Raw genomic sequence first — 45,981 nt, 5'->3', positions numbered from 1 at the left:
CATTTCACGATCCGTCCCCCATCGCCGGAGAAGGATGGCCGTCCTCTCCGGCGCTTCTTTATCTCATGAAGAAGCACGGAAATCATAAGACAAGCGTGGCACTATCGTTTCCTATGAGACAATCTGATGTTGGGCAAAGAAATGCGGCCTGGGCTACGCCACTCGCTTGCGTAAGAAGCCGCCAAGTCTAAATGATATTTGGCATCTGGACGGGTGGTCGTGATGATCAGTGGCCGGGATGCTGGCTCTGGCGCGCTGTGGATTAGGACGGCTAAGTCCTCAATGAGGTCGTTCAAATCCGCCGCAATGCCAAGGCTGTCAGGCGCCCGCTGTTCCGTTTGATGAAGAAGCAGGGGTGTCAACTCGTCTCAACGAGACGCACTGCTTCTGCACGGAACTCCGGCATCACGCCCGCATGGCGGCCACGACCGCCCAATGTCTTCTTCTCTTCTTTAATGGATCAAACTCCTATCAAATTTGAGGAGTTCGCTCTCCACTTTTTCCGGGCAAGTCCACTGCGCATCGTCCTGCAGCGATGGTCCACTGGAAAGGCATCGCCGGAATTGTCGCTTGATCACTCCGCTGCATGCCCCATCAGTAGCTGTGGCGCTTAAACAGCGAATGACGAAGCCGGCACGAAAGAAGGGCATCGTCATGGAGCATTCCGGCATCAAATTGACGAGGTCTGTCGGCAAGGCAGCGCTTCTGCTTCACGTCCGGATCCGTTGGAGAGGGATCATTCCTTCAGCTTCTGGTAGACAGCAGTCGCCGTCTGCTCATCAATCACGATCACGTTGGCCATCTTGGTTTTCAGCATTGCGCAAATTGCTTCCACCTTTTCCATCCCGCCGCCGACGCAGATGCGGGCCGGCACCTTATGCAGATCGTCGAACGCCATCGTGATGTGGCGATCATCGAATTCGCTGCGGATGATGTTGCCCTGCCGGTCGAAGAAGAAGCCCGAGGCGAAGCCCACCGCACCGGCCTTGCGGTAAACGGCGACCTCTTCCATCGTCATGAAACCGCCTTGAACAAGCAGCGTCTCGCCTTCGAGCTGCGTGACGCCGAAGATCGACTTCGTGCATTGGCGCAGCAATGAAAAGTGATCGCGGATTGCGGGTTCGTTGAGCAGGATCTGCTTGACGGTTGAGGATGAAACGACACCCGGCGCATGCAGGTTTACTGCGCGTGCATTCAGCCGCTCCGCGATGTTCGAGGTGCAGAGAACCGGTGAGAAGTCGAAGGTCGCAGCCGAACTGCCTGTGACCTGCGCAACGGTCACATGGGGCAAGGAGGCGCGCAGCAGCGCCTTCGACAGTGCCATGATCGTACGGCCCCAGGCTACGCCGATCGTATCGTTTTCCGTCAGCTTCTGTTCGAGGACGCGCGCGCCGAGCGTGCCCAACTGGTCGAACAGCGATCCGCCCTGGCGGGTGGCCGGCAAAATGTAAAACTCCGAAATCCCGGTCATCTCCGCCAGTTCCAGAGCCAGATCGATCCGCGACATGCGTGTGGGGTCGATCGCAATTCGCACCACGCCCTCATCTCGGGCCTTCTGCAGCAGGTTGAAAATGCTGGCACGGGAAACGCCGAGCTGATCGGCAACCTCGTCCTGCTTCAGGCCGCGCTCGTAATACAGCCAGGCGGCCCAGAGAACCTCATCCATGCCGAACTGCGCCGGCGTTTCCTTGCGGCCGCCGGATGCCTTGGGCGTGGATGCGTCAGTCTTCTTCATGGTCGGTTCCGTTGTCAGGTTGGTTGATGGCTAGCACTACGCGAGTTTTGGCGTGATTTACAGGCCCTGAGTGCGATTTTTGTCATAAGCCATCACGTTGTGAAAATTGCCATTGACATATGCCAATGATGACTGACATATTTCATATCAACGAAATGCCGATGACTTGGGAGGAACAAGTGATCTTGCCGAAAGCGCAGCCCGGCATAAGGGCGATCAACTGGAACGGATTAATCGAGGATGTGACTGCGGGCCGTTGGCAGGACCCGGATCAGGGGCGGCCGGTCGATGTTCCCTTCCGCCACATTCACATCGGCGATGGTCTCGCCGATGACGCCGACAGCCTCTTGGAAAGTGTCATGCCGGCTGAGACCTATGCGGTGGTGTGCGACCATGACACCGCACAGGTGATGGGGGAGGCTATCACCCGCAGGCTCGGCGGGAAGGCGCGTCTGGTGCTGCTTGATCATCCCCATGCTGATGAAGCCGAGGTGCGAAGCCTGCAGAAAAGGACCGCCAATGTCGATGCTCTGGTGGCTGTCGGATCGGGCACGATCAATGATCTGTGCAAATATGCGACCTATCTGGACGGTCGCCCATACAGCGTGTTCGGCACGGCGCCGTCCATGAACGGATACACGTCCTCGACTGCTTCCATCACGCTGGATTCCGGCCTAAAAACCACGCAGAAAGCCCACGCAGCCAAGGGCGTTTTTATCGATATCGATGTTTCGGCGCAGGCCCCGCAATATCTGATCGGCGCCGGGCTTGGCGATAGCCTCTGCCGGCCGACGGCGCAGATCGACTGGTATTTCTCCCATGTCATGTTCGGCACACGCTATGCGACGGCGCCCTATCTGATGCAGGAAAAAGACGAGTGCTCCGTGCTCGACCGTTCCAGCGGCCTCGGTCAGCGTGACCACGATGCCATCGGTTATCTCCAGCGCCTGCTGACACTGGCAGGCCTTGGTATTGCCGTTGTCGGCCTCAGCCATCCCGGTTCGATGGGCGAACACCAGATTTCCCACTGGATCGACAGTTTTGCGGGTGACCGGCATCCGGGAACCGTTCACGGCCAGCAGGTCGGGGTTGCTTCCGTCACCATGGCCCGTCTCCAGAAGCGCATTCTCGCCATGGAAGAAGCGCCGCGCATCGGCCCCAATATTCCCGACGAAGCCGGGATCATGGCCCGCTACCCACACGCTGCGGTCGCCGATTGCCTGACGGCGGCGAGGGCCAAGGCGATGGATGGGGAGGCTGCCGAACGCTTCAATGCGAGGCTTGCGGCGATCTGGCCCGAACTGCGGCGCACGCTCAGTGCCATGGCAATCGACCCGGACGAGATGGCGGCGCATTTGCGGGCCGCCGGCGGTGGCGCAACCTATGCCGAAATCGGCATGGACCGTGATCTTTATGTCGAGGCGCTGCGTCGCTGCCCGGAAATGCGCGACCGTTATTCGATGCTCGATCTCGCGATCGGGATGGGCATCCTCGAAGACTTCATTGAGGAGTATGTCTGATGCGACCCTTGAGCGAACTTGACCGGGGCGTTTTGTCCGACTGTCTGGCCGTCTTCACCGATATTGACGACACGCTGACCACCGGCGGGCAGTTGCCAGCCGCTGCCTACGCCGCGCTGGAACGTCTTGCGGCTGCCGGGTTGCAGGTCGTGCCCATCACCGGTCGCCCGGCCGGCTGGTGTGACATGATCGCCCGTTTCTGGCCAGTGGCCGGTATCGTCGGCGAAAATGGCGCTTTCTATTTCTCCTATGACCGCCAGGCCCGCGTCATGAACCAGCGCTTCTTCGCGACGGACGACGAGCGTCGCCACAATCGGGAAAAACTCAACGCGTTGAGGGAAAAGATCCTTCGCGAGGTGCCGGGCGCAGGCATCGCCTCCGATCAGCTTTACCGTGAAGCTGATCTGGCGATCGATTTCTGCGAGGATGTGCCCCCCCTGCCGGAAGCCGCCGTGCAACGCATTCTCGATCTTTTCAAGGAGGCGGGCGCGGTGGCAAAAGTCTCCTCCATCCATGTCAATGGCTGGTTCGGTGATTACGACAAGCTATCGATGGCGCGCATCTTCACCCGTGACGTCCTCGGTTTCGATATCGATGATATGCGCGACCGCGTGGTTTTCGTTGGTGACAGTCCCAATGACGGGCCGATGTTCGGCTTCTTTCCGAATTCCTGCGGCGTGGCGAATGTGCGCGAATTCGCCGAGGGCAGCTTCACTCCGCCAGCCTTCGTAACGGAGGCGGAGGGTGGGGAAGGCTTCGTTGAAGTGGCGGAGCGCATCCTTGCGGCGCGGTCAGCAACTGCGGAACGGATGGTGGCCAATGTCTGATACGCTTTACGATCTTGCGATCATCGGCGGCGGCATCAATGGCTGCGGCATTGCGCGCGACGCGGCGGGACGCGGATACTCCGTCTATCTCTGTGAAAAGAACGATATCGGTGGTGCGACATCGTCTGCCTCCACCAAACTTCTTCACGGCGGCCTTCGCTATCTCGAGCATTATGAATTTCGACTGGTGAAAGAGGCGTTGCTGGAACGGGAGACCCTGTGGTCCATCGCGCCGCATATCGTGCGGCCCCTGCGGTTCATCCTGCCCTACAGCAAGGGCATGCGTCCTGCCTGGATGCTCCGCCTGGGACTGTTCATCTACGATCATCTTGGCGGTCGCAAGCTTCTGCCTGGCACCCGTCGTGTCGACCTGGCGCGGGGACAGTTCAGCCAGGGCCTGCGCAGTGATCTCAGGCTCGGTTTCGAATACTCCGACTGCTGGGTGGAGGATAACCGGCTGGTGGTGCTAAACGCGATCGATGCGCAGGAAAAGGGCGCGGTGATCCGCACCCGCACGGCCTGCGTCGCCGCCCGTCCCCTTCCGCAAGGCGGATGGCAGGTCGTGACCGAGGATGCTGAAACCGGTCGCCGCGAAACCATCAGGGCGCGGATGCTCGTGAATGCCGGTGGCCCCTGGGCCAACGCCATCGTTCGTGAAATCGCCGGCCGCGTGCCGCGCGGCCGTGTGCGTCAGGTGCAGGGTTCCCACATCGTCGTGCCGAAGCTTTACGATCATGACCGCTGCTTCATATTCCAGAACAGCGACGGGCGCATTGTCTTCACCATTCCCTATGAGGACCAGTACACGCTGATCGGCACCACCGACCGGGATTACCCAGGGGACCCTGCCGATGTCGCAGCTTCAGAAGAGGAGATCGCCTATCTCTGCAATCTGGCCAGCACCTATTTCAGGATGCCGGTCGAACCTGCGGACGTCGTCTGGACCTATAGCGGTGTGCGCCCGCTTTACGATGACGGGTCCTCTGCCGCGCAGGCGGCGACGCGCGACTACGTGCTGGAGGTGGACGACAGCCTGAAGGCACCGGTGCTCTCGATCTTCGGCGGCAAGATAACGACCTATCGCCGTCTGGCAGAATCCGCGCTGGACCTGGTGGAAGAGCGTCTCGGTCAGACGCTGCGGCAATCCGGCTTCTCGAAGGGCTGGACCGGCACCACCCCGTTGCCAGGCGGGGACTTCGCCCCAGGCGATTTCGATGTGCAAGTAGTTCGCCTTAAAAGGGAATATGGGTTCCTGCCGGATGGGCTCGCGACCCGGTTGGTCCGCCAGTATGGCACCCGCGCATGGCGTCTCCTGGCAGGCAAGGAGAAGCTGGGCGATCTTGGCCGCCACTTCGGCGCAGATCTGACACAGGCGGAGGTCGACTTTCTCTGCGCGAACGAATGGACGCGCAGCGCCGATGATATCCTGTTCCGCCGCAGCAAACTTGGTCTGCGCATGACGGCTGCGGAGATCGCCGGTCTCGAAGCCTACCTGAAGGGAACCTACGAACAGCGAAGAAGCGCATAGCGATACGGTGCGTGTCGACAGGGAAGAGGAGCCCTGTCGACCGGTAAGGCACCGAGGCACACATGAATTGGGAGGAGAAAGATGTATCTGGGCATCGACCTTGGCACGTCCAGTGTCAAATCCATTCTCATTGATGACGAGCAGCGACTGATCGGGGAGGCGTCATCGGCACCCCTCGACGTCGTGCGAGCAATGCCCGGCTGGTCCGAGCAGGATCCGGAGATCTGGTGGCGAGCCGTCTGTGAAACGCTTGACAGCCTGGGCCGCGCCCATCCCGTCGAAATGTCCGCCGTCGAAGGCATCGGCCTGTCGGGTCAGATGTATGGCGCGACCGTTCTCGACGAGGCTGACCGGCCGCTGAGGCCTGCCATTCTCTGGAACGACACACGCAGCGCCGCGCAATGCGCGGAACTCGAACGGCGTGTGCCCGACATCAAATCGATCGCCGGCCGCAAGCCGACACCGGGCGTTACCGCCAGCAAGCTGATGTGGCTTGCCGCTAACGAGCCCGAAACCTTCAGCCGGGTCCGCAAGGTTCTGCTGCCGAAGGACTACATCCGCATGCTGCTCACCGGCGAAAAGGTCTCCGACCTTGCCGACGCCAGCGGCACGATGTGGGTCGACCTCAAAAGCCGGACCTGGTCCGCGGAACTGCTTTCGGCAACGGGCCTGTCTGAGGATCACATGCCGCGTCTGTGCGAGGGAACCGAGGTTTCCGGCAGGCTGCGCCCCGGCCTTGCCCAGCGCTGGGGCATGGCAAGGCTGCCTGTGGTTGCAGGTGGCGGGGGCGATAATGCCTGTGGCGCCTGTGGGACGGGTGTCATCGAAGATGGTCATGGCACGGTTTCGCTTGGCACCTCCGGCGTTCTCTTCGTGGCCAACAACAGTCCCCGAATTGCCGAGGACTTTGCCATCGAAACGTTGTGCCACGCCGTGCCGGACCGCTGGCACCAGATGTCGGTCGTCCTCTCGGCGACCTCCTGCCTGACCTGGCTTTCCAAACGGCTGAAGCGCAGCCCGGAAGACCTGATTCAAAGCCTCGGAGCCGCGCCACGCCCGGCAACCGATGTGATTTTCACCCCTTTCCTCGATGGATGCTGGTCACCCCGCAATGACGCGAACATTCGCGGCAGCTTCCACGGGATTGCCCACCAGCACGATGACGAGGCGCTCACGCAGGCCGTGTTGCAAGGTGTTGCATTCGCGATCGCCGAATGTGCGGAAGCGTTCCGTGAGAGCGGTACCGAACTGAAACGGCTGATGGCGATTGGCGGCGGTTCCCGCTCGCCGCTGTGGCTTTCGATCCTCGCGACGGCGCTCGACACGGAACTCGAACTTCCGGATGCGAGTGCGCTGGGTGCGGCCTTCGGCGCGGCGCGCCTGGGCATGATCGCGGCCACGGGAGCCCGGCCGAGCGAAGTTCTGCGTCGGCCGAACATTCTCGATGTCGTCCCCCCGGCCGCCGCCTATGCCGACAGCTATGCGGCAAGCTTCCGCAGTTGGAAACGGCAGGCTCGGGCGAACTGAAAGATTTGCGCCGTCAGAGGAGTGGCGGTGCCGAATAGACCGACATCAAGTCGGGCTCATTAACCTTGGAGGAGAAGACAATGTCAGAGACTATCGAAATGGGTGGCTTTGGCCGCCGTGCATTCATGACCGGCACGCTTGCCCTTGCAAGCGCGGCTGCGCTCTGGCCGAAAGACATGCGCGCCGCAACCGCGAACCGAACGTTTGCAGCGGCGCTTGGCTGGACCACCTACGATTCCGGCCGCCACCTGCAGGATGGCTTCAAGGCAGCCGTGGCCGAACTGGGCGGCACGCTCTCGATGACGGATGCCGGTTTCGATGCCCGCGTTCAGTCGGATCAGATCGATTCTCTCATCGCTTCGAAGCCGGATGCGCTCTTTATCACGCCTGCCGATGCCGTTGCCATTGCCCCGGCTGTACTGCGCGCCATCGCCGCCGGCATTCCCGTGTTCTGTGCAGACAGCGCGGTGCCCGGCGCCACCGCCACCACCACTTCAATGTCGAACAACTTCGGCATGGGGCAATATTCCTGCGAATACATCTGCCAGCAACTGAAGGGCAAGGGCAAGATTGCCCGCGTCATGCTGCCGCAAAACGAGAGCTGGGACCAGCGTACGCTCGGCATGGAATGGACGCTGCGGCGCTACCCCGACATCAAGATCGTGGCTGAATGGGCGTTTGCGCTGGCGGGCAATGTCACCCCGCGCCAGGCTGTCGACAATATCCTGACCTCCAATCCCGATGTCGATGCCATCTGGTGCGCCTGGGACGGCGCGGCGGTCGAAGGCACCCTTGCCGCTCGCGCCGCCAATCGCGGCGATCTCATCCTGACCGGTATCGACGGCGGTTCGCAGGCTTTCAACTATATCGCCGGCAACACGCCGCTGAAGCTCTCCATGGCCCAGAGCTTCTACGAAATGGCCTATTCGAGCGTCTTTTACGCGCATGAGCATCTCGCCGGTCGCAAGGCGCCGCGTCTTGTCGTGACGCCGACCTATGCGGTGACGAGCGACATGCTCCAGAAGGGCATTCCGGACGATTACGACGTTCCCGGGCGAGGCTCCGAGCTTGGCTGGATGCGCGCTGTCTGACACGGCCGCGCGGCTACGGGGCCCAGCGCTCCATAGCCGCGCACAAGGTGAGGAAGCAAGGTTATGACACAACCCGTACTGACTGCGACCGGCATATCGAAACGCTTCGGTCCCGTCCTTGCCCTGAGGGACGTCGCTTTTCATGTGGAGCGCGGGGAGATCCATGCGCTTCTGGGCATTAACGGCGCCGGAAAATCGACATTCATCAAGATCCTCTCGGGCATGATCCAGAAGGACACCGGCTCGATCAGGATCGCCGGGCAGGAGGTGGACCTCAGGTCACCGAAAGATTCGATCCGTGCCGGCATCGCGACTGTCCAGCAACATCCGGAACTCGTGCATGACATGAACGGGCTCGACAACATCTTCCTTGGTCGGGAAAGCCGCCGGCCTGGATTGTTCGGCCGGGTGGACCGCAAGGCGATGCAGTCGCGCGCCGAGGCTTTGCTTGCGCGGTTTTCCGTTCCGCTCGATCTTGCCCGCGAGGTTGGCAGCATGGCGGCCGTCGAACGCGAGGCCGTCGCCATTCTTCAGGCGCTTGCCGATGACGACATCAAGGTGCTCATCCTCGATGAACCGACATCGACATTGACCGATGTCGAGCGGGAAGACCTGTTCGAACTGATGAACCAGCTTCGTGCGCAGGGCATCTCGATCATCTACATCACCCACCAGCTCGAGGAAGTCTTTGCCATTGCCGACAGTTTCTCGGTGTTCCGCGGCGGCACCTGCGTTGCACGCATGAGCGTTGCCGATGCCAAGGCCTCCGACGTGTCGCTGGCGACCATGATGCTGGGCGAGGCGATCGGCGACATTTTTCCGCCGAAGGCCGATCCCGACAGCGCCGGTGAGGTGGTGCTCAAGGTTTCCGGCCTGGCCAGTGCCTCGAAATTTTCCGGTATTTCGTTTCAGGCTCGCAAGAACGAAATCCTCGGCATTTTTGGTCTGGTCGGCTCCGGCTGCGAGGAGCTTGCCAAGGCGATCTTCGGCGTTGAGGCGCTGGACCGTGGCGAAATCGAAGTCAACGGCAAGGCTGTTGCTCCGAAAACGCCTCGAGATGCGCTCGACGCCGGTATTTTCCTCGTGCCGGGCGACCGTCGCACGGAAGGTCTGGCGCTCGACCGTCCGGCGGTCTTCAATGTGCCCATGGCCAATCTCCGGCGCGCCGCCGGCGGCGGCTGGGCCCTAAGGGGCCGTTCGGTGCGCGCCGACTCGAAATCCCTGACGGAGCAGGTGGCGCTGCATCCTCCCAGTCTTTCGACACCGGCCAGTGGCTTTTCCGGCGGCAACCAGCAGAAGATCGTCCTGGCCAAGGGGCTCTACACCCAGGCGGACGTCTATATTTTCGTTGAGCCGACCATCGGCGTCGATATCGGCGCCCGCGCCAAGATCTACGGCCTGATGCGCGAGCTGTCTGAAACGGCCGCCGTCATCGTCATTTCCAGCGATTGCGATGAAGTGTTCGGCGTCGCCGACCGCACCATTGCCATGCACAAGGGCCGGCAGGTGGAGCCGGGCAGCGGCGTGTTCAACCGCGATGCGCTGCTGTTTGCCGGTATCATGGGAGAGAGAAAGCAATGACTGTCTTAAAGCAACTGCCCAAGGGTGCGGGCAGGGGAGTGGCCTTCGTCGTGTTGGTTCTGGCGCTGGCCTTGGCATTTGCGCTTGCCGAACCCCGCTTCCTCACCCATGCCAGCCTGAGCGGTATCGCCCGCCACATGGCCGCCAACGGTCTGGCTGCGCTCGGCCTCACCTTCGTCGTCATTGTCCGCAAGTTCGACCTGTCGATCGCAGGGGTGGCCGCCTTTACCGGCATGTCCATGGGAGCGGTGATCGCTGCGGGCTATCCATTGTGGCTTGCCATTGTCGTGGGCATCATGCTCGGTGCCGCCATCGGCGGCCTGTCGGGGTTTGCCATCAGCAAGGCCGGCTTTCCGGATATCGTGACGACGATCGCCATCGGTTCCGTCTGTGCGGGCATGGCCTTCCTCTACACTGGCGGCCGCTCGATCTTCCAGAACTTCTTCCAGAGCGGCATTACCGATCTCAATGACGCTCGCTTTCTGGGGATCAGCGTATCCCTCTGGTTCCTGCTTCTGACCTATGGCATCGCCTGGCTGGTGATGCACAGGACGCGAACCGGGCTTGCCTTCTATGCGACGGGTGAAAACCCGACTGCGGCGCATTTCTCCGGCATCGCCACACGCAAATTCATCGGTTCTGCATATGTGATCTGCGCGATTTTCACCGTGCTGGCCGTGCTGCTCATTCTCGCTGAATCCGGTAACGCCGAAACCAACAAGGGCGCCAACCTGATGATGCCGGCCTATGCCGGTGTTTTCCTCGGTGCGGCCATCATGGGTGGCACATCGGTCATCTCGACGTTTGCCGGCATCCTGCTGATTACCATGCTGCTCGACGGCTTCTCCCTGATGGGCGTGCCCTATTACTACAGCGACGGGGTCGTCAGCCTCATTCTTCTTCTCGGCGTGATCGCCTTCTCCGACACCATCCGGACCTGGGCCGGCGGTTTCAAGCTATTCACCAGCAAAACCAAACGGACGGGATCCGTTTCCGGAGGGCAGGCATGACCATGATCTACTCCACAAACTCCTTTCACAAGGATCGCAGCCGTCCTCTGGCCGCCCGCGTGGCGAAGGTGACGATCGATCTCTGGTTGGCGGCGACACTTGTCATCCTGACTTTGGCAATCTCAAGCATGCGACCGCAATTGCTCGATGTTTCCAACATCGCGGCCCTGCTCAAGACGTTCTCCATCATGGTGACGATGGTGCTTGGTCTGACCTGGGTGATCGCGGCCGGAAAGATCGACGTCAGTTTCATGCAGATTGCTGCCCTTTCCAATATGATCTGTGCGTCTCTTGCCGGCTATGGCTGGGGCTGGGCGATCCTCGCCAGCCTTGGCGTCGGTCTCGTCGTCGGCCTTGTCAACGGCTGGCTCGTGGCCTTCCTGCGTCTGCCGTCCCTGATCGTGACGATTTCGGTTGCGGGTATCTGCGCCTCGGCAGCGGCAGCGCTCGGCAAAGGTACGGTTATCCGCATCGCGGATGTGGGGCCGGTCGGCTGGCTCCTCAATACGACCCTGTGGGGCGCCGTGCCGGTTGTCGCCATTCCTGTGCTCGCCGTCGGCGCACTGGCCTGGTACATGCAGGAACGTCTGGCCATCGGTCGTTACATCTATGCCATGGCGCAGAACGAAGCCGCCGTGCGCGGTGTGGGCGTGCCCGTCGGCCGGCTTACCATGCTACTCTTCGGTCTCTCTGGTCTCAGTTCAGCAATTGCCGGCGTCCTGCTTGCGGCCAATCTCTCCTCCGGCCAGCCAATGATCGGTGGGCCTTATCTCATCAATGGTCTGACGGTTGTCCTGCTTGGCGCCATGATGGTGAGGATCGGCAAGCCCAACATTCTTGGCACCATGACGGCAACGCTCTTTCTCGGTGTGCTGTTCAGCGGCGCAGCCCTTCTTGGTCTGCCCGATTACCAGCGCCAGATTATCCAGGGCGTGCTGCTGGCGCTCGGTCTCGGTGTTGCAGCGGTGGCCTCGCGCCATCACGGCGCGAACAAGAGGGGACATTGATATGGTCAGCCTGACACCAACCGTCACCATCGGCCTTGATTGCGGCACCGGCGGAGCGCGGGCGATGATCTGCGATCTCAATGGCCGGGTCCTGGCGACCGCCGCGTGCGAATACCGGACCGAATATCCGAAATCCGGCTGGGCGACCCAGAATCCGCAGGATTGGTGGAGCGCCTGCTGCCAGGCGGTGCGCGAAGCGATGAGGATCGCCGAAGTTTCCCCCTCGCAGGTTGCCGCCATTTGCGCTGACGGCACGTCGAGTACGCTTTTGATGCTTGATGAGGACGGTGAACCGATCGGCGAGGCCATCCTGTGGATGGACAATCGGGCATCGCCCCAGGCGCAACGGATCGGCGCCACCGGCCATCCGGCCTTGCGCCGTTCGCGCGCAGGGGTGAGTGCGGAAACGGCGATCCCGAAAATCCTTTGGCTCAAGGAAAACAGGCCCGAACTCTACGCCCGCGCCCGCTGGTTCATTGAACTTGCCGATTTCATCGCCCTTCGCCTTTCGGGAGAACTGACACTCGGTCAGAACCACACAATCAACCGCTGGTTCTATTCGCCGCGCGACGGCGGATGGCCGGAGGATTTCTTCGAGCGGATCGGGCTTGGCGGCATCACCCGCTTTTTCCCTGAACGGATGCCGGTTCTTGGCGAGGCGATCGGACCGGTCTGCGCCATGGCGGCCGCTGAGATGGGGCTGACGCGGCAAACGATCGTCGTGTGCGGTGGCACGGATGCCTATGTGGCAACCGTTGGCCTCAATACGCTGAAGCCGGGAGATACAGCGCTGATCACCGGCACGTCTCATCTCGTGCTGCCCACCATCGACGCCGATGTCGAGATCCTTGGCCTGTTCGGGCCGCATCCCGATTGCGTCGCGCCCGGTCGTTACGTGATGGAAGGCGGGCAGGTTTCAACCGGTGCCGTTCTCCGCTGGTGGCATGAACTCTCGAACGGTGGCGGTGCCGGGATCGAGGCCACGCTGCACGAGGCGGAAGCGGTTCCACTCGGAGCCAACGGTCTGGTCGCGCTGGATTTCTGGCAGGGCAACCGGAATCCCTATACCGATTACGACCTGCAGGGCGCGCTTTGGGGGATGACGTTGAAGCACACGCGTGCGGACATTACCCGCGCGCTGATGGAGGCCGTCTGCCTCGGCACCGCTAACATCCTGCGTTGCATTTCGGGGCAGGGGCTACCGGTCAATTCGATGACGGTAGCGGGCGCTGCGCTTAGGTCCCGCTTCTGGCTTCAAATGCACGCGGATACGGCGGGCATCGACCTGCTGATCCCGGAAGTGGGTGAAGCGACCGTCTTCGGGGCGGCGATCACGGCGGCTGTCGGTCTCGGCGCCTACGCGTCGCTCGACGAAGCCGCCCGGAAGATGGTGCGTATCCGCGACAGGATCGAGCCGGACCGCGAAAACCATGAGCGATACAGGGCGCTGATGGAACTCTACATCCAGACGCATTCGGCGCTCAGCCCCTTGATGCACGACATGGCCGAACGAAGCAGGTCCGCCATGGCCACCTGATACCGTCCCCCATCCCGACAATAACGAATTTTCAGGCTGCGGCCCCCGCCGCAGTGTCGCTCCCCCTTTGCCAAGTGAAAGGAAATGACATGGCTCACATCGGAGACTTGATTGCAGAGATGCTGGCGCAATACGGCGTCGAATACGTGTTCGGCATGCCGGGCGGCCAGACCACCGCGCTCCACGACGGTATTTCCCGCCGTACGGACCGTATTCGCCATATTCTGATGCGCGACGAACGCAACGCTGCCTATGCCGCCGATGCCTATGCGCGCCTGACGGGAAAGCCGGGTATTTGCGATGTGACTGTCGGCCCCGGCGCCAATCTTCTTCCTGCCGGGTTCCTCGAGGCGCTTAACGCTTCCATTCCGATGATCGGTATCATCGGAGAGCTGCCACTCGACTGGCTGACATTGAAGGAGAAAGGGATCGCCAGCCAGGGGTTTGACCAGTTGAGCTTCTTCAAGACATGCAGCAAGGAAGCCTACCTGGTGCCTTCGGTTACCGCGTTGCCGGAGATGATCCGCACGGCCTTCCGCGTGGCGACCGCGCCAAGACCCGGTCCTGTTGCACTCATTATCCCGCACGACATTTTCGATGCGGAGTGGGATGAGGATGTTCTCAAGATCACCGTGGATGATCGCTCGCAGAAGATCCCCTATCTGCGCAGTTGTGCACCGGAAGCGCAGATCAGGGAGGCGGCCACCCTCATCGCAAAGGCGAAGCGCCCGGCGCTGGTTTGCGGCGGCGGCGTTCACGGTTCTGACGCCACGGCAGTCGTCACCGAATTTGCCGACAAGCTTGGCGGCCTCGTCGTCACCAGCCTGTCCGGCAAGGGAGCCGTGCCGGAAACCCGTGACTACGCAGCCGGCGTTCTCAATCCGTTGGGGTCCAAGGCGGCCATCGATCTCATCAAGGAAGCCGATCTGGTCATCTGGTGCGGTTCGAAGGTCAGCCAGAACACCGGCATGAACTGGACGCTGCCGATGTCGGAGCAGGCGACCATTACGATTGACCTCGACCCGCTCGAGCATGGCCGCACCTTCCGCCCGACCGTGGCGATGCTTGGCGATGTTCGTGAGACGGTCGCCGCGCTCAGCAAGGCGCTGCCGAAACTTCCCGCTAGACGGGAATGGGCGGCCCGCATCGCGGAGGTGAAGAGCGCATGCGACGCCGACAAGCAGGCGGAGATGACCTCTGATCTCGTGCCCGTTCAGCCGCCACGGGTGATGAACGAAATTGCCAAACGGCTGGCGGAAGACGACATCATGGTTTCGGATGCATCCTTCGCGGCCGGATGGATTTCCGGCTATATTCCGGCCCGAAAGCCCGGCCGCCAGTTCCTCTTCGCGCGTGGACAGGGCGGTCTTGGCTACTCGGTGCCGGCCGCAATCGGCGCCGCTGCCGTCCGGCCCGATGCCCGTATCGTCACCGTCGCGGGCGATGGTGCCTTTTCCTACACCATCGGGGAACTGGCAACGCAGGCTCAATACAATCAGAAGATTGTCAATGTCGTTATCAACAACGGCAAGCTCGGCTGGATCCAGCTCTGGCAGGAGCTTTACTTCAACAACGTGCAGTCAGCCGTTCTGGAAACGCAAAGTGTGAAGCCCGGCTACGCGGGCGCTGCACAGGCGTTGGGATTGCTCGGCATTTATGTCGAGAGCCCGGATGACATCGGTCCGGCGCTGGATCGTGCCTTCGCCTATGATGGCCCGTCAGTCGTTGAAGTCCGCATCGATGACAGGGCGACGCCGATCCATTCGTTCAAACGGCGTCTTCGCGAGAAGGCAGATACGCCCTTCGCGCGTCCCGGCACAGTTTACAAGCTGAGGGACTGGAAGATTTCGCCCGACCTTTAGCAGTTAAGAAGAAGCAATGCCCGCTTTTGCGGGCATTGCCTTGCAAGACAGGGGTGTTCGGCAGAGATTTTCTATATCTTCGACAGGGTCCAGGGTTGAGGGGCCTCGGCGTCCGCATTGTGCGGAATTTCTGACAAGTTATGTCAGGACGTTCGACTTTATCAGTTCACTGTAGGCGATATGCTCCCATCGCAACGGCGGTCGTGCGTGTGGCTGCAACCCGGTCAGGAGACCGCCTGTGACTGATCACAGCATCAAAGGTAGAATCGTCACCATTGCCGGCGGAGCGAAAAATCGCGGTTGGCCGATCGCGCGCGATCTCGCTGCCCGCGGCGCCCAAGCGATCGCCCGTCAGGCCGGCCTGACGACGGCAGGTGCCACTGACCATTATCCTTGGCTCCGGTCAGGATGCAGTCGAAGTGTTGCCACCGCAAACAGGTCGGGACGGTCGAACGCATATCACTGCAGTCGGCATTCTTTGGACATCACAATCACAACGGCCTTCAATACCGTTCCTTTCGGTCGGACCGGTTCTGTCACCAACTACAGCCGTGATTGGAGAGCAACGAAACACGGATTGCGGTTTGACCGTGATGCCCATGCCGAATTCATCCGGAGACAGCGAAGAAAGTCGGCGATGTCGAGACGACGTGAGCGGTGGCGTTCGGTCGTGGAATGACCGTACAATTAAAATCAGCATTGCGGCCCTTCCTTTGCGGTCCGCAATCGGTTCGGGAGCAAAGGAAGAGGGGGCCTGTTTCATGCATATGCTGCTTGTTATTCTCGCCGGGCTTGTTCTGCTCGGTGTTTTTGCGTTGTTTGGAAAGTTGTGGGGCGGGGATGCCGCCGGCATTGCGCTGGCCGTCCGGTATTTCGTGCCCGTGTGGCTGCTTGTGGCGCTGACCAACATGTGGGTGGGCGTGACCAAGGCCGGTTACGGCGTGTCGGAGGAACTGCCGATCCTTCTCGTCGTCTTCGCCGTTCCCGCCGCCATTGCCGGTTTTGCCGCATGGCTCTTGCTGAAGTCCTGAGCGTGGTCGTAGCTTGGGACGGAATTCCTCACTCGTGAAAAGGTTTCCATGAGCCAGTCACTCTTCGCCCGCCTCTTTCCCGCCGATGCCCTGCGTAAACTGGATGCCGGCGCGCAGCCCCGTGTCACCAACATGGAGCTGTTCTTCGACCTGGTCTATGTCTTCTCCATCATCCAGCTTTCGCATTTCCTGCTCGCTCACCAGAGCTGGGAAGGCGTCGTGGAAGCCGCGACCCTGTTCGCCGCGGTGTGGTGGGCATGGAACTACACCGCCTGGGCAACCAACTGGCTCAACCCCGACCATCGCAACGGCCGGCTGCTGATGGTCTTCCTGATGGGCTGTGCGCTGCTGATGGCGGCCGCAGTGCCCGAGGCCTATTCGGAACGGCCCGGCCTGTTCGTCGGCGCTTACGTGGCGATGGCGGTGGTCCGTGCCGCCTATATGGCGCTCGTCTTCCGGGGGGCGCGCATGAGCCGCAACTACGCGCAGCTCTGCGTCTGGAGCGTGCTTTCCGGCCTGTTCTGGGTGGCCGGTGTCTTCCTGCCGGAGCACCGGATCTGGCTGTGGATCGTCGCGGTCGCCGTCGATTACGGAGCGCCCTATGCCGGCTTCTGGCTGCCCGGTGCGGGTTCCACGCCGATGTCCTCCTGGCCGCTGAAGGGGCTGCACCTGCTTGAGCGTAACCAACAGGTCTTCATCATCGCGCTCGGGGAATCCGTGCTCCTGCTCGGTGCCATGCTGGTGGAAAAGCCACTGGATGCACCGATGCTCGGCGCGGCACTCGTCGGCTTCCTGGTGATCGTGGCCATCTGGTGGATCTATTTCGTGCAACTTTCGGAGGCGGGCGAACACAGGTTCAGCCATGCCTCCGACCACACCAATCTTGCCCGCGCGGGGCTCGCCTATGCCCATGGCATCATGGTCTGCGGTGCGATCGTGGTCGCCGTCGCCATCGAGCAGATGGCATCCCACCCGGCGGAAGCCACCCATGCTTCCACCGCGCTGATCGCGTTTTCCGGCCCGGCGCTTTTCCTGGCGGGCAGCGCGCTTTTTCATCGCACCATGGCCGAGAAGGTGCCATTCAGCTACCCCATCGCCGTCTGCACCATCGGCGCGTGGGCGGCGCTGTCCTTCGTCATGCATCTTCCAACGCTTGCGCTCGGCGCCGGCGTGCTGGTCGTCATGCTTTTCCTGGCACTGAGCTGCCGGGAAGGGGAGGCCGCTCACAAATGACGACGGAGCCCGACGTTACAAGGCAATCGAAACGGACCCTGACGGCCAATGTCCTGCTGCTGGTCGCGATCCTGCTGCACAACCTGACCTATCCGCTATCGACGCTCGGCGGCGTCGGGCCTCTGATCTTCTACCTGTTTTATGCCTCGATCTTCGTCGCGGGCACCTGGGCGCTGGAAAAGGGCAGGGGCTGGCGGGCGGCGATCAGCATTTCGGGCCTTGCGGTTTTCGTCGTCGGACTGCTCAACTCCTACCGGCCGGGACCTCTGGCGGCGCTTGATGTCTATGTGACCTCGATCGTCTATCATGGGCTGATGATCGCCGTGCTGATCCGCTACACGTTTACGGCACGCATCGTCGTCACCGATGTCGTGCTGGCGGCGACCTCGCTCTATCTCGTCATCGGTTCATGCTTTGCGGCGATCTTCGCGCTGATCGACTGGCTGCAGCCGGGTTCCTTCGTGGCGTCTTCGGGTGCTGCGATCGGCTGGCAGCAACTCGTCTACTACAGCTTCGTGACGCTGACGACCGTGGGTTACGGCGATATAACGCCGGTCGGGTTCTATGCCCAGTCCTTCGCTGCTTTCGAGGCCGTGCTCGGCGTGCTTTATACGGTTATCCTGCTGTCACGTCTGGTGGGGTTGCATGCGAGCCGACCGACGGAGTGACGCGGTTTCGGAGGGAGTGGGACAATGGATGCTCTGGCCAGCAGTGCGGAAGGCTTCACTCATGTGCGCGTGATCGTCGGCATGGTCCTCGGTCTCAGTCTCGCGAGGCTGGTGAACGGCCTGACGCGCTTCGTGCAGCATCCGGGCAGCGTGAAGATCTATCCGATCCATCTGGGATGGGTGTTCTTCCTGCTCCTCACCATCATTCATTTCTGGTGGTATGAGTTTCACCTCAGGCTCGTGCCGCAATGGAACTTTCAGGTCTATTTCTTCCTGATCGTCTACACGATGCTCTATGCGGCGCTGACCGCGCTGCTGTTTCCCGACCAGATCACCGACTATCGGGGCTACGAACACTATTTCGAAGCCCGGAAACGCTGGTTCTACGGCCTGCTCGCGCTGACCTTCATTTTCGATATCGGCGACACGCTGATCAAGGGACAGGACTATTTCGCCTCGCTCGGAACCGAATACATTCTGCGCCAATGCCTGTTCACCGCCGCCGCCATCACGGCCATGCTGGCGAAGGGGAAACGTTTCCAGCTCGTGTTTCTGGTGGTCGGAACCCTCTACCAGATTAGCTGGATCATCAGGGTCTACGACCTGCTTTAGACGCAGGCTCCACGGTTGCCGGATTTCGACGTTCATCTCTGAATGCAGCCCCACGGGCTGCTCTGAGACCAGGGTTCGGACCGTCGCAGTGTGGGCGGGCACGTCAGTCTGCAAAAGAGCCCCTTTTTCGGAAGCCGGAAATCCGTGGTCAACCGGCGCTCGTTGATCGCTTGAACGCCGGAACCGCCATTACCTCGCCGCATCCTCCAGAATCATGTCGGACGCCTTTTCGGCGATCATCACGGTTGCCGCATGGGTATTGCCCCGCACCACCTGTGGCATGATGGAGGCGTCGACGACGCGCAGGCCGGAAAGGCCGGTCACGCGCAGGCGCGGATCAACCACCGCCCTGTCGTCCACGCCCATGCGGCAGGTGCCGACGGCATGAATATCGAAACCCGCCTTGTCACGGATGAATTCGATCAGCTCTGCATCGCTGCGCATGTCGGTGCCAGGCTGGATTTCCGAGGCGATATAGGGTTGCATTGCCGGCTGTTCGACAATGCGGCGCACCAGTCGGATGCCGAACAGCATGGCGTTGATGTCGTAATCCGTCTGGAAAAAGTTGAAGCGGATATGCGGCGGGGCCGAAGGATCGGCGGAACGCAGGGTGATCTCGCCGCGTGCGTCCGGCGCAACATGTTCCGGGCTGAAACTGAAGCCCGAAAACGGATGTTGGCGCGCGCCCTTGACGGTGCGTTCGGCCACGCTCCAGGCCGCCATTGCCATCTGTACGTCGGGGCGGTCCTGATGCGCGTCGCTGCGGGCGAAGCCACCGACATAGATGCCGGTTTCAGCCAGATAGCCTTTGCGCAGTACCGCATATTGCAGGGCGCTCAGCGCCTTGCGTACGAAGCTGTTGGCCATGTCGTTAATGGTGATCGGCTTGGTGCAGCGGAACATTAGCTGAATGCAGGTATGGTCCCGCAGGTTCTGGCCGACATTCGGATTGTCGAGAACGCAGGCGATTCCATGTTCGTTCAGCCGGGCGGCGGAACCGATGCCCGAAAGCATCAGCAGTTGCGGAGAGGCGATCGTGCCGGCCGAAACGATGGTCTCGCGCCCTTCGGCGAACAGGTGGCGGTCGCCGAGCCGGAAGCGGACACCGCGCACGATGCCGCCTTCGACGACAAGCCTTTCCGCTGTCGCGCCCGTCACGATACGCAGGTTGGTCCGGCCACGAGCCGGTTTCAGATAGCCGCGCGCTGCGCTCCAGCGTCGACCCTTGTGGATATTCATCTGGTAATATCCGAAACCGTCCTGCGTTTCGCCGTTGAAATCCGGGTTGTCGGCAAGGCCTGCCTGACGGGCGGCAGCGCAGAGCGCATTGGGCAATTCGTGGTCAAAGGTCTGGTCGGAGACCTTCAGCGGCCCGCCGACACCGTGATAGGCATTGGCGCCGCGCGACTGGTCCTCCGCCTTGATGAAATAGGGCAGCACATCGGCATAGGACCAGCCCGTGCAGCCGGCTTTCGCCCAGTCGTCGAAATCCAGCCTGTTGCCACGCACATACATCATGCCGTTGATCGACGAGGAACCACCGAGCACCTTGCCGCGCGGCTGGTAGGTGTTGCGACCGTTCATGCCCTTTTCCGGCTCACTCTCATACATCCAGTTGTAGCGCGGATCGGTGTAGAGCCGGGAATAGCCAAGCGGCAGGTGAATCCACGGGCTGGCGTCGGCCGGGCCAGCCTCGAGAAGCAGCACGCGATGACGGCCATTCTCGCTCAGCCGGGCGGCGAGCACGCTGCCGGCCGAGCCGGCGCCGATGACGATGAAATCGTAGGGGCCGCCGTCCCGCCGTTCGTCAGTCTGGGGATCGTTCATTGTTACCTCGAATATGGAAATGGACCGGCAGGCACGCGGCCATCAGGTGGGATCCTGCTTTCGTCCGGAGCGCAGCAGGGCCACCACGGCCAGAACCGCTACGGAAATCAGCATGGTGGAAATAGCGGCAACCGTCGGGTCGATCTTGTCGCGTAGCGCACTGAACATGACCTTGGGCAGAGTGGCGTTCGGACCGGCGGAGATGAACATGGCGATCACCACCTCGTCGAGCGAAGTGACGAAGGCAAGCAGTGCCGATGCGAACAGCGCGCCGCGAATCTGCGGGATGATGACACTTTTCCAGACGGTCATGCGACCCGCGCCGAGGCTTTCGGCGGCCAGTTCCTGATTGGGATCGAAACCGGCGAAGGCCGAGGACATGATGACGAAGACGACGGGAATCGCCAGCGCGGCATGCCCCAGGACAAGGCCCACCATACTGCCGACCAATCCGAGTTGCGCCAGCACGAAGAAATAGCCGATTGCCACGAGAATGGAGGGCACGATGGCCGGCGTCAGCAGGAAGGCACCAACAACCACTTTCACCCTGAGCGGCAGTTTCCGCGCGGCATAGGCTGCAAGCGTGCCTACGGGAACCGAGATGACCGCGCTCAGGGTCGCCGCGACGAGCGAAGCCCGCATTGCCTGCAACCATGCCAAGGAATGAAAGAAGCTTTCGTACCAGCGCAGCGAGGAATCGCGCGGCGGAAACTCGAGATAATCCGACGACGAGAAGGACATCGGTACGACGATCAGCGACGGCGCGATGAGGAAGATCATCATCACCAGCGCGAAGATCCATCTCGTCCAACTGAGCAGTCTGTTTTCGGCGAAACCGTCAAGCATGGCTTTCTCCCGAGCCGCCCATCGTCAGCCGGCGGATGAGCAGGCTGATACCAAGCAGGACGAATGTTGAGGCCAGCAGCACGACACCGATGGCGGCCGCCGCACCGAAATTGGAATAGGTGGAAAGACTGCGGGCGATGCGCATGGAAATGACCTGCATCGTGCCGCCGCCGAGAATGGCCGGAGTGACATAAAAGCCAAGGCTCATGACGAAGACCAGCGTCGCACCCGCGACGATGCCGGGCAGGGCGAGTGGCAGGAAGACCTTGCGATAGGTATAGGCGCGCGAAGCCCCCATGCTCGCCGCCGCCCGGATCAGGCTGCGATCGATCCCGCGCATCGCACCGATCACCGGCAACAGGAAGACCGGCAACATGATGTGCGTCATGCCGAGCACGGTCGCGAACATATTGAAGGCAAGCGGGAGCGGCTCGTCGATCACGCCCGACGATATGAGCCACGTATTGATGAGGCCGTTGCGTTGCAGGATGACAAGCCAGGCGTAGGCCCGCACCAGAAGCGAGGTCCAGAAGGGAAAGAGGATGGCGCCGACAAAAAGGGCGGCGGCGTGCGGCTTCAACGCCGAAATGAAGGTGGCGAGCGGAACCCCGAGGATGAGGCAGGCCAGAACCGTTTCCGCACTGACGGCGAAGGTTGTCACGAAGATGCGGCTATAGCTGGCCTGATCGTCAGTGCCTACGCCACCGCCATGGTCATCGGCGCGGTGGGCATCAACGTGGTTGGCCAGCGCCTGAGCGTCCGCGCCATCCTGCTCGGCTGCATCCTCGTCTTTTCACTTGCCAACGCGCTTTCTGCGGCAGCCCCCACCTATGGGCTGCTCATAGCGGGTCGTGTCGTCTCCGGCATGGCTCAGGGTGCGGTCTATGGTCTCGGCACCGCCGCTGCGGCCATCATCGTGCAGGAAAGTCATTCGACGCGGGCGGTATCCGTCGTCTTCGTCGGGCCGACTATCGCCATGGTCCTCGGCGTGCCGCTGGCAGCCTATGTCGGGGCGGATGGCGGGTGGCGAATGGTCTTCGTCGCCATTGGTGCGACCGCCTTTCTTGCCTGCATGCTGCTCCTGTGGGCGATGCCGCATCGCGTCGGCCTGCACATCGCGCCCGCCGGCCGGCTCGTCGGATTGCTTGGCAATCCGCAACTGCTGTCGGTCTACGCCATCACCATCCTCTCCTTCGGTGGCTCTACCATGGCCTTCACCTATTTCCCTGCCCTGTTCGGCGATCAGGACGTGAATTCCGGCTTCTACATGACGATGTTCGGAGCCGGCGCGGTGGCCGGCAACCTGCTTGCCGGCCGGGTGAGTGACCGGATCGGCTTTGCCGCCGCCGCGGTCATCGCCATCTTCGGATTGATCGCCTGTCTCGGGATCCTGCCGGTGACGCTGACAAGCCCGACCGCGCTGCCAGCCATACTTTTTCTCTGGGGAATATTCGCCTTCAGCCTGCCTCCCATTCTCCAGACCGAAGCCGTCAGGATCGCCCGCGGCAGCGGTCTTGCCGCTGCCGCTTCCAGCCTCAATACGGCTTCGTTCAACGTGGGGATCGGAGGTGCTGCCCTTTTCGCCAGCTTTCTGGTCCAGACGATCGGTATTCCCGCCATTTCATCGGTCGGTGCCGCCATGGCGACCCTCGCGCTGCTCCTGACGCTTGCCATCCGGATGCGGGCAACAAGACGACCTCGCTGACCCGAGCGATCCCGTCTTTCACCCCGTCAGATCACCACCCAACGGGCGACGCTTGTGCGCATCGGTTTCTTCCTTCAGATGGCCGATTTTCTTCGTATGATTCCCAAGATTGCAGGTGCTTCAAAGTGATCAGCAGGTGAATTGCATGAAAAAGCTGCTGACCTCCTTATCAAACAGAACGGGTTGTTCGACATTGATGGAGTGACCTCCATCGAGATCGGCGATCCTCGCGCAAGGCAGTGTTGCTGCAACGTACTCTCGGACGGGCTGGAAGGCGCGTTCGTAACGGCCGTTGACAAGCAAGGTCGGAACTGGCGTCGATCCGAACCGCGAACGGATTGACAGGTCTGGCAGCGTGAAGCGGAACAGATTGACGATGCCGGTCAACGAGGCGTTGTCCGCATCATGCGTCAGTTGCTCCCGAATGTCGGACTGAAATCGCCGGGCGTGAGCGGGATGGAAACGAAAGCGCCGCAGGGCTTCGCGTCCGTGTTGCTGCATGTCGGCAATGCGTGCGTCATTTTCCATGTGCCATTCCGGTGACGGTGTGGTTCTGAAGGCCGCACTGGCATTGGAAAAGGCTTGGGCGATGACGTGTTCGGGCCTGTCCAGCGCGTAGCGCAGGGTGAGTGCCGCACCAAAACTCTGGCCGCAAATATACCAGCGATCAATCCCCAGCCGCGCCCTGACATGATCGAGTGCGGCGACAAGCGCATCCGGGGTGTAGTCGAGTGGTTCATCCGTTGCAGGCGACAAGCCGTGGCCGGGGAGCTCCACCCGAATTCGCCTGAAATGACGCGCCAATCCTTCGTTGAGTTGCCAATGATTCCGGCTGGACATCATGCCGTGCAGGAGAAGTAAAGGCGGCTTCTCGCTAATCGGATCGACATCGGCGTTGAGTTCGATCATGTCTTGTTTCCTGAGAGGCATAGCTTGACGGACGCATGTCCGGTGAAGGTCGGATCACTTATATAGCTGTTTTAGAAGCATGGCCCGGATATGGAAGGTGCCGGCCTATTTCTCCTGTTCAAGCTGCTCACGATGTTCCGGTGCGGCAATAGCCAGCATTAGTTTTCGCCGTTCGTGAAGGCTGCGTCCGCGAAGATCCGCGACACCGTGCTCGGTTACGATCAGTCCGGCCTCGCTACGCGGCGTACTCACAGGGCCGGAAAGCCGAGCGACGATCCTGCTCTTTCCGGATGTGGCGACCGTCGAGGGCAGGGCGATGATCGGCAGGCCGCCCGGCGATCTATGGGCGCCACGAATGAAATCCGCAGCGCCTCCAACGCCGCCGACATAGGACGAGCCGACGGTTTCAGCATTGATCTGGCCGGTCAGATCAACCTCGATCGCCGAGTTGATGGCGGCGAGTTTATTCTGGCTGGCCAACACGGCGGGGTCGTGTGTGTAATGCGTGCCGCAGACCAGGATCGCGGGATTTTCGCGAGCAAATTCGTAGAGCCTTCGGCTGCCGAGCAGCCAGCCTGTGACTGTCACTCCCGTGTTGACCGGTTTGCAGGCGTTGTTGATCACGCCGGTCTCCATGAGCGTTGCAACACCATCGCCGATGACGCCCGAATGGACGCCAAGGTTACGATGCTGCACGAGAGCGTCGAGCACGGCTTCGGGAATTTGCCCAAGCCCCAGTTGCAAGGTCGAACCATCTTCGATCAGCCCGGCGACATTGTGTGCCACCTGCCTTTCAATGGGGCCGGGTACGATCGGCGGCAGTTCCAGCAAAGGGCGTGACGTGGAAATGATGGCGTCGATTTCGTCGGTCGCGATGGACGCTTCGCCGAACACATACGGCATTTGGTCGTTGATTTCGGCGATGATGATCCGGGCCGATCCTATCAGGGGTAACAGGTATTCCTGCACCAGCCCCAGGCTGTGCCGGCCATTTTTATCGGCCGGCGGTAAATGCAGCATAAGGACATCGACCGGTTGGAGCGCACTGGCGAACTGCGAATAGGGCACGGGCAGAATATCCAGCATGCCCGCTTTGGCCAGCCGCCTGTTATTGGCGCTTGCACAGTATGAGATAAAGCGTACGGCGTCGCCAAAAGCAGGTGAGGCTGCTTCGGATAGTGTCAGGCCTATACCGGCCCGAAAGCCGCCTATGGCGTGACGGTCGCGCATCAGCGCGGCCGTCAGCGTCACCGGCTCCGCTCCAGCCTGTCCCCACGCGACCATCGCGCCGGGAGTGACCCAGTCCTGCATGTGCAGGTCATCCGCGTGGATAGACCGGGTAGCCACCGGGTGACGGCGCTTGAGCCCCTGGAATGTGTCCATGGTGTTCCCCTGGAATGAAAGAGCCGGGCCGTTGGCCGGAAATGTCGCCGACATTTGTTGGAAAGCCTGCTCAGGCCGCCAGTTCGAGCGGCGCGGCGGTGCGGTTCTGCAATTCCGCCAGCGACATACCCTCGACCATATCGATGACGCGGAACCCGTGCGGCAGCACGTCAAGCACTGCGAGATCGGTATAGATGCGGCCGACCGAGCGTTGGGCTGTCAGTGGGTAGGAGCATCGCTCGACCAGACGCGGCGCACCGGTTTTCGTCACGTGTTCCATCGCAACCCAGACCCGGCGTGCACCGACAGCCAGATCCATCGCGCCACCGACAGCGGGCGCAAAGTCGCTGTCCGATCGTGCCCAGTTGGCGATGTCGCCACCCACCGCCACCTCATAGGCGCCAAGCACGCAGAGGTCGAGATGTCGTCCCCGTATCATTGCGAAGCTGTCAGCGTGGTGGAAATAGCTTCCGCCGGGGTTGAGCGTCACATGCTGTTTGCCGGCATTGATGAGCCAGGGGTCCAGTGTTTCTGGCGTGGCGGCAGGGCCGATGCCGAGGATGCCGTTTTCAGCGTGAAAGACGACCTCGATATCATTGGGCACATGGTTGGCGACCAGCGTCGGCACGCCGATACCAAGGTTGACGTACCAGCCCTCGGGAATATCGCGGGCGATACGGGCCGCGATCTGGTCGCGGGTGCGGGCTGTCCATGAATTGTTCATATGAGAAACCTCAAGCAGTAGGGGAACCGTAGGGGATGTGGACGACACGGTTGACGAAAATTCCGGGCGTGACGACCCGTTCCGGGTCCATGTCGCCGAGCGGCAGGAGATGTTGCGCCTGCGCGATCGTCAGCTTGGCAGCCATGGCGCAAACCGGGTTGAAGTTTCTGCCGGACGCCTTGTAGGTCAGGTTACCCCAGCGATCAGCCTCCCATGCCTCGATGAGGGCGACGTCGCCGTAAAGCGCGGTTTCCAGTACACATTCGCGCCCGTTATAATCGCGGACTTCCTTGCCATCTGCCAACCGGGTGCCGAATCCTGTCGGGGTGAAGAAGGCGGGAATGCCCGCACCAGCGGCGCGCATCCGCTCCGCCAGCGTGCCCTGCGGCACAAGCTCCAGCTCCAGCTTGCCCTCGCGGTAGAGTTCCTCAAAGATCGTGGAGCCGGGAATGCGGGGATAGCTGCAGATCAGCTTTCGAACGCGCCCCTCACGCAGCAGCCGCGCCAGACCGACTTGGCCATATCCGGCATTGTTGGCGACAACCGTGAGATCGCGCGCGCCCGTTTCGAGAACACCCTCGATCAGGTGCGTCGCCTGCCCTACGGCGCCGAAGCCGCCGAGCAGGAGCGTGTTGCCGTGTTCCAGCCCCTCCAATGCCTGGGCAACCGTTGCGATGGTCTTGTCAATCATTCCCTCTCCTCCCAGAGACGCCGTTTGTAGTCCGGGCCGCGAACATCTTTTAGGTGCAAAATGTTCGCAATACGGACAAATGTCCATCAAATATTGCGATGTGATTTGGCGTTGTCAAGCTGGCAAACGGGTTGCCGAGGGCGTTCCAGGTGGGGGATTTGCTGCGGAGCGCAATTAATACTTATTTATATCAATGCGATAACCGGAGACTCCGCACGTTGTCAGAGGTTTGCGAACGCAGGGGCGCTTGACGGCCTCAAAACATCGTCTATGCTGTTTATCGAACAAATGTTCGTATTGCGGACATTGTGGAGACAACATACGCTTCTTCAGGGAGGAGGAAGATGGTGAGGAAAATCATTGCATCGGTGATGGCGGCAGGTCTGCTTGCATTCGCCGGAGGCGCTTCGGCGCAGGAAAAGCCCAACGACCCAGCCAGCTATAAATTCGGGGCCATTCTGGCCATGAGTGGCAAGGCGGACTGGTATGGCAAGGTCATGAGCCGCGCCATTCAGTTGGCCGTTGACGAGATCAACGCCAAGGGTGGGGTCGATGGCATTCCGCTGGAGGCGATCATCGAAGATCACAAGAGCGGTGTCGCCAAGGAAGGCGTTTCCGCCATGAATCGGCTGATCAGCATTCACAAGGTTCAGGCTGTCCTGACCTCCTTTTCGCCGCCGACGCTGGCGATTGCGCCGATTGCGGACGAAAAGGGGATTTTGCTGCTGAACGGCGGTGGTACCAGCGCAGCGCTGCTCAAGGCCTCGCAGAACATGTTCCACAATCGCACGCTGGCCTCTGATCTGGGGCTTGCCGCAGTCAAGTGGGCGGAAACGCGCGGTCTGGGCGACATGGCCCAGATGGTCTGGAAGAACGATGCAGGCGAAAGTGTCGCCGCCTCGGCCCAGCCTTACTGGGAAAAGGCCGGACACAAGGTTGTGGCGACCGAGTTCGTCGAACTGGGTGCATCGAACATCGATACGCAGGTGGCCAAGGTTCGCGTTTCCAATCCGAGCTGGGTCGGCTTGTGGCTGTTCAGCCCGGAATCGGGTCTGGCCATCAAGAAGCTGCGTGAATTTGGCGTGAAGGCACCGCTGATCGGTATCGAGTATACCGGTGACATCAAGGAAATCGCCGGCAGCCAGGTCGAAGGTTTCGAATATGCCTCCGACTACTTCACCCCGTCGGACGAGTATCCATGGTCGCGGGATTTTGCCGCCGCCTATAAGGCGCGTTATGGCGAAGACCCGGAATTCTACGCCGCCAACTACTACGAGAACGTCTATGTTCTCGCAGAAGCAATCCGCCGTGCCCGCGCAAAGGGCGGTGATTACTGGGACGGCCGCAAGCTGATCTCGGCCATTCGCGAAAACCCGGTCTTTGACAGCGTTTATGGTGGCTCGATGACCTATCAGTCCAACGGCGTTGCCAAGAAGCGCGTCGCCATCTTCAAGGTTGAAGAGGGCAAGGGCAAGTTCGTTCAGTATGTCAGCCTCGATTGAAAGGCCTTGCGGCCGGGCTTGAGCCCCGGGGGCGGTCTGTCCGCCCCCCTCCACATCCATTCCTGACATCAAGTAGAGGGTCGATCATGGACCTTGTGATACAGCTATTGCTGAATGGCATCGTGAACGGCAGCCATTACGCACTTCTCGGGCTGGGCTTCGGGCTGATCTTTGCGACGACGCGGATCGTGCATTTCGCCTTCGGTTCAATTTTCACTTTCGGTGCTTACGTAGCCTGGTTTGTGTCCGGCTATATGGGCGCACCGATCTTTCTTGGGCTTGCGGCGGGTGTCGTTGTTGCGATGGGGCTTGGCGTTGCCTCCTATGTCGGCCTTTATCAACCGCTGGAGCGCAGAGGCGTCAGCCCTCTCATTCCGCTGATCGCTTCGCTCGGCCTGACGATCGTCCTCGAAAACTTGGTCGGGATCATTTTCGGGACCGGTGCGCGCACCATTGATGCGGAGACGAGCATCCATTTTCTTGGACCGGCGTTCTTTACGTCGATCCATGTCTGGCAGGTCGTCAGCTTCCTGCTCGTCTGCGTGCTGCTATATCTGTTCGTGAATTACACACGTTACGGCAAAGCCATCATGGCCATGACCGACGATCCGGAAATGGCGCGCGTCATCGGTATCGATACCGCGCGGGTTTCGATCCTCGTCTTTGCCCTGGGTTCGGCTCTGTCCGCCATTGCTGCCTTGTTGGTCACCCTCAAGGATGGCGCCAGCACGCATATGGGCTTTACCGCCGTCTTCATGGGCTTTGTCGCCGTGATCGTCGGCGGTGTCGGCTCGCTGCGCGGTGCTATTGCAGGCGGTTTCCTGCTCGGCCTCGTTGAAAGCCTCGGTCTGTGGAAAATATCGACCGAATGGCAGAGCTCCATCGCCTTCATCGTGCTCTTCTTGATGATCCTTCTGCGCCCGCACGGCCTTTTCAGTCTCGCGCGCAGGTAGGGAGGACACCAAATGGACTTTCTTTATCATATCGGCGTGCTGTTTTGCCTTTACGCCATCCTCGCGACCTCTTTCAATCTTCTCATCGGGTTTGCCGGGCTGTTTGCACTGTCCCATGCTGCGCTCTATGCGATCGGTGCCTATACGACCGCGATCCTGACCACCAAGCTCGGGCTTGCCTTCCCGCTGCCGCTCCTCGGTTCGGTGCTGTTTGCGATGCTCTTGAGCACGATCATCGCATTGCCCGCCTTGCGCGTGAACGGGCACTATCTCGTGATCGTGTCGCTGGCGCTGCAGATCATCGTTCTTCAGGTCATCCTGAACTGGAAATCACTGACGGGCGGCACTGACGGCATCGGCGGCATTCCGCCTTACCATTTCGGCAATCTCGTCATCGATACGCCGTTCCGCTTCATGATGGTCGCGTTCATCGCTCTCGTGCTGTGTTACTGCATCGCGCGGGTTCTCATCCGCTCGCCCTTCGGCCGGGCGCTGCGCGCCATGCGTGACAATGAATCCGCCGCCCAGGCCGTGGGTCTCGACATCCTGTTCATGAAGGTTGCGGTTTTCGCCATCTCGGCCGGTCTTGCCGCCGTGGCAGGCTCGCTGTTTGCGCAGTATTTCAGCTATGTCAGCGCCGAAAGCTTTTCCATCAACGAAACCATCTACATTCTCGCCATGGTCATTCTGGGTGGTGTGGGCAATTTGCGCGGCTCCGTGCTGGGGGCAGCCATCCTCATCATTCTGCCGGAACTGCTCAAGTTCCTGCCGCTGCCGGTGGACATCGCCGACAAGATTCGTCTGGTTCTTTACGGGTGCGTGTTGATGGCGGTTCTGGTTTTCGCTCCGCAAGGCCTTCTTCCCGAACCGCGAGGCCGTAAGGCGATGTGGGTTTCTCCGGATGGTGGCGATGACAGGACCGATGACGAAGCACTGCTTTCATCGGAAGGCGGCAAGCGAGATGAGATTGTGCTTGAAGGCCGCAATCTCGGCAAGCGCTTCGGGGGCGTCGTGGCGGTATCCGACTTTTCGATCTCGCTGAAGAAGGGCCGCATTACCGGATTGCTCGGCCCGAACGGTGCTGGCAAGACCACCGCCTTCAACCTGCTGACGGGCTTTCTCAAGCCGACTTCCGGCCAGATCCTGCTGCATGGCAAGGATATTGCCCGCAAGAAGCCGCATGAACTGGTCGATGCCGGTGTGGCGCGCTCCTTCCAGGATCTTCGGTTGTTCACCAATATGACGGTGCTGGAAAATGTGATGGTCGCCTTGCCAGGCCAGAAGGTGCGCAGCATCTGGCGGCTGTTCCTGACCCCCATGGCCGTTCGCCGCCGGGAGCAGGAGGCTATGCGCAAGGCCATGCATATCCTGCGATTTGTCGAACTTCACGACCGGGCCTATGAGACGGCTGCCGATCTTTCCTACGCGGAAGAGAAACTGCTGGTCGTGGCCCGCCTTCTGGCGACGGGTGCGGAAGTCCTGCTGTTTGACGAGCCGATGTCAGGTCTCGACCAGACCACGCTGCACGACATCTTCCCGGTGATCCGCAAACTCGCGGAACACGGCAAGGCCGTCTGCATCATCGAGCACAATCTCGATGTCATCAAGGAACTCTGCGACGAGGTTTTCTTCCTGGACGAGGGACGCACCATGGCTGTCGGCAAGCCCGACGAGCTCATGAACAATCCCGAGCTGGCTGAAAGGTATTTCAAATGACCGGTCCCATTCTGGAAACAAGGGGTCTGAGCGCAGGCTACGGCAAGAAGAAAGCCGTTCAGGGTATAGACCTTCGCCTTGCGCACGGGGAGACGCTTCTCGTGCTGGGGCACAACGGCGCTGGCAAGACGACGCTGATGCGGGCGATTTTCGGCCTGCTGAAGCCCATGTCGGGCGAGGTGTTCTACGACGGGCACGCGATCACCGGGCGTATTCCGGCCCGCAATGTGGCCGAGGGCATTGCCTTCGTGCCGCAGGGGCATGGCATTTTTCCCAGCCTGACGGTGCGCGACAATCTGGAGCTGGGCGGTTTCGTCGATGCCGATACCGCCAAGAAGAAAAAGCGGATCGAGGAGATCTACGGGATGTTTCCCATTCTCCGCGACCGTGCCGGGCAGATTGCCGGGACGTTTTCGGGCGGGCAGAAGCAGATGTTGGCCATCGGCATGGCGCTGATGCATGGGCCGCGTGTCCTGATCCTCGATGAGCCGTCCATCGGCCTTGCTCCCAATCTCGTGGGGCGAGTGATGGAGTCGATTGCCGAGATCAAGGCGCGCTTCGACGCTTCGGTCATCGTGGTGGAGCAGAACATCAAATATTCACTGCCCATCGCCGATCGCGTCATGGTTCTGAAGACTGGCGGAGTGATTTACGAAGGCGATCCCGCCCCGCTGAATGACCATGCACGTCTGGTGGAGCTTTTCTGAACTTCTGGCATTTTCCCGGCGCTGCGGCGCCGGCTCTTCCTGTCGAAGACCCAGGATCGGGCCTTCCCTGACAGGTGGAATGAACCACTCGAAAGACGGAATGAACGGGGGAGTCTACCCTTTGCAAAATGCGAACAAAAGTCCATTAACCGAACAAATGGAAGTGCAGCCGGCATTTGCCGAACGGTCGGGGAGGCAGGCATGAAGGACGCTTTCATCGTCTCTCCCCTGCGCACGCCTATCGGGCGTTTCGGCGGCGCCCTGCGACCTCTGACGGCCGACGCGCTGATGGTTCACATCATACAGGCTTTGCTGAAGCAGACCGGCATTCCCCCCGAAACCATCGGCGATGTCGTGGCTTCGCAGTCTTATGCCTCCAGCGAAGCGCCTTGCATCGGGCGTTATGGCGCTCTGGCGGCGGGGCTGCCGATCGAAGTGCCGGGCTTCACACTCGACCGGCGTTGCGGCTCCGGCCTTCAGGCCGTGGTGACTGCGGCCATGCAGGTCCAGACCGGTCAGGCGGATGCCGTTCTGGCGGTCGGCGTCGAGAGCATGAGCAACATCGAGTTCTACACGATCGACATGCGCTGGGGCCACCGGATGGGGAGCGTCCAGTTCCACGACCGGCTCGACCGGGGGCGGGTAAAGTCGCAGCCTGTGGAGCGGTTCGGGCAGATTTCCGGCATGCCGGAGACAGCGGACAATCTGGCGCGTGACTATGGCATTTCGCGTGAAGAGGCCGATGCCTTCGCCGTGCGCAGCCACCAACTGGCGGCCGCCGCCTGGCGGGAAAAGCGGTTTGAGTCCGAGGTCGTTCCTGTCGCGGTGCCCGGTCGCAAGGGTGAGACGACCCTGTTCGCACAGGATGAAGGTATCCGCGAAGACAGTAACGAGGCGCAGTTGGCACGGTTGCCGACACTGTTGCCGCAGGGCGTTTGCACGGCGGGGAATTCCAGCCAGCAAAACGATGCCGCCGCCGCCTGCCTTGTCGTCAGTGAAGACTATCTGAAGCAGCATGACCTTCAGCCAATGGCACGCCTTGCAGGATGGTCGGCGGTCGGTGTGGAGCCGAACCGGATGGGCATCGGTCCGGTACCGGCAACGAGACGTGTGCTTGAACGGACAGGTGTTTCGCTCGACAGGATCGATCTGATCGAACTGAACGAGGCGTTTGCAACGCAGGCGCTCGCGGTTCTGAAGGCGCTTGAAATCGATGATTTCGATCGGGTGAACGTCAACGGTTCCGGCATTTCACTGGGGCACCCCATCGGCGCGACCGGCATTCGCATGCTTGCCACCCTGCTGCACGAAATGGACCGGCGAAAGGCCCGTTACGGGCTCGAGACCATGTGCATTGGCGGTGGCATGGGCATGGCCGCGCTGTTCGAGCGGGTTTGAGCACCTCAGGAGGCGGAGGAGAAAGCGATGGTTGCCTATATGGCCGTGCTGACAAAAGTCATCAGCACCGAAGGATGGGAGCCCTATCAGGCGCGCGTCGCGGACTGCATTGCCCGGCATGGCGGTGAATATGTCGTGCGCCGCGGGCAGGCGCGGGTACTTGAGGGCGATTTCGCTCACGACCGTTTCACGCTGTTCCGGTTTCCATCGCTCGAAGCCATCGACCGGTTCTGGCGTTCCACTGAATATCAAAATGAAATCAAGCCATTGCGCGATGGTCTGGGCGTTCTCGACGTCTGGGCGGTGCAGGGCGCCGAATAGCGGACAGGCCCTTCGGGCACCCGCTTCACGCGATTGAGGGAAGAGAGACATGAGAGAAGTTATCGTTGCCGGCGTCGGCATTACCCGTTTCGGAAAATTTCTGGAGCGCAATCTGAAATCGTTTTCGGAGGAAGCCGTGAGCGCGGCCCTGAGCGATGCCGGTGTGCAACCGCATCAGGTCGACCAGGTGTTCTTTGGCAACGCGGCCGCCGGTCTGGTCACCGGTCAGGAAATGATCCGCGCCGAGGCGGCGCTACGCAATACCGGGCTGGATGGCAAACCGATGTTCAACATCGAGAACGCCTGCGCTTCCAGCAGCAGCGCATTCCACCTTGCCTGGCTGACGATTGCCAGCGGCCAGGCCGAAACGGCGCTTGTCGTGGGTTGCGAAAGGCTGTCGCATGAAGACAAGCGGGTTTCCTTCGAGGTTTTCGCCCGCGCGGTCGATCTGGAGGAACCGCTGCCGGAAGGCTATCAGGCCGGAAGCGGGTCGCTGTTCATGGACCTTTACGCCGCCAAGGCGCGCAAATGGATGGAAGCGACCGGCGGAACGCGGGAAGACTTTGCCCGCGTCGTGGTCAAGAGCCGGCGGGCCGGTCATCTCAATCCCGTAGCGCAGTTTCGCAACGAGACGAGCGTGGAAGAGGTGCTGGCAAGCCGGATGATCAGCGATCCGCTGACACTTTTCATGTGCTCGTCCATCGGGGACGGGGCTGCGGCCATCCTGCTGTGCTCCGACGACTTTGCCCGCAAGCTTGCGGTCAAGCCGGTTCGCGTTCGTGCGTCGGCGGTCGTCACGGCCAGAACCTCCGGTGAGCGCGAGCCGGTGGCCGTCACCGCCTCGCGCAAGGCCTATGAAATTGCCGGTCTCGGTCCGCAGGATCTCGATGTGGTGGAACTGCACGACGCCTCCGCCCCAGCCGAACTCATCCACTACGAGAATATCGGGCTTTGCGAACCGGGCGGCGCCATCGGGCTTCTGCGCTCCGGTGCAACGGATATCGGCGGGCGGGTACCGGTCAACCCGAGCGGCGGGTTGTTGAGCCGTGGCCACCCGATCGGCGCGACCGGTGCGGCCCAGATCGTGGAGTTGACCCAGCAACTCAGGGGACAAAGCGGACCACGCCAGCGTGAAGGTGCCCGGGTCGCTATGGCGGAAAACAATGGCGGCCAGCTTGCCGGCGATTCCGCCGTTGCCTGCGTCACCATTCTTTCGGTTTGAGGAGGTCGGCCATGGAACGGACAGCCATCGTGACGGGCGGGGCGCAGGGCATCGGGCGTGCCATTTCCCGTGCCCTGCTGGACAAGGGATGGACGGTTTCGGTGTGGGACCGTGATCCGGAGGCACTCGATGCTCTGGTCGTCGAGGCAGGGCCGGATGCCGGACGTCTGTTGCCGCAGACGGTCGATGTCACCTCCGGAGAGGCGGTGTCGGCGGCAGTCGAAGCGCTCAAGGAACAGGGCAATACCCCTTCGCTTCTGGTGAACAATGCCGGTGTCTCCCGCGACAAGCGCATCGTCAACATGAGCGAGGAGGATTGGGACTTCGTTCTTTCCGTGAACCTCAAGTCGCAGTTTCTCTGCTGCCGCGCCGTCGTGCCGGGCATGATCGAAGCGGGGTTCGGGCGCATCGTCAACATTTCCTCCCGTGCCTGGCTCGGCGGGTTCGGGCAGGCGAACTATTCGGCGTCCAAGGGGGGCGTGGTGAGCCTGACCCGCACGCTGGCGCTGGAACTGGCCAGCAAGGGCATTACGGTCAATGCCATTGCACCGGGTATCGTCGAGACGCCGCTTCTTCTCAGCTATGCCGATGAGGTGCGCGACAAGCTCAAGAAGACCGTGCCGGTTGGCCGTATCGGTCAGCCGGACGACATCGCGAAGGCGGTTCTGTTTTTCGCTGACCCTGACAACAGCTATGTGACTGGCCAACTGCTCTATGTGTGCGGTGGCCGCTCGCTTTCCAGCCCCAGCGTATGAAAGGAAGCGGACGAATGAGCGTGGAGAGAAAAGATACCGGGCACATTGCCGTTCTCGAACTGAATGCGCCTGATTCCATGAATGCCCTGACGGTCGAGGAACTGCGCAGCCTGCGCCGGCATCTTGCCGATTGCCGCGATGACGACAACATCCGTTGCATCATCGTGACGGGAACAGGGGAAAAGGCTTTCAGCACCGGCGCCAATCTGAAGGCGACGATGCCGGCGGAAACCTCGTTTGCCGCGGGCGTGTTGAAGAGCCGCGAGGCTGAGGCCGATCTGGGTGGCTATACCCGTTTGCTGGACCTGAACGATCTCGATCTATGGAAGCCCGTCATCGCGGCCATCAATGGCTATTGCCTTGGGGGCGGACTGGAGCTTGCCCTGCAATGCGACCTGCGGATTGCCAGCGAGACGGCGAGCTTTGCCTTGCCGGAAGTGACTGTCGCCAGTGTGCCGGCAGTCGGCGGCGTGCAATATCTGCTGCGGGCGCTGCCTGCCGCCCATGCGATGAAGCTGGCGCTGACGGGCGGGCGCATCAAGGCCGACGAGGCGCTGCGGATCGGGCTCGTCAGCGATGTCGTGCCGGGCGATGCCCTTCTGCAAACCGCTTTCGACCTGGCCGCGAAAATCGCCGCCAACGGCCCGCTCGCGGTGCAGATGGTCAAGAAGCTGGCGCTGGAGACGGCCCATATGGCCCCGCGTGATTTCGTTGCTCACTCGAATGCCGGCTGGGGCCTTCTGCGCGATAGCGCGGACAGGATCGAGGGGCGCAGAGCCTTCGCGGAAAAGCGCAAGCCAGCCTATGCGGGCCGATGACACGCCCGGCCGGTGACTTGACCAATCTTCCCCCGATTACGGAACGAAACGATGAATTTTGAACTCGACGAAGAACAGGAAATCCTTGTGGAATCGGTGCGGCGCATGTCTGCCGACACGCTCCAGCCCATTTTGGACCGTCACGACAAGGACAAGCCGCTGCCGAAATCGGCGATGCTGGAAATCTACGAACATCTGGCCGGGTTCGGCATTGCCGCCGCGCGGTTGCCGGAGGAACTGGGTGGCTCCGGCCTTTCCATGCTGAGTTACGGTCTGGTGATGGAACAGTTGCCGCCGGCCATCGCCCTGTCGCTTCTTTCCCATGACGGCTCGATGACCCGCTTCAGCGCTGGCGCCAATGAAGCCCTTCGCAACCATTACCTGCCGGACTTCATTGCGGGCCGGAAGATCATCTGCACCGCGAATTCCGAGCCGAATGCGGGATCGGATTCCAATGCCGTTTCCACGCGGCTGGAAATCGAGGGCGACCGGGCATTCATAACCGGCACCAAGATGTGGATCACCAACGCGTCGATCTGCGACTGCATGGTCGTGTCCTGCTCCACTGGCAATGACGAACAGGGGCGACCCATTCCGCAGCGCGTTTTTGTCGATCTGGCCAAGGCCCGGGTCGGACTGCATGAAACCGCTCTGGCCGGTCTCAAACAGGGGCACCTCTGCGAAGTGGTGTTCGATCGCACGGAGGTGCCGCTGGATCACCTCATCGGCGAGCCGGGCGATGCCGGCAAATACATGACCATCGTGTGGAATGCCAACCGGCCGCTGATCGGGCTCATGACGCTTGCAATCGCCCGGCGTGCGTTCGACGTCGCCATGCAGCACGCCATGGACCGCCGGCAGTTTGGAGCACCGCTCGCGGCGCGCCAACTGATACAGCAGGAATTATCCGATATGGAGGCCGCTCTGGTCAGCGCGCGCCTGACCTGCCTGATGGCGCTTGCCAATCTCGATTCGGGGCGCCGGGGCAATGGTGTTTCGGCCATGGCGAAACGGCTGGCGACGCAGGCCGCTGTCGATGTAATCAACAAGGCAATGCATATTTGCGGCGGAATGGGGATCACGGAGGAACTCGGTCTGGCGCAGCTTTGGCAGGACGCGCGCGTGTTCCAGGTGCCGGATGGCACCCAGGGCATTCTCGCGCTTATCCATGGCCGGGAATTGACGGGCATCAGCGCCTGGCGCTGAAGGCCCGGACGGATGGAAACAATGGGAGGAATTGAAATGAACCGACTGCACTGGTCGCCGCGCTCGCCTTATGTCCGCAAGGTTATGGTGGCGCTGCACGAAAAGGGGATAGCCGATCAGGTTGAGACCGTGCGGACCCTCGCTGATCCGATCTTTCCGCCGGAAAGCTTCTTTCCGGTCAATCCACTGGCCAAGATTCCGACATTGGAGCGGGAAGGCGAACCGGTACTGGTCGATTCACGCGTCATCATCGAATGGGCGGATCAGCAGGCCGGAGGAGCGGTTACTCTGTTGCCATCCGACCCCGAAGCGCGTCTCGTCGCCCTGCGCGACGATGCCATCGGTACGGGGTTGATCGATATTGCCATGACGCGGTTGATCGAGGCGGTTTTGCGCCCGGACGACAAGCGCGACGAACGGATTATCGCCACCTGCAGGAAGAAGGCGAATGCGGTGCTTGACTGGCTGGAGGCGCATGTTCCGAACCTTGAGGCGCGGCCTTTCGATGCCGGTCATCTGGCAATCGGCGTGGCGCTTTGTTACCTCGATTTCCGCTTCGCAGCCGATCAGTGGCGTGAGGGACGACCGGCCCTGGCGGCCTGGCATCAGGGCTTCAGCGAACGCCCTTCGGTGATCGCGACGGCATTCCGCGACGATCCGCGCCCCGCGAGTTGAAGCCCTCCGGCGGGCCTTGCCAGCCATGGCCCGCCGTTTTCGTTACCAGCCCATGGTCTGGCTGAGCTTTTCGGCTGCCTTCTGCAGTGCGGGCAGGAAGGTGTTCTTCAGATCGTCCACGCTGTGACGTGCCGTTACGGTCGAGGCATTCAGTGCCGTCGTGATCCGATGGTTGGCGCCCATGATTGGGACGGCGATCGAGCGAATGCCGATTTCAAGCTCCTCGTCATTGATTGCATAGCCCTGCGACCGGATGCGGGAAATTTCCTGCCAGAACCTGTCGCGTTCAGTGATCGAGTTCGGTGTCAATTGCTTGAGTGGATGCGCCGAAAGCCAGCGATTGAGTTCCTCGTCCGCAAGGGATGCCAGCAGCACCCGGCCGATGGACGTGTAGGCGGCAGGCAGGCGCGTGCCGTTGACGATGCGCGAGGAATAGATGCGGCGGATTTCCGCGCGGTCAATATAGACGATTTCTGCCCCATCCAGAATCCCGACCGAGGCGGATTCGTCGAGTTCTTCCGTCAGCTTGTGCAGGATTGCGGACGAACCGTCGCCCAAGCCACGGGGCATCAGAAAGCCACGGGAAAGGTTCACCAGTTTGGGCGTAAGCCAGAAGAATTTGCCATCGAAATCGACATAATTGATCTCTTTCAGGGTCAGCAGCAGGCGGCGTGCTGTGCCACGGCTCAGGCCCGTCAGCTTGGCGGCATCGGTCAGCGTCATCCGACCCTGCTGCTTGACAGCGGCCGGGCTGGTGAAACATTCCAGTATGCTCATGCCACGCGCGACGGCGACGACGAAATCCGAACCACGCTTGTCGTCGTCCGTGTCCGGACCGTCGTCTGTTTCCGGTGTCATCGTCTTGCTCATCTTTCCCGGCGCTCCCGGTGTTCGTGAATTTCCGGCGGTTTGGAGCCGCACCTTTCGCTTCTCTATACTTGACATTGCGGCGTAAGGGAATCTACATTTTGAACAAATGTTCGTATTGCGAACATTGATGGATGCTTTCGGGCTTGCCGCCCGCTCCGATGGAGCGGTTCGGTCGCCGAGGAGCGGAAGCATTCGCGAGGATCATGTCAGGGAGGAATACATGAGCGAACTGGAACAGCGCATCGGTGCGATTGAAGATCGCATGGCAATTACGGAATTGCGCGCCCACTATTGCCACGTTCTGGATGACCGGGACTGGAACGCGCTGGCCGGATTGTTCACGCAGGACGGCGAATTCCAGGGGCTTGCCCATGTGAAGGGGCGGGATGAAGTTCTGCGCTTTTTCCGGGACACGGTGGATGGCATTGCCCAGGGCTTCTGGCACTTCTGCACAAACGCCACGGTGAAACTCGATGGCATCACGGCCACCGGCCGCATCTCGATGCAGTATCTTTCGGTCAAGAACGGGGTCTCCTATGTCTCTGCCGGGCATTACGACGATGAGTTCCGCAAGGAAGACGGTGTCTGGCGGTTCCGCAAGCGCAAGATAACCTTCTACTATTTCGCGCCGTTGACGGAGGGCTTCGTCGGACGCCCTGTCTATATCGATCCGCAAGGCTTGCCGCTCGACGCGGAAGCGCAGGCTGCCCGCTGGCAGGATCGCAAGCACAAGGAAGCCGTGGCATGATGATGCAGAGCAGAATGATTGGCAGGGCGCGTGTGACCCGTGTCGTGGAATATTCGGCACCGACGCACGATCCGGCCTTTCTCTTTCCCGATCTGACGCCGGAGGATCTGGCCAGCCTGTCGACGGAACTGGCGCCGCATCACTATGTCCCGGCGATGAATCGGTTGGTGGTGACCATCCAGATCTGGATCGTGCAGATCGATGGCAAGGTCATTCTCATCGACACCGGTGTCGGCAACGGCAAGACGCGCGGACCTGCGCGCATGAATGCCTTGAACAATCGCGTGCCGGAATGGCTGCAGGCCGCAGGTGCGGGATTTGCGGACGTGACCCACGTCGTGCAGACTCATCTTCATGCCGATCATACCGGATGGAATACCGTTCTGGATGATGGTCAGTGGCGCCCGGCTTTCCCGAATGCCCGCTATCTCATGCCGCAGAACGATTACGAGCATCTGGCCAAGGCCGCGCGCGACGGGTCGGATCTGACCATGGATCGGAGCTGGCAGGATAGTGTTGCGCCTGTCATCGATGCAGGACTGGTCGATTTCATCAGCGACGATGCAGGCATCATCGCGGGTTGTCTGAACGTCGAGCCCGTTCCAGGCCATACACCGGGCATGTTGAGCTATCGTTTGAATTCGGAAGGCGAGGAGGGGCTGTTCTGCGCTGACGTGTTCCACTCACCGATCCAGATCCTGCGGCCCGACATCAATACCGCCTATTGCCAGCTTCCCGAGGTGGCCAGGGCAACGCGGGCGCGGGTACTGGCGGACGCTGCCGAGCGCGGCACGTTGATCATGCCCATGCATTTCGGTGCGCCTTACTGTGGTTATGTGCGCAAGCAGGGCGATGGCTACCGGTTCGAAGGTGCGGTCTGGCCGTAACGCCTCATCGGGTCATGTTGTCATCAAGCGGGAGAGGCGTGCGGGTCGCGTCCTCTCCAGTTCCGGAATCTGATGGAAGGTGCCTCTTATGGATATCGGGCAGCTCAAAACCCTGATTCATGTCGCGGAGCTTGGAAGCATCAGCAAGGCATCCGCGCGGCTCAACATCGTCCAGCCCGCCTTGAGCCGCAAGATAAGACTTCTCGAGGAGGAACTGGATGTCGTTCTGTTTGACCGGGACGGACGCGGCATGGTGCCCACCACGATGGGCGGCAAGATTATCGGCCACGCCATAAAGGTCATGGACGAACTGGAAGACATCCGCAGGCTGGCCGCTTCGCGGACCGAGAAGCTGGCAGGGGAGGTCGTGATTGGTGTTACGCCCACCGTGGCAGAGTTCGCCACCGTGCCGCTGGCCCAGAGAGCGGCTGCCGAACATCCTGATCTTGCCGTGCGTTTCACCTCGGCGTTCAGCGGCTATCTGCTCGACTGGCTGCAGAGCGGGGATATCGATGTTGCATTGTCCTATGATCCCGAGCGGGTGGCCAGTCTGCGGGTTCGCCCGGTGATGATCGAAAATCTTCTTCTGATCCGTCATAAACAATGCGCGGACGATGGCGAAACCAGCATTGCATTCTCCCGGCTGGCGGGGGAGCGGCTGGTGCTGCCCAGCCAGCGGCATGGGCTGCGCAAGATTCTCGATGCCTGCGCCCTTCGCGCCGGCATCACGCTCAAGCCGTCGGTCGAGGCGGATTCGCTCAATGCCATCGTGGCTCTGGTCCGCAATGGTTTCGGCTCGACGATTCTGCCCTTGCCGCCTGTTTATGACGCCGTTCTGGAAGGGCGGTTGCAGGCCGTGCCGATCTTCGATCCCGCCCCAACCCGCACGCTGGTCATCGTATCGGCCTTTGATCGTGGATTGACGGATGCCGCCCAGTTCATCGCCAATACATTCATCGATGTCGCGAATGAATTCGTTTCCCAGCGCGGATGGGCAGGCACCATGCTGGCGTGAGCCGGGCGGCTGCCTATCGCAAACCGGCATAGCTCATTGAGCGCAACTCTATTGGCGTCACGATCTGCAAGCTCTTAAAAACAGAGAGAAATTGGTCCCGGGCGAAGCAATGGGCAGCCGGCCCGCCCGCCGCCTGGGCCTGCATCGGTTATCGCGGATTGGAGAAGGCACATGCAGGTCACGCGTGGTAAGGATTTTCAGGATATTCGCGATGCGGTTCGCGCGCTTTGCGCCGGGTTTCCATCCGAATATCATCGTCGGATCGATGAAGCGCGTGGTTATCCGGAGGAATTCGTCGATGCGTTGACGAAAGCGGGCTGGATGGCTGCCCTTATCCCGGAAGAATATGGTGGATCGGGCCTCGGTCTGACGGAGGCCTCCGTCATCATGGAGGAGATCAACCGTTCCGGCGGCAATTCCGGGGCCTGCCATGGTCAGATGTACAATATGAACACGCTGGTCCGGCATGGTTCGGAGGAGCAGCGCAGGCGTTATCTGCCGAAAATCGCGTCCGGCGAGCTGCGTCTTCAGTCCATGGGCGTGACGGAACCGACGACCGGAACCGATACTACGCGCATCAAGACGACGGCGGTCCGCAGGGGGGATCGTTACGTCATAAATGGACAGAAGGTGTGGATTTCCCGTGTCCAGCATTCTGACCTGATGATCCTTCTGGCGCGCACCACGCCACTCGACCGGGTGGCGAAGAAGTCGGAAGGCATGTCCATCTTCATCGTCGATCTGAAGGATGCCATCGGCAAGGGCATGACTGTCCAGCCGATCCTCAATATGGTCAATCACGAGACCAACGAGCTCTTCTTCGACAATCTTGAAATTCCGGCGGAAAACCTGATCGGCGAAGAAGGGCAGGGCTTCAAGTATATTCTCACCGGTCTCAATGCGGAGCGCACATTGATTGCGGCCGAGTGCATTGGCGATGGCTACTGGTTTGTCGAGAAAGTGTCCGAATATGTGAAGGATCGCCAGGTTTTCGGACGCCCGATCGGCCAGAATCAGGGCGTGCAGTTCCCGATCGCGGAAAGTTATATCGAAATCGAAGCCGCCAATCTGATGCGCTACGAGGCCTGCCGGCTTTACGATGCGCATGAACCGTGCGGTGCACAGGCCAACATGGCCAAGTATCTGGCCGCCAAGGCTTCGTGGGAAGCCGCCAACGCCTGCCTTCAGTTCCATGGCGGTTTCGGTTTTGCCTGCGAGTACGATGTCGAACGAAAGTTCAGGGAAACGCGCCTTTATCAGGTTGCCCCCATCTCCACCAATCTCATTCTGAGCTATGTGGCGGAGCATGTTCTCGGCCTGCCGAGGTCGTTCTGATGACGCGGTCGTCCCGCCTTCCTCTCGAAGGCATCCGGGTCATCGCCATCGAGCAGGCGGTTGCCGCGCCTTTCTGCTCGGCACGTCTGGCCGACGCGGGCGCCCATGTCGTCAAGATCGAGCGGCCGGAGGGGGATTTCGCCCGGGGTTATGACGATGTCTGCGCCGGGCAGAGCAGTTATTTCGTCTGGCTCAATCGCGGCAAGGAGTCGCTTGTCCTTGATCTCGCTTTGCCAGAGGGCAGGCAGGTGCTGAGCGATCTCATCGCACAGGCCGATGTGGTGGTTCAGAACCTGAAGCCCGGCGCATTGGATCGGCTGGGTTTCGGCTTGGCGCGGCTGCGTGAAGCCTATCCGCGGCTCATCCTCTGCTCGATCAGCGGCTTTGGTGAGGATGGGCCGATGGCTGGGCGCAAGGCCTATGACCTGCTCATCCAGGCGGAAGCCGGACTGTCCTCCATAACCGGTGGCCCGGAAGAGCCGGCGCGCGTCGGCATTTCGGTGGTCGATATTGCCACGGGCGCGACGGCCCATGCCGCCATTCTCGAAGCCCTGATCGCGCGCTCGATCACCGGGCAAGGCGCGGATATCCGGGTTTCGATGTTCGATGTGATGGCCGAATGGTTGACGGTGCCGCTGCTGCAGGCGGAGGGTGGAAAGCCGCCCCGGCGTCTTGGTCTGGCGCATCCGTCCATCGCACCCTATGGCGTTTTTACCACGAAGGAGGGCAAGGCCATTCTCATCGCCATTCAGAGCGAGCGTGAATGGGCACAGTTCTGTGCCGAGGTTCTGCGACAGCAGGAAAAGGCAGCAGACCCGCTCTACGCGACCAACGTGGCGCGCGTCTCGAACTATGCCGAGACTGCCGCACTGGTTGCCGGTGTCTTCGTCTCGCTGACGGAGGAGGAAGCCATATGCCGTATGGTGAAGGCCGATACGGCATTCGCTTCCATCAATGACATGGCCGGGTTGTCGCAACACCCGCATTTGCGGCGGATTATGGTGGAAACCGAAGCCGGTCCTGTTGCCTGTCCCGCGCCTGCGCCGATCTTTATCGATGCGCCGCGCAGCTACGGCGCCGTCCCCGCACTTGGCCAGCATGGAAATCCCAAGGAGAACACACGATGAGCGATACGCATTCCACGGCAATCGATGCCGAGCATCTCCGCTCGTGGATTGGCCGTCAGGAAACGGCAATTGATACGGTTTCCATCGATCTGGTCCAAAAATTCAATGCAACGCTCGATCTGACGGCGGATTTGCCGGTGACGGGTGATATTGCCCCGCTGCTGATCAATTACTGCCTGGCGCAACCCGTTGTTCGGGGCAGTCTTCTCGGGCATGACGGTCATCCGCAGAAGGGTGGTTTTCTGCCGCCCGTTCCGTTGCCACGTCGCATGTGGGCAGGCAGCAGCCTGACCTTTCATGGGGATTTCCATGTAGGCGACGCTGTGACCCGCAATTCACGTATCGTGGATGTCGCGATCAAGCATGGTCGCACCGGCCTGCTCTGCTTCGTCACGGTCGAGCATCGTTCCGAGGTGGATGGTCATGTGGTCGTCGAGGAAAAGCAGGACATCGTCTATCGGGAAGCGGCGACCGCGGCTGGGACGGTGAAGACGGACGATCCTGCCGAGCCAGCGTCGATCGGGACGTATACCCGCTCGGCTCCGGTCGATCCCACCCTGCTCTTTCGCTATTCCGCCCTGACTTTCAACGGTCACCGCATTCATTACGATCAACCCTATGCTGTTCATGTCGAGCATTATCCCGGTCTTGTCGTGCACGGTCCCTTGCAGGCAACCCTGCTCCTGAATTTTGCCCGCGATCTGAAGGGCAACGTGCCGAAGCGCTTTACATTCCGCGGACAGTCGCCGCTCTTTGATCACGACAGGATTTTTCTACATGCGGTCGAGAGTGACCGGGGGCTCAGGTTGTGGACGGCGCGGGAAGGCGGCCCTGTGGGACTAAGCGCGGAGGCCGTTTGGGAATGATCCTCGGACATTTCACAGCACCGCTGTTCGTTCCCGGTAATCGCCCTGAGCGGTTCATGAAGGCGGCGGCGTCCGGGGCGGATGCGGTCATCGTCGATCTGGAGGATGCCGTCGCGCCGGATGCGAAAGAGACCGCTCGGGCGGCGCTGGACGTCAGCTTTACCGACCGGCCTGTTTTCCTGCGGATCAATGGTGAGGGAACGCCGTGGCATGCCGATGACCTGAAGGCGGCGGCAACCCTGCCGCTGGGAGGCATTATCGTGCCCAAGGCGGAACTGGGTGGCGATCTTGCAGCGCTTGCGGCCATCAGCCACGTACCGGTTCTGGCTCTGATTGAAACCGCGCGGGGGCTTGCCGAGGCACGACAGATTGCTTCTCTCGCAGGGGTCGAGCGGTTGATTTTCGGCTCAGTGGATTTCTGTGCCGATCTGGGATGCGCCCATACGCGTGAAGCGCTTCTCTGCGCCCGTTCCGAACTGGTTCTGGCGTCGCGTCTTGCCGGTCTTGCCGCACCGGTCGATGGTGTGACGACGGTTATCGAAGACGCGGAACTCATCACGACGGATGCCCGTCATGCATGTGATCTTGGCTTCGGTGGCAAGCTCGCCATTCATCCGAAACAGGTCGGGCCGATCTTGGCGGGCTTCCGGCCCGTTGCCCGGGAAATCGATTGGGCGAACAAGGTTCTTGTCAGTGGCGATGGCGCGGTGAGCGTTGATGGAGCGATGGTGGATGAGCCGGTGCGCATTCGTGCACGCGCCATTCTGGCCAGGGCGGCGCGTCAGACCACCTGATATTTGCAATGAGGAGGAAGCCTTATGAAGATTCACGTGCCCGTTAAGCGGGTTGTTGACTACAACGTTAAGATCCGTGTGAAGACGGATGGCAGCGGCGTTGAGTTGGCGAATGTGAAGATGTCGATGAACCCGTTTGACGAGATTGCGGTGGAAGAGGCGCTGCGTTTGAAGGAAGCGGGCAAGGCGGCGGAAGTGGTTGCGGTGTCGAT

General features: G+C 61.1%; 42 protein-coding genes and 2 pseudogenes. 35 read left to right on the top strand and 9 right to left on the bottom strand.

What is annotated here, in order from left to right:
* Window positions 1-736: 736 nt before the first annotated feature.
* On the bottom strand, window positions 737-1,735 hold the full coding sequence (locus GGQ66_RS20345; RefSeq protein WP_183795091.1) for a sugar-binding transcriptional regulator: 999 nt from the start codon (window positions 1,733-1,735) through the stop codon (window positions 737-739).
* A gap of 179 nt (window positions 1,736-1,914) precedes the next feature.
* Here GGQ66_RS20345 and GGQ66_RS20340 point away from each other — a divergent pair, with 179 nt between their 5' ends.
* From GGQ66_RS20340 to GGQ66_RS20270, 15 genes and pseudogenes are all read left to right on the top strand, one after another.
* Window positions 1,915-3,255, top strand: a complete 1,341-nt coding sequence (locus GGQ66_RS20340; RefSeq protein WP_183795089.1) for a sn-glycerol-1-phosphate dehydrogenase — start codon at window positions 1,915-1,917, stop codon at window positions 3,253-3,255.
* A complete protein-coding gene (locus GGQ66_RS20335; RefSeq protein ID WP_183795087.1) occupies window positions 3,255-4,082 on the top strand; it encodes an HAD-IIB family hydrolase in 828 nt (275 codons plus the stop codon). The genes GGQ66_RS20340 and GGQ66_RS20335 overlap by 1 nt, the downstream gene beginning before the upstream one ends.
* Window positions 4,075-5,610, top strand: coding sequence for a glycerol-3-phosphate dehydrogenase (gene glpD / locus GGQ66_RS20330; RefSeq protein ID WP_183795085.1), 1,536 nt, complete (start codon window positions 4,075-4,077; stop codon window positions 5,608-5,610). The genes GGQ66_RS20335 and glpD overlap by 8 nt, the downstream gene beginning before the upstream one ends.
* Before the next feature lie 81 nt (window positions 5,611-5,691).
* Window positions 5,692-7,137, top strand: coding sequence for a xylulokinase (xylB, locus tag GGQ66_RS20325; RefSeq protein ID WP_183795083.1), 1,446 nt, complete (start codon window positions 5,692-5,694; stop codon window positions 7,135-7,137).
* An 80-nt stretch (window positions 7,138-7,217) separates the two neighbouring features.
* Complete coding sequence (locus GGQ66_RS20320) at window positions 7,218-8,228, top strand: sugar ABC transporter substrate-binding protein (protein WP_183795081.1); 1,011 nt, start codon at window positions 7,218-7,220, stop codon at window positions 8,226-8,228.
* A gap of 63 nt (window positions 8,229-8,291) precedes the next feature.
* Window positions 8,292-9,809, top strand: coding sequence for a sugar ABC transporter ATP-binding protein (locus GGQ66_RS20315; protein WP_183795078.1), 1,518 nt, complete (start codon window positions 8,292-8,294; stop codon window positions 9,807-9,809).
* Window positions 9,806-10,819, top strand: coding sequence for an ABC transporter permease (locus GGQ66_RS20310; protein ID WP_183795076.1), 1,014 nt, complete (start codon window positions 9,806-9,808; stop codon window positions 10,817-10,819). The genes GGQ66_RS20315 and GGQ66_RS20310 overlap by 4 nt, the downstream gene beginning before the upstream one ends.
* Complete coding sequence (locus GGQ66_RS20305) at window positions 10,816-11,826, top strand: ABC transporter permease (RefSeq protein WP_183795074.1); 1,011 nt, start codon at window positions 10,816-10,818, stop codon at window positions 11,824-11,826. The genes GGQ66_RS20310 and GGQ66_RS20305 overlap by 4 nt, the downstream gene beginning before the upstream one ends.
* Window position 11,827: 1 nt before the next feature.
* On the top strand, window positions 11,828-13,363 hold the full coding sequence (locus GGQ66_RS20300; protein WP_183795072.1) for an FGGY-family carbohydrate kinase: 1,536 nt from the start codon (window positions 11,828-11,830) through the stop codon (window positions 13,361-13,363).
* A gap of 89 nt (window positions 13,364-13,452) precedes the next feature.
* Entirely contained in the window at window positions 13,453-15,225 is a 1,773-nt protein-coding gene (locus GGQ66_RS20295) for a thiamine pyrophosphate-binding protein (RefSeq protein WP_183795070.1), read from the top strand.
* Between the two features lie 238 nt (window positions 15,226-15,463).
* Window positions 15,464-15,574 (top strand): annotated as a pseudogene (locus tag GGQ66_RS20290) (SDR family oxidoreductase); the annotation flags it as partial.
* Window positions 15,575-15,986: 412 nt separating this feature from the next.
* Window positions 15,987-16,256 carry a hypothetical protein gene (locus GGQ66_RS20285; RefSeq protein WP_183795068.1) on the top strand — a complete coding sequence of 90 codons (270 nt, stop codon included), beginning with the start codon at window positions 15,987-15,989 and terminating at the stop codon, window positions 16,254-16,256.
* A 48-nt stretch (window positions 16,257-16,304) separates the two neighbouring features.
* Complete coding sequence (locus tag GGQ66_RS20280; protein ID WP_183795066.1) at window positions 16,305-17,489, top strand: low temperature requirement protein A; 1,185 nt, start codon at window positions 16,305-16,307, stop codon at window positions 17,487-17,489.
* A complete protein-coding gene (locus tag GGQ66_RS20275) occupies window positions 17,486-18,157 on the top strand; it encodes a potassium channel family protein (RefSeq protein WP_183795064.1) in 672 nt (223 codons plus the stop codon). The genes GGQ66_RS20280 and GGQ66_RS20275 overlap by 4 nt, the downstream gene beginning before the upstream one ends.
* A 24-nt stretch (window positions 18,158-18,181) precedes the next feature.
* A complete protein-coding gene (locus GGQ66_RS20270; protein WP_183795062.1) occupies window positions 18,182-18,769 on the top strand; it encodes a hypothetical protein in 588 nt (195 codons plus the stop codon).
* Window positions 18,770-18,958: 189 nt separating this feature from the next.
* Here the strand turns inward: GGQ66_RS20270 and GGQ66_RS20265 are convergent, their stop codons facing one another.
* The 3 genes from GGQ66_RS20265 to GGQ66_RS20255 are packed head-to-tail and all read right to left on the bottom strand — an operon-like array spanning window position 18,959 to window position 22,103.
* Window positions 18,959-20,596, bottom strand: coding sequence for a GMC family oxidoreductase (locus GGQ66_RS20265; RefSeq protein ID WP_183795060.1), 1,638 nt, complete (start codon window positions 20,594-20,596; stop codon window positions 18,959-18,961).
* 42 nt (window positions 20,597-20,638) lie between these two features.
* Window positions 20,639-21,442, bottom strand: a complete 804-nt coding sequence (locus tag GGQ66_RS20260) for an ABC transporter permease (RefSeq protein ID WP_183795058.1) — start codon at window positions 21,440-21,442, stop codon at window positions 20,639-20,641.
* The gene (locus GGQ66_RS20255; RefSeq protein WP_183795056.1) at window positions 21,435-22,103 is read right to left on the bottom strand and encodes an ABC transporter permease; all 669 of its coding nucleotides are present in this window, start codon (window positions 22,101-22,103) and stop codon (window positions 21,435-21,437) included. Before GGQ66_RS20255 ends, GGQ66_RS20260 begins: the two co-directional genes overlap by 8 nt.
* On the opposite strand from GGQ66_RS20255, the gene GGQ66_RS20250 reads away from it, so the two are divergent.
* On the top strand, window positions 22,011-23,147 hold the full coding sequence (locus GGQ66_RS20250) for an MFS transporter (protein WP_183795054.1): 1,137 nt from the start codon (window positions 22,011-22,013) through the stop codon (window positions 23,145-23,147). The two genes, GGQ66_RS20255 and GGQ66_RS20250, sit on opposite strands and share 93 nt — an antisense overlap.
* A 129-nt stretch (window positions 23,148-23,276) precedes the next feature.
* Here the strand turns inward: GGQ66_RS20250 and GGQ66_RS20245 are convergent, their stop codons facing one another.
* From GGQ66_RS20245 to GGQ66_RS20230, 4 genes are all read right to left on the bottom strand, one after another.
* Window positions 23,277-24,056, bottom strand: coding sequence for an alpha/beta fold hydrolase (locus GGQ66_RS20245; protein WP_183795052.1), 780 nt, complete (start codon window positions 24,054-24,056; stop codon window positions 23,277-23,279).
* Between the two features lie 105 nt (window positions 24,057-24,161).
* Complete coding sequence (locus GGQ66_RS20240) at window positions 24,162-25,439, bottom strand: acetyl-CoA hydrolase/transferase family protein (RefSeq protein WP_210287350.1); 1,278 nt, start codon at window positions 25,437-25,439, stop codon at window positions 24,162-24,164.
* A gap of 70 nt (window positions 25,440-25,509) precedes the next feature.
* Complete coding sequence (locus GGQ66_RS20235; protein ID WP_183795050.1) at window positions 25,510-26,163, bottom strand: 3-oxoacid CoA-transferase subunit B; 654 nt, start codon at window positions 26,161-26,163, stop codon at window positions 25,510-25,512.
* Between the two features lie 10 nt (window positions 26,164-26,173).
* Entirely contained in the window at window positions 26,174-26,851 is a 678-nt protein-coding gene (locus GGQ66_RS20230; RefSeq protein WP_441397342.1) for a 3-oxoacid CoA-transferase subunit A, read from the bottom strand.
* Window positions 26,852-27,198: 347 nt separating this feature from the next.
* Between GGQ66_RS20230 and GGQ66_RS20225 the strand changes: the two genes are divergently transcribed.
* The 11 genes from GGQ66_RS20225 to GGQ66_RS20175 all read left to right on the top strand — a co-directional run bounded on the left by GGQ66_RS20225 (window position 27,199) and on the right by GGQ66_RS20175 (window position 38,127).
* Window positions 27,199-28,356, top strand: a complete 1,158-nt coding sequence (locus GGQ66_RS20225) for an ABC transporter substrate-binding protein (protein ID WP_210287349.1) — start codon at window positions 27,199-27,201, stop codon at window positions 28,354-28,356.
* An 86-nt stretch (window positions 28,357-28,442) separates the two neighbouring features.
* Window positions 28,443-29,309, top strand: coding sequence for a branched-chain amino acid ABC transporter permease (locus GGQ66_RS20220; RefSeq protein ID WP_183795046.1), 867 nt, complete (start codon window positions 28,443-28,445; stop codon window positions 29,307-29,309).
* Window positions 29,310-29,321: 12 nt separating this feature from the next.
* Entirely contained in the window at window positions 29,322-31,025 is a 1,704-nt protein-coding gene (locus GGQ66_RS20215) for a branched-chain amino acid ABC transporter ATP-binding protein/permease (RefSeq protein WP_183795043.1), read from the top strand.
* Window positions 31,022-31,732, top strand: coding sequence for an ABC transporter ATP-binding protein (locus tag GGQ66_RS20210; RefSeq protein ID WP_062653156.1), 711 nt, complete (start codon window positions 31,022-31,024; stop codon window positions 31,730-31,732). The genes GGQ66_RS20215 and GGQ66_RS20210 overlap by 4 nt, the downstream gene beginning before the upstream one ends.
* 201 nt (window positions 31,733-31,933) lie before the next feature.
* Window positions 31,934-33,130, top strand: coding sequence for an acetyl-CoA C-acetyltransferase (locus GGQ66_RS20205; RefSeq protein WP_183795041.1), 1,197 nt, complete (start codon window positions 31,934-31,936; stop codon window positions 33,128-33,130).
* Between the two features lie 27 nt (window positions 33,131-33,157).
* A complete protein-coding gene (locus tag GGQ66_RS20200) occupies window positions 33,158-33,451 on the top strand; it encodes a DUF1330 domain-containing protein (protein ID WP_183795039.1) in 294 nt (97 codons plus the stop codon).
* Window positions 33,452-33,500: 49 nt separating this feature from the next.
* The gene (locus GGQ66_RS20195) at window positions 33,501-34,673 is read left to right on the top strand and encodes a thiolase family protein (RefSeq protein WP_183795037.1); all 1,173 of its coding nucleotides are present in this window, start codon (window positions 33,501-33,503) and stop codon (window positions 34,671-34,673) included.
* An 11-nt stretch (window positions 34,674-34,684) separates the two neighbouring features.
* Window positions 34,685-35,428, top strand: coding sequence for an SDR family NAD(P)-dependent oxidoreductase (locus tag GGQ66_RS20190; RefSeq protein ID WP_183795035.1), 744 nt, complete (start codon window positions 34,685-34,687; stop codon window positions 35,426-35,428).
* 14 nt (window positions 35,429-35,442) lie between these two features.
* Window positions 35,443-36,246, top strand: coding sequence for an enoyl-CoA hydratase/isomerase family protein (locus tag GGQ66_RS20185; RefSeq protein WP_062653166.1), 804 nt, complete (start codon window positions 35,443-35,445; stop codon window positions 36,244-36,246).
* Window positions 36,247-36,297: 51 nt separating this feature from the next.
* Window positions 36,298-37,452: an acyl-CoA dehydrogenase family protein gene (locus tag GGQ66_RS20180; RefSeq protein ID WP_183795033.1), complete on the top strand. Its 1,155-nt coding sequence runs from the start codon at window positions 36,298-36,300 to the stop codon at window positions 37,450-37,452.
* A 36-nt stretch (window positions 37,453-37,488) separates the two neighbouring features.
* On the top strand, window positions 37,489-38,127 hold the full coding sequence (locus GGQ66_RS20175; protein ID WP_183795031.1) for a glutathione S-transferase family protein: 639 nt from the start codon (window positions 37,489-37,491) through the stop codon (window positions 38,125-38,127).
* Between the two features lie 42 nt (window positions 38,128-38,169).
* On the opposite strand, the gene GGQ66_RS20170 is transcribed toward GGQ66_RS20175, so the two are convergent.
* Window positions 38,170-38,997 carry an IclR family transcriptional regulator domain-containing protein gene (locus GGQ66_RS20170; RefSeq protein ID WP_183795029.1) on the bottom strand — a complete coding sequence of 276 codons (828 nt, stop codon included), beginning with the start codon at window positions 38,995-38,997 and terminating at the stop codon, window positions 38,170-38,172.
* Window positions 38,998-39,217: 220 nt separating this feature from the next.
* Between GGQ66_RS20170 and GGQ66_RS20165 the strand changes: the two genes are divergently transcribed.
* The 8 genes and pseudogenes from GGQ66_RS20165 to GGQ66_RS20130 all read left to right on the top strand — a co-directional run.
* The gene (locus GGQ66_RS20165) at window positions 39,218-39,745 is read left to right on the top strand and encodes a nuclear transport factor 2 family protein (protein ID WP_062653174.1); all 528 of its coding nucleotides are present in this window, start codon (window positions 39,218-39,220) and stop codon (window positions 39,743-39,745) included.
* Complete coding sequence (locus tag GGQ66_RS20160) at window positions 39,742-40,632, top strand: MBL fold metallo-hydrolase (protein ID WP_237359008.1); 891 nt, start codon at window positions 39,742-39,744, stop codon at window positions 40,630-40,632. Before GGQ66_RS20165 ends, GGQ66_RS20160 begins: the two co-directional genes overlap by 4 nt.
* An 88-nt stretch (window positions 40,633-40,720) precedes the next feature.
* Window positions 40,721-41,647, top strand: coding sequence for a LysR family transcriptional regulator (locus tag GGQ66_RS20155; RefSeq protein ID WP_183795027.1), 927 nt, complete (start codon window positions 40,721-40,723; stop codon window positions 41,645-41,647).
* A 171-nt stretch (window positions 41,648-41,818) separates the two neighbouring features.
* Window positions 41,819-42,982, top strand: a complete 1,164-nt coding sequence (locus GGQ66_RS20150) for an acyl-CoA dehydrogenase family protein (protein WP_183795025.1) — start codon at window positions 41,819-41,821, stop codon at window positions 42,980-42,982.
* Window positions 42,982-44,109: a CaiB/BaiF CoA transferase family protein gene (locus tag GGQ66_RS20145; RefSeq protein ID WP_183795023.1), complete on the top strand. Its 1,128-nt coding sequence runs from the start codon at window positions 42,982-42,984 to the stop codon at window positions 44,107-44,109. The genes GGQ66_RS20150 and GGQ66_RS20145 overlap by 1 nt, the downstream gene beginning before the upstream one ends.
* On the top strand, window positions 44,106-44,975 hold the full coding sequence (locus GGQ66_RS20140) for an HTD2 family dehydratase (protein ID WP_183795020.1): 870 nt from the start codon (window positions 44,106-44,108) through the stop codon (window positions 44,973-44,975). The genes GGQ66_RS20145 and GGQ66_RS20140 overlap by 4 nt, the downstream gene beginning before the upstream one ends.
* Complete coding sequence (locus tag GGQ66_RS20135; protein ID WP_183795018.1) at window positions 44,972-45,769, top strand: HpcH/HpaI aldolase/citrate lyase family protein; 798 nt, start codon at window positions 44,972-44,974, stop codon at window positions 45,767-45,769. The genes GGQ66_RS20140 and GGQ66_RS20135 overlap by 4 nt, the downstream gene beginning before the upstream one ends.
* Before the next feature lie 24 nt (window positions 45,770-45,793).
* Window positions 45,794-45,981: pseudogene (locus GGQ66_RS20130) on the top strand (electron transfer flavoprotein subunit beta/FixA family protein); the annotation flags it as partial.

Source organism: Allorhizobium borbori, from assembly GCF_014196535.1.
GTDB classification, from domain to species: domain Bacteria; phylum Pseudomonadota; class Alphaproteobacteria; order Rhizobiales; family Rhizobiaceae; genus Ectorhizobium; species Ectorhizobium borbori.
Note: the sequence above shows the minus strand (reverse complement) of the source record. Positions and strands in the feature narration are given on the sequence as shown.

Excerpts from the sequence above, each read along its gene's own strand:
- GGQ66_RS20225 (WP_210287349.1), top strand. The coding sequence starts at position 27,199 with ATGGTGAGGAAAATCATTGCATCGGTGATGGCGGCAGGTCTGCTTGCA.
- GGQ66_RS20285 (WP_183795068.1), top strand. The coding sequence starts at position 15,987 with ATGCATATGCTGCTTGTTATTCTCGCCGGGCTTGTTCTGCTCGGTGTT.
- GGQ66_RS20170 (WP_183795029.1), bottom strand. The coding sequence starts at position 38,997 with ATGAGCAAGACGATGACACCGGAAACAGACGACGGTCCGGACACGGAC.
- GGQ66_RS20165 (WP_062653174.1), top strand. The coding sequence starts at position 39,218 with ATGAGCGAACTGGAACAGCGCATCGGTGCGATTGAAGATCGCATGGCA.
- GGQ66_RS20185 (WP_062653166.1), top strand. The coding sequence starts at position 35,443 with ATGAGCGTGGAGAGAAAAGATACCGGGCACATTGCCGTTCTCGAACTG.
- GGQ66_RS20140 (WP_183795020.1), top strand. The coding sequence starts at position 44,106 with ATGAGCGATACGCATTCCACGGCAATCGATGCCGAGCATCTCCGCTCG.
- GGQ66_RS20335 (WP_183795087.1), top strand. The coding sequence starts at position 3,255 with ATGCGACCCTTGAGCGAACTTGACCGGGGCGTTTTGTCCGACTGTCTG.
- GGQ66_RS20265 (WP_183795060.1), bottom strand. The coding sequence starts at position 20,596 with ATGAACGATCCCCAGACTGACGAACGGCGGGACGGCGGCCCCTACGAT.
- GGQ66_RS20315 (WP_183795078.1), top strand. The coding sequence starts at position 8,292 with ATGACACAACCCGTACTGACTGCGACCGGCATATCGAAACGCTTCGGT.
- GGQ66_RS20220 (WP_183795046.1), top strand. The coding sequence starts at position 28,443 with ATGGACCTTGTGATACAGCTATTGCTGAATGGCATCGTGAACGGCAGC.
- GGQ66_RS20205 (WP_183795041.1), top strand. The coding sequence starts at position 31,934 with ATGAAGGACGCTTTCATCGTCTCTCCCCTGCGCACGCCTATCGGGCGT.
- GGQ66_RS20180 (WP_183795033.1), top strand. The coding sequence starts at position 36,298 with ATGAATTTTGAACTCGACGAAGAACAGGAAATCCTTGTGGAATCGGTG.
- GGQ66_RS20135 (WP_183795018.1), top strand. The coding sequence starts at position 44,972 with ATGATCCTCGGACATTTCACAGCACCGCTGTTCGTTCCCGGTAATCGC.
- GGQ66_RS20160 (WP_237359008.1), top strand. The coding sequence starts at position 39,742 with ATGATGATGCAGAGCAGAATGATTGGCAGGGCGCGTGTGACCCGTGTC.
- GGQ66_RS20210 (WP_062653156.1), top strand. The coding sequence starts at position 31,022 with ATGACCGGTCCCATTCTGGAAACAAGGGGTCTGAGCGCAGGCTACGGC.
- GGQ66_RS20310 (WP_183795076.1), top strand. The coding sequence starts at position 9,806 with ATGACTGTCTTAAAGCAACTGCCCAAGGGTGCGGGCAGGGGAGTGGCC.
- GGQ66_RS20150 (WP_183795025.1), top strand. The coding sequence starts at position 41,819 with ATGCAGGTCACGCGTGGTAAGGATTTTCAGGATATTCGCGATGCGGTT.
- xylB (WP_183795083.1), top strand. The coding sequence starts at position 5,692 with ATGTATCTGGGCATCGACCTTGGCACGTCCAGTGTCAAATCCATTCTC.
- glpD (WP_183795085.1), top strand. The coding sequence starts at position 4,075 with ATGTCTGATACGCTTTACGATCTTGCGATCATCGGCGGCGGCATCAAT.
- GGQ66_RS20345 (WP_183795091.1), bottom strand. The coding sequence starts at position 1,735 with ATGAAGAAGACTGACGCATCCACGCCCAAGGCATCCGGCGGCCGCAAG.
- GGQ66_RS20145 (WP_183795023.1), top strand. The coding sequence starts at position 42,982 with ATGACGCGGTCGTCCCGCCTTCCTCTCGAAGGCATCCGGGTCATCGCC.
- GGQ66_RS20260 (WP_183795058.1), bottom strand. The coding sequence starts at position 21,442 with ATGCTTGACGGTTTCGCCGAAAACAGACTGCTCAGTTGGACGAGATGG.
- GGQ66_RS20175 (WP_183795031.1), top strand. The coding sequence starts at position 37,489 with ATGAACCGACTGCACTGGTCGCCGCGCTCGCCTTATGTCCGCAAGGTT.
- GGQ66_RS20305 (WP_183795074.1), top strand. The coding sequence starts at position 10,816 with ATGACCATGATCTACTCCACAAACTCCTTTCACAAGGATCGCAGCCGT.
- GGQ66_RS20240 (WP_210287350.1), bottom strand. The coding sequence starts at position 25,439 with ATGGACACATTCCAGGGGCTCAAGCGCCGTCACCCGGTGGCTACCCGG.
- GGQ66_RS20195 (WP_183795037.1), top strand. The coding sequence starts at position 33,501 with ATGAGAGAAGTTATCGTTGCCGGCGTCGGCATTACCCGTTTCGGAAAA.
- GGQ66_RS20295 (WP_183795070.1), top strand. The coding sequence starts at position 13,453 with ATGGCTCACATCGGAGACTTGATTGCAGAGATGCTGGCGCAATACGGC.
- GGQ66_RS20320 (WP_183795081.1), top strand. The coding sequence starts at position 7,218 with ATGTCAGAGACTATCGAAATGGGTGGCTTTGGCCGCCGTGCATTCATG.
- GGQ66_RS20190 (WP_183795035.1), top strand. The coding sequence starts at position 34,685 with ATGGAACGGACAGCCATCGTGACGGGCGGGGCGCAGGGCATCGGGCGT.
- GGQ66_RS20275 (WP_183795064.1), top strand. The coding sequence starts at position 17,486 with ATGACGACGGAGCCCGACGTTACAAGGCAATCGAAACGGACCCTGACG.
- GGQ66_RS20155 (WP_183795027.1), top strand. The coding sequence starts at position 40,721 with ATGGATATCGGGCAGCTCAAAACCCTGATTCATGTCGCGGAGCTTGGA.
- GGQ66_RS20200 (WP_183795039.1), top strand. The coding sequence starts at position 33,158 with ATGGTTGCCTATATGGCCGTGCTGACAAAAGTCATCAGCACCGAAGGA.
- GGQ66_RS20270 (WP_183795062.1), top strand. The coding sequence starts at position 18,182 with ATGGATGCTCTGGCCAGCAGTGCGGAAGGCTTCACTCATGTGCGCGTG.
- GGQ66_RS20280 (WP_183795066.1), top strand. The coding sequence starts at position 16,305 with ATGAGCCAGTCACTCTTCGCCCGCCTCTTTCCCGCCGATGCCCTGCGT.
- GGQ66_RS20235 (WP_183795050.1), bottom strand. The coding sequence starts at position 26,163 with ATGAACAATTCATGGACAGCCCGCACCCGCGACCAGATCGCGGCCCGT.
- GGQ66_RS20300 (WP_183795072.1), top strand. The coding sequence starts at position 11,828 with ATGGTCAGCCTGACACCAACCGTCACCATCGGCCTTGATTGCGGCACC.
- GGQ66_RS20245 (WP_183795052.1), bottom strand. The coding sequence starts at position 24,056 with ATGATCGAACTCAACGCCGATGTCGATCCGATTAGCGAGAAGCCGCCT.
- GGQ66_RS20215 (WP_183795043.1), top strand. The coding sequence starts at position 29,322 with ATGGACTTTCTTTATCATATCGGCGTGCTGTTTTGCCTTTACGCCATC.